Below are 56,081 nucleotides of genomic sequence, written 5' to 3'. Positions count from 1 at the left end.
TATACCAAACGCATCCGGCTAGTCGTCCTCCGCCGTCCCTCGCCCACGTCGTCCCTGGAGGCCCCGTGTCCCTCGCCGACCGCGCCGAAGCCACCGGCACAGCAGCGTTCGTCCCCGATCCTCGCCTCACCAACGAAGACCTCGCACCCGCCGGCAAGCGCAACTGGAAGGTCTTCGACCTCTTCGCCATGTGGATGTCCGACGTCCACAACCTCGGCAACTACACCTTCGCGGCGGGCCTGTTGGTCCTCGGCATGAACGTCTGGCAGATCTTCACGTCGCTGCTCGTCGGCTTCGTGCTCATCTATGCCGGCATGAACCTGATGGGACGCGTCGGACAGCGCACCGGCGTGCCGTTCCCCGTCGTCAGCCGCATCAGCTTCGGGGTCTGGGGCGCCAACATCCCCGCACTGATCAGGGCGGTCATCGCCATCATGTGGTACGGCATCCAGACCTATCTGGCCTCCGTCGCCGTGAACGTCATGCTGCTCGCCGCCTGGCCGGGCCTGGAGTCCTGGACCCACCACTCCTTCGTGGGTCTGGACGCGCTCGGCTGGACGTCCTTCCTCGCCCTGTGGCTCCTCCAGGCACTGATCATCAGTCAGGGCATGGAATCGGTCCGCAAGTTCCAGGACTTCTGCGGCCCCGCGATCTGGCTCGTGATGATCGCGCTGGCCATCTGGGTCCTCGCCAAGGCCGGCTGGAGCATCCCGCTCTCCTCCACCCCGCACCCCGTCTCCGCGGGCGAGCAGTGGCGCCAGTGGTTCGGCGCGGTCGGACTCATCCTCGCCACCTACGGCACGCTGATGCTCAACTTCTGCGACTTCTCGCGGTTCGCCCCCAGCTACCGGACCGTCAAGCGCGGCAACTTCTGGGGCCTGCCGATCAACTCCACGGCCTTCGTCATCGTGTCCGTCGTCGTGACGGCCGGCTCCATCGAGGCGTTCGGCGAGGCCATCACCGACCCCGCGCTGCTCGTCGCCAAGGTGGGCAACACCTGGGTCCTGGTCCTCGGCGCCCTGACCTTCGCCATCGCCACCATGGGCGTCAACATCGTCGCCAACTTCGTCTCACCCGCCTACGACCTCGCCAACGTCTGGCCCCAGAAGATCACCTTCAGGGTCGGCGGCATGATCAGCACGGTCGCCGCGCTCGTCGTGACCCCCTGGAACCTCTTCTCCAACCCCACCGTCGTCAACTACTTCCTCGGCGGACTCGGCGCCTTCCTCGGCCCCCTGTTCGGCGTGATCATGCTCGACTACTACTGGGTCAAGCGCGGCCACGTCGACATCGATCAGCTCTTCGACGCCCGGCCGGGCTCGCGCTACTACTACCGCAAGGGCGTCAACCCCAAGGCCCTGTGGGCGTTCCTGCCCTCGGCCGCGGTCGCCGCGGTCCTCGCCCTGGTGAAGGCGTTCAGCGACGTCGCCCCGTACTCCTGGTTCATCGGCACGGCACTGGCGGCCGGACTCTACGCGGTGCTGTGCCGCGCGGAGCGTGCCGCCGCGGAGCCCGAGCCCGCACCCGTGGAGGGCTGAACGTGCGCATCCTCGTCACCAACTGCAACACGACGCAGGAGATGACCGCGGAGATCGTACGAGGTGCTCGGGCCGCCGCAGGCCCGGGCACCACCGTGACCGGGCTGACCCCCGCCTGGGGGCCCGAATCCGCGGAGGGCTGGCTCGACAGCTACCTCTCGGCGGCGGCCGTCCTCGACACCCTGCGCACGTACGAGGGCCCGTACGACGCCGTGGTCATGGCCGGCTTCGGGGAACACGGGCGCGAGGGCGCACGGGAGCTGGTGGACGTGCCGGTCGTCGACATCACCGAGGCGGCCGCCCACCTGGCCTGTCTGCTCGGCCGCCGGTACGGCGTCGTCACCACCCTGGAACGCTCGCGCGGGCAGATCGAGGACAGCCTGCACACGGCCGGTGTCGCCCAGAACTGCGCCGCCGTCGTCGGCACCGGCCTCGGCGTCCTCGACCTCGGCGACGACCGGCGCACCGAGGATGCCTTCGTCACCGCCGCCGAACGGGCCCGTGAGGCGGGGGCCGAGGTACTGGTCCTCGGCTGCGCCGGCATGACGGGGCTGCAGCGGGTGGTGGGGCAGAAGCTGGGGCTGCCGGTGGTCGACGGGGTCGCCGCGGCCGTCAAAATGGCCGAGGCCCTCGTGCAGCTCGGACTGCGGACGAGCCGGGCGGGGGGATTCGCGCGACCGCTGCCGAAACGGCGGGTGTGGGGACACCCCGGCCCCGACGCCGCGCCGGCCCCGAGGTGACGCCGTCCCCGCAGCCCCGCAGCGCCGCAGGGCGGGAGCCGACGCCGGTCCGGAGCGGTGCCCGGCCCCGGACCCGGCCAGGACCCGTCCGGCCGTTCCAGACATCGCCGGGCAGGCGTCGGGGACGGTCGGGCAGGGCCGGCCTAGGGCACGACGGCGGTCGCGGTGATCTCCACCAGCTGCCCCGTGTACCCGAGGCAGGCCACCCCGAGCAGCGTCGAGGAGTGCGGGCCGATGCTCAGCCCGGACGCCTCGACGACGTTCCACACGGCGGACAGCACCGCCGGCTCGCTGCTCACGACGTACACGTCGGTCGACACCACGTGCGCCATGTCGCTGCCGACCGCGCGAAGTTGCTCGTCCAGGTTGGCCAGCACCTGCCGGGCCTGCCGCACGGGATCGTCCTCGCCGACGATCTTCCCGTCGGCGTCGAGGGGCACGGACCCGGCGAGGAACGCCAGCCTCGTCCCCGCCTCGACGACGGACGCGTGCGCATAGACGGGCGGCGCGAAGAGGGTGGGGACGGTGACGCGCTGGACCACGGGAGCTCCTGAAGGGGTCGTCGACGCCGGGCCCGCTCGGCCCGGTCGGTCGTCGGCGGGCGACCCGCCGATGATGCGGCGGGACGGCAGGGCCACGCATCCGAATTTCGCTCGACACCCCGGCCGCGCCACCCGCATCCTGACCCGATGCGCACCTCCCGCTCCTTCCTCGGGCGGTCGGCGAAAAGCATTCCCGAGCCGTGCGCGACGCTCTCGAATAATGCTTCGAAAAGGATCGGTTGCCGCTGTTACCGTTCCGAGCGTGGCGAAACTCAACCAGATCATCGCAGTCGAGAAGGGCGTCAAGTCCAAGTCCCACCAGGACCTGACGGCTGCTCATCACGGGCTCCAGAAGCCGGCTCTCCTGGCCGGAATATCGCGGACCTATCAGCCGAAGGACGAGGAGGGTGAGCAACTGCCGCCCGAGTCGACCCGGGTGCAGGTGAAGGCCGAGGACGTACTGCGGGACACCGCGGCGACCCTCACGCGGCTGTTCGACGTGACCGCCACCAAGGACTGGGCCAACTGCACGGCCCGCGCGGACGTGAAGGTGGACGGGCGCGTACTCGTCGCCGACGTACCCGTGTCCTATCTGCTGTTCCTGGAGAAGCAGCTCACCGACCTCAATTCCTTCGTGCGGAAACTGCCCGTTCTCGACGCCTCCGAGTCGTGGGCGCAGGACCCGTCCACCGATGCCTGGAAGACGGAGCCCGTGCGGACGGTCCGTACGAAGAAGGTGCCCCGGAACCATGTCAAGGCCGAGGCCACCGAGAAGCATCCGGCCCAGGTCGAGGTGTACTACGAGGACGTGCACGTCGGGTACTGGACGACCGTGAAGTTCTCCGGCGCCCTTCCCGCACGACGGGTCAACGAACTCCTGGACCGTGTGGAGAAGTTGCAGCAGGCCGTCAAGTTCGCCCGCGAGGAGGCGAACGGCGTCGACGTCGTCGACCAGCGGGTCGGCGACGCCGTGTTCGGCTACCTCTTCGGGTAGCCTCCAGACTCCCCGGCCGACTCAGTACGGCCGGGGTGCGCGAGGAGCGCAAGCTGAAGCTGAAGCTTGTCGTGATGAGCGTTCCGTACCCGCCACGGATGTCAGGGACGGAGCGCGGTCAATCTCAGACTCTTGCTCCAGACTCAGTATTCGCCGCCGATCGCCGGATCGAACGGGCCCAGGCCCCAGTACGTCGAAATGCCGGTTCAAGTCCGGCCCGCGCAGCTCGATGCGTGGTGGTCCAAAGGCAGGACGCGGCGACATAACGACTGACCTGGTCCGCACAGGGTCCGGTGTGCGAAATGGGCGGCATCACAGGGTCCGGGGGTCGGCTACGCCCTCGGGCCCGCTCCGCGTCCGGATGTTCCACACGTCCTTCGGCCCGCTCCCGATCCCCCCGCCGACGTTTCCTTCCGACCGCGTTCATGAAGAACGCGGAATTCCCGCCCGGCGTCACACGGTGGAAATGCGTACGTTCCGTTCCCGGACGCGAGACGGCCTATCGTGGGAACGACACCGCCCGGCCGACGTCGCCCGAAGGCAGCAGCCAGCACATGCCCGCCCTCGCCGACAGGAGCCCCGTGTCCCGCCCCGGCTTCACCCCACCGCCCTGGCTCGCCCATGCCCTGCGCGCCCAGCGCGGGCCCGTGCCCTGGAGCGCCGTCGTGCGCGGAGCGCTGGCCGCCGGGCCCCTGCTCCTCGTGGCCGTGCCGGCCCAGCACGTCTCCGCGGGAGTCGTCGCCGCCCTCGGCGCCATGCTCGCCGGCATCAACGACCGGCCGGGCAGCAGGCGCGCCGCCGTCAGGAGGCTCGGAGTGCCCGCCCTGGCCGGAGCCACCGGCCTGCTCGTCGGGTCGTACGCCGGACAGCACGTGGGAGCGGTCGCGCTCACCCTCCTTCTCACCGGGCTCGGGCTCGTCGCCGGAGCCGTCAGCGCGATCGGCCCCGTCGCCTCCGGTGCCGGGACCCAGCTGCTCGTCGCCTGCGCCATCGGAGCGGGGATGCCGCTGCCCGAACCGGGATGGCAGCGCGCCCTCTTCTTCCTCGGCGGCGCCGGTTGGCTGCTCCTGCTGCGGCTCGCGCTGCCGACCCCCGGCGCCACCGCGGGCGACTACCGGTTCGACGGCGAGCGCGCGGCCGTCGGCGCCGTCTACGACGCGATCGCCGATCTGCTCGACGCCGCCGGCGGGCCGGAGGCGACCCGTCGCCGCGTCGCCCTCACCGCCGCGCTCGACCACGCGCAGGACGCGCTCGCCGGACCCCGGCTGCGGCGGTACGCCAGTTCCGCGGCCGAGCGGCGGCTGCACGCGCAGTACGCCGCCGCGCTGCCGCTCGCCGAGGCCGCCACCGCGCTCGCCTGGTCCGGCGACGCCGGCTCCACCCGCGCCTCCGCGGGGCCCCGGCGCCTCGCCGACGCCGTACGGGGCAACACCCACACCGGTCCGCTGCCCGCCCCCGACCGCACCGCGCCCGCCCTGCGCGCCCTCGACAACGCCCTTCTGCACGCCGCCGAGGTCTTCGACCGGGCGGACGGCGGCGACCTGCACACCCGGACGCGCACGCTCGCCTCCACCGTCCGCACCGTTCTCGGCTCCGCCGGACGCGAATACGGGATCCGCGTCGCCCTCTGCTTCGGCGCCGGCGCGGCCGTCGCACAGGCCCTGAACCAGGCCCACTGGTACGGCCACCACGCGCACTGGTACTGGCTGCCCGCGACCGCCGTCTTCCTCGTCAAGCCCGACCTCGGGCCGCTGGCCTCGCGTGTGCTGTGCCGCGCGGCCGGAACGGTGCTCGGCGCCGTCGCCTTCGCCGGACTCGCGGCCCTGCTGCCGCGGCCCGAGGGCCTCGTCGCCCTGGTCGCGGTCAGTGGCGCGCTCCTCCCCGTCGCCACCCGGCACTTCGCCGCGCAGACCGCCGTCGTCACCGTCCTCGTGCTCGCCCTGGTGATGCTGGGAGGGGAGCCGCAGGCCTCCTGGAGCCGCCTCGGCGAGACCCTGCTCGCCTGCGCGATCGTGCTCCTCGTGGGCCATCTGCCGATGCCCGGACAGCGTGGGGGGACCGTGCGGGCACGGCTCCGGCGCGCCGAACGGGCCGCCGGGGCCTATCTCGCACACGTCCTCGACGAGGGCCGGGCCGAGGACGCGGAACGACAGGACGCGGACGGGGGACGGCGGGGCGAAAGCCGCGGCGAGCACGGAGCACCCGGCGAAGACAGGCGCGGGGGCAAGGGCGGGGGAGAAGCAAGGGCGGACAAGAGCGGCCCGGGCGGTGGTGCGGCCGACGTCCGGGCCGGGCGCTGGGTCCTGCGGCGGGAGGCGTATCGCACGCTGGCCGAGGCCCGCACCGCGATCGACCTCGCCGCCGCCGAACTCCCCGCCCTGGCCCGGCATGCCGAGGGGACCGGCGAGGTGGCGGCCACGCTGGAGCGGCTCGTCGACACGACCACGGCGTGCGCCGTGCACCTCGACGACACCGGGCGGCTCACCCCCCGGCACACCGGGCGGATCACCGAACTCCTCGACGAACTGGCCGAACGCCAGGAACGGGCCGGCCTGGACGCGCACGGGGTGCCGGGGGCCGCCCCCGAGGTCCCGATCGCGATGTAGTCCCCAGCGCGGTGCGACCGTCCGCCCCCGGCGGCCCGCCGCACGACCCCGGCGTCGGCAGGGCCGCCGTAGCCGTTACGTCCGCACCCGCGCCCACACCGGCGCATGGTCCGAGCCCGGCGCACCGCGCCGCCCGACCGGGTCCACGGCCACCGACGGCAGCCGGAGCCGCTCCTCGTCGGGCAGGCCCGTGCCCGCCGCGGTGACCGGTGGACCAGGTGGTGGCTGACGAGGATGTGGTCGATCAGCTCACGGCGCCCGGAACTGACACGGGAGTAGCGCCGGTCGGCGGGGATGAGCGGGGCGACGTCCCACAGACGCATCCCGTCACCCGCGTCGGGGCGGTCGTACCCCGAGGTGCCGATCTCGGAACCGGGCGGGCCGAGGACGATCTGCGTGGTGGCCGCCTGCACCTCGTCGTTGAGGTCGCCGAGCACCGCCACGTCCCGGGTGCGGCCCTCACCGGCCAGGAGCTCGTCGGCCAGCGCGCGCAGCGCCGTGGCCTCGGCGGCGCGCCGGTACAGGGCGTAGGCGCCGTATCGGGCCCGTTCGCCCTCGTCGCGCGGCTGGAACCGCCCGCCGGGGTACGAGAGCAGCTTGGACTTCAGATGGCAGACGGCCGCCGTGAGGGTCAGCGCACCCGTGGACACCTCCACGGCGAGGAAGCCGCGGCCCGCGTGCGAGGCCGTGCCACCGCTGTCGTCGGCCTGCACAGGGCGCAGTTTCGCGGGGAAGGCGACGGTGTCGGCGACGACCCGCGGGGCCGCGCGGCTGAGGAAGCCCACCCGGATGCCCCGGTCGTCGGGGTGCTCGGAGACGGTGACCTGCCAGTCGCCGTCGAGCATGTCGGCCAGGTCCGCGAGCGCGTCCGGGTCCCCGACCTCCTGCACACCGAGCAATGCGGGGTCGAGTCCGTCGACGACGCCGGCCAGGGCGGCGAGCTTCGACTCGTACGCGGCCTTGTCCTGCGGCCCGAAGGGGCCGCCGGGCCGGTACAGGTTCTCCAGGTTCCACGTGCCGAGGAGCATGCGGGCTCCTTCCGAAAGGCGCGCCGAGGCGCGCGGAGACGGGCTGAAGCGCACCGGTGACGACGACGGTGACGCACACCGGGGCGACGGACGCACCGAGCACCACGGCGGTGACGCGCGCCGAGGGCGACAGTGGTGACACGCACCGAGGGCGACGGTGGTGACGCCAGAGTGCTCGCCCGTCCGCCGTCGCGACAGAGCTCGTACGGGATGCGCGGTTCACGTCCCCCGACGGCACGACGCCGTCGTACGGTGACGTAATGACCCGGCCCGGTGGAACACCCACGCCCGCCGATCTCGTCATCAGCGGATGCACCGCGCTGGTGCACGACGACGGGGAGGAGGCCGGATTCGTCGAGGACGCCTCGATCGTCGTACGCGGAGGCGTCATCGAGACGGTCACCGGCGGCGGCCTGCCCCGCCCGGACGCCGTCGAACACATCGACGGCCGCGGCCAGGTGGCGATGCCCGGCCTGATCAACTGCCACACTCATGCGCCGATGGTCGCCCTGCGCGGAGTCGCGGAGGACCTGCCGGCCGAGGAGTGGTTCAACGACCACATCTGGTCCGTCGAGTCCAACCTCACCGCGAAGGACGTGGAGTTGGGCGCGCGACTGGCGTGCGCCGAGATGATCCTCGGCGGGGTCACCTGTTTCGCCGACCACTACTTCTCCATGGACGCCGTCGCCGAGGTGGTGGCGGAGAGCGGGCTGCGCGCGCACCTCGGCGAGGCCTTCTTCTCCTCACAGGGCCCCGAAGGGCGGGAGAGGTCACTGGAGTTCGCGCTGCGCCACCGCGGTGCCGCCGACGGCCGCATCACCACCGCCCTGGCACCGCACGCCCCCTACACGGTGGACGACGCCGACCTCGCCGCCACCGCCGGACTCGCCCGAGACCACGGGCTTCCCGTGCACCTGCACGCCTCCGAGAGCCGCGCGCAGACCGAGACCAGTCTGGCCCGCCACGGTGTGACACCCATCGAGGTGCTGGAGCGCACCGGACTCCTCCACCACGACGTGCTCATCGCGCACGGCACGGGCATCGTCGAGCGCGACCTCCCCGTGCTGCGTGACGCGCCCGGGCGGATCGCCGTCGCCACCGCCCCGCGCGGCTACCTCAAATTCGCCTGGGGCCCGACGCCCGTGCGGGCGCTGCGCGAGATCGGCGTCCCGGTCGGCCTGGCCACGGACGGCGCCGCCTCCAACAACTCCCTCGACGTGTGGGAGTCGATGGCGCTCACCTCGCTCGTGCAGAAGTCGGCCGAGGGCGACCCCCGTTGGCTGACGTCCCGGCAGGCCCTGCACCACGCGACGCTGCAGAGCGCACGGGCCGTCGGACTGGGGGAGCGGATCGGCAGCCTGGCTCCGGGACGCCGGGCCGACATCGTCCTCGTCGACCTCACCGGACCGCACACCCAACCGGTCCACGACCTGGCGGCCACGCTCGTGCACAGCGCCCGCTCCGCCGACGTGCGCACGACCGTCGTCGACGGGCGGGTACTGATGCGGGACCGGCGCCTGCTCACGATCGATCTGCCGTCCACCGTCGCCGAGTTGGGGCAGCGGCTGCCCGCGCTCCTCGACCGGAGCCACGGCAGGCGGATCCAGGAGTACGACACCTGATCCGCCCGGTACGCCTGGCGCCGTTCACCCGCGTGGCGACGCACCGACGAAAAATCTCCCCGATACGCCGATGAGTTCTGCTTCTCCCGCCGGTCACCACAGAGAAGGCACTGTTGCGTAGGAGGAGCACATGACGCTTCCGCGGATCGTCTCGCGCGAGGAGTGGCGCGCCGCGCGCGAGGAACTGCTGGTCCAGGAGAAGGCCGCCACCCGCGCGCGTGACGCGCTCAACGCGGAGCGTCGCGGCCTGCCGATGGTCGAGATCGACAAGGAGTACGTGTTCGAGGGCGGCGACGGGAAGGCGACGCTGCTCGATCTCTTCCGCGGGCGGCAGCAACTGGTCGTCTACCACTTCATGTTCGCGCCCGAATGGGACGCGGGCTGCCGCAGCTGCTCGGCCTTCCTCGACCAGATCGGGCACCTCGCCCATCTGCGGGCCCGCGGAACGGAGTTCGCCGCCGTGTCCAGGGCGCCGTACACCAGGATCCTGCCCTTCAAGGCCCGCATGGGCTGGACGGTGCCCTGGTACTCGTCGTACGGGAGCGACTTCAACCACGACTTCCAGGTGTCCTTCACGGGTGAGGAGGGCGACGGCGGCGGCGAACCCTACGAGCGTCCGGGGATGAGCTGTTTCCTGCGCGACCGCGACCGTGTCTTCCACACGTACTCCACCTACGAGCGCGGCCTCGACGGGCTGGGCTCCACGACCAGCCTTCTCGACCTCACGGCCCTCGGCCGGCAGGAGGAGTGGGAGCAGCCCAAGGGGCGGGCGTCTGCTCTGGGGGCACCCGCGGGCAGCGCACGCATCCGCTACCACGACGAGTACGAGGACTGACCGGACAGGTCCGCATCGACACCACCGGTGACCAGGAGTGACCGGAATCGTCAGATCCGTCACGCCGCATCCACAGCCGCGTGTCGGCAATGTCTCAGTACCGTCACTTCCCGAGCCGCCGACCCCATGCCGGGCGTTTAACTCTTCGAGTACAGCGCGACATGGAGGTGCAGGGTGAACGGGCGAACGGTGCTGGAGCGCTTTCCCGCCGGTGGGCCGCGCGGTTCGTGGCCCGCTGAGGAGTTCGCACAGGCGCGCCGCCAGGAGGGCCAGGCGGCGGAGGTCGTGATGGACCTCGCCACGGACGCGTTCCTGGTCGTCGTGCGCGGTGGCGAGTCCGTGGAGTGACAGGGCGTGACGGCGCGCCGGGTCGGCGGGCCTCCGGGCCGGTGCCCGCGCCGCCTCGGTCGGTGTCCGGGCCGGTGCCCGCTTCGCCTCGGTCGGTGTCCGGGCCGGTACCCGCTTCGCGTCAGCCGGCCTCCCCGGTCGGTACCCGCGCCGCGAACTGCTCCGCCTGGAGCGAGTACAACTCCGCGTAGACGCCGCCCGTCGCCAGGAGCTCGTCCGGGCTCCCCGACTCCACGAGACGGCCCTGGTCGAGCACATGGACCAGATCGGCGTGGCGCACCGACGCCAGCCGGTGCGTGATGAGGATGACGGTCTGGCCGGTGCCCGCCAGCGCCCGGATCTTCTCGAAGACCTCCAGCTCGGCACGGGCGTCGAGTGCGGCCGTCGGCTCGTCCACGATCAGGATGGTGCCGCGCCGGTACGCGGCCCGGGCGATGCCGAGGCGCTGCCACTGCCCGCCCGACAGCTCGTGACCGCCGCTGAAACCGCGGGCCAGAAGCGTGTCCAGCCCCCGTGGGAGATCGGCCACGACCTCCTCGGCCCCCGCCTCGGCGACCGACGCCGTGACGCGCTCCCTGGTCAGCGGTGCCGAGGCACGGCCGATCGCGACGTTGACGCGGGCCGTGAAGGGCCACCGCTTGAAGTCCTGGGCCACCATCGCGATGCGCTCGGCGAGTTGATGCCGGTCCGCGGTCGCCGCGTCCACGTCGTCCCACAGGATGCGGCCGCTTTCGGGTGCGTACAGTCCGGCGAGCAGCTTCACCAGGGTCGTCTTGCCCGAGCCGTTCTCACCAACGAGTGCCACGATCTTGCCCAGCGGCACGGTGAGCGTCACGTCCGCGAGCGCCGGCCGGGCCGAGGCGCCCGGATAGGTGAACGTGACGTTCTCGAAGCGGATCTCCCGCGGGCGCTCGGGCAGCGGATCGCCGCCCACCGGGATCGCTCGCTCGGCCGCCTCCACGTACAGGCGGTGCAGGTCGCCGACGAACAGGGCTTCCTCGTGGAGGGAGTTGATCTCCAGGACGAGGGTGTCGAGGCTCGCCGAACCGGTGCGGATCGCGATCACGGCTGTCCCCGCGACGGACAGCGCCATCGCCCCGGCGAGCAGCAGCCCGCCCAGCGTCGCGTACGTCGCCACCGTGGCAAGTCCCGCCCAGGCGGCGGCGATCAGCCCGGTGCGGGCCGAAAGCCGTGCCAGGCGCGCCTGTTCGGCCTCGGCGGTCTCCGACATCGAGCGGAAGTGCCGCAACAGGAACGGCCCGACACCGTGCACCCGGATCTCCGGAGCCGCGGCCGGCTCGGTGAGCAGACTGCTGATCAGGTGCCCGGCGCGGGCGTGCTGCACCCAGGTGTGGAACGACTCGTAGCGCCGCCGGGCGTTCGTCAGGGCGCTCCAGGCGCTCGGCAGCGTCATCGTGACGAGCAGCGGCAGCAGCGCGGGGTGCAGCACCGTCAGGACACCGGCGGCCGCGCAGAGCGAGATCAGCGCGTTCACGACCCGGGTCGCGATGCTGATCATGCGGCGTGCGGACTGGGCGCCGTACTGCGCGGTGTCCAGCAGCTTGTGGAAGGCGTCGTCCTCGATCGCCGATAGTTCCACCGCCGCGGCCCGCTCCAGGTAGAGCTCGGTCGCGACCCGCTCCACCTTCGGTTCCAGGCGCCCGGTGGCGTACGTCGACGCGGCCCGCAGCAGTGCGGCGACCAGCATCACGGCGGCGACCGTGACCAGCGCCGGGAGCGCGCCGCGCAGCCGGTCCTCGACCGGGCCGCCCGCCATCAGCCGCCCCAGCACACTGTTGACCGCGAGCAGGCTGACCGCCTGGGCTCCGCCGCGGGCCAACTCGGCGGCCAGCACCACCCGGGCGGCGCGCGGGTCCGCCTTCCATGCGAGCCGGAAGCTGGACGCGAGCAGTGACGGCAGCCGCGTCACCATCGCGCGGAAGTTCAACTCCAGGAACGCGTCGGAGTGTTGTGACCAGCCCATGTCGTACCGGAGCGGGCCGCCGAAGAGCAGATGTTCCGAGTCGGACGGCGGCGGCGCGTCGGCGTCGCCGTTCTTCTTCCGTGCGGGTTTCTCCACCGATGGCCTCCCCCGAGAACGCACGAACGGTGCAATTCCCAGGAACGCAGCGCTCCACCCATGGCGGCAACGGGGTTTTGCGGCGACCGGCGCACTTCGGACACGCCGTACAGGCCCCGGGCGGCGCTCGCGCCCCTGGCCGGGTGCCGGGTTGTCACCCTGTGCGCCCCCGGCCGGGTGCCGGGCGTCACCCTGTCCGCCCTCGGCCGGATGCCGGGTCGTCACTCCGTGCGTTACACGGCCGCCGCCGATGACCGACGCCCCCTGACCGGGGCGCCCCGTGTCCCCGGCCCGTGGCCTGCAGCCCTCGACGGGCGTCCCGCGGCCTCGGTCCGGGGCCTCACGCGCTGATCGGACGCGACCAGACGGGTGTCGTCCCCGTCACCCGGCAGATGGCCAGGTAGAGGGGGATCGGCGGGGTGTACGGAACAGTTCCCTCCGGTCGGTGGATCAGGCCGGGTTCGGCGGGCGCGTCCACGACGACCGCCCCCGTGGCGTAGTGCGCGGGCGCGGGCCACTCCAGCGCGACGTCGGAATCCGAGGGCACGATCCACCACCAGTGCGCCCCGTCGGCGTAGACGCAGCCCACCCGGGGCAGTCGGGGCAGCAGCAGGGGACCGAACCGGGCCGGCAGCGACACGGCGTCGCACCCCAGCGGCACCGTCATGTCCTCCGGTACGAGGAGACGCCTCGGCTGCCCGGACCCCGGCTGTGCGCGCCTCACGCGCACCAGCGTGTCCAGGCTCAGGACCCGTGCCGAGGGCCCCGTCGCCGACGATCCCCTCACACCCATGCGGTCCCCGTTCCCCAGGACGCCTCGGTCCCGGAACCCCGGCCGTCGGCCGGGGGCTTCTTGGCGCTCCAGCCCAGGTCTGACCGGACCTCGGTGTCCACGCGGGGCCGGCCGGCCGTGCACGGCCGCCGCGTCTCGGCCGTGGGCTGGAGCGGCACCGTCACGCGCTCCGGGCCGGTGCCCGAGTGCTTCCGCGCCGCGGTGCGCTCGATGCCCGCCGAGTGGTCCCCTCCGTCCGGCCGGTCGTACGCCGCCGACCGCTCGGACGCCGTCCCGTGCTCGGAACGTGCCGACTGGCCGGAACCGGCCGCGTGCGCGGACTGTGCCGGACGCTCGGAGTGCGCCGTCCGTCCTGACCCGGCCCCGTGCTCGGAGCCCGCCGCGTGCTCGGACCCGGCCGCTCGCGCCAGCTCGGCCCAGACCAGGAGCCCGGGGCCGGTGTCCTGGGCCCCCCAGGCCCTGGACATGGCCGCGACGAGGAGCAATCCCCTCCCGTGCTCCTCCTCGGGCCGTTGGGGGGAGGGGTGCGGCTCACCCGGAGCGCATCCCTCGTCACGCACGGCTATCCGCACCAGGTCGTCGCCGTCGTGCAGCTCGCAGACGACCCGTTCCCCGGCGGCATGGACGATGGCGTTGGTGACCAGCTCGGAGACGACGAGAGCCGCCGTGTCGCAGGTGTCCTCGCACACCGCCCAGCGGGTCAGGCGGGCACGGGTCAGGCGTCTTGCCCGAGCCACGGAGCCCGGGTGTGCGGACAGCTCGAAACGGAACCGGCGCTCGGCAGCCGCGCCGGGGCGGAGCCCTGCGGCGGCGCGGAGACCGGACCGGTCTTCGGCGGCGTCTGTTCCTAACGGCGCGGACGGAGTCACGCTTGCCACTATCGCCCCGACGTGAACACTTGGCAAGTGTCACTCTGAAAATTGCAGAGTGCCGTGTGACTCGGTGAGGGCGCGTGGCACACTGCTCGCAACAGCACGTCGAGCGGCGCCAGTTGGGACAGTCGAAGAGACCCCGGACGGCGCCGCCCGGCCTGTCCGGACACAGTGGAGGTGGGGCGTGAGCGAACCGCGGTCCGCGCCGACGGTGGGCCAGGTCGTCCTCGGCCGGCGCCTGCTGGACCTGCGGGAACGCGCGGGTCTCAAGCGCGAGGAGGCGGCCCGCATCCTGCGCGTCGCGCCCGCCACGGTCCGCCGCATGGAGACGGCCGAGGTCTCCCTCAAGATCCCGTATCTCCAGCTCCTGCTGAAGTCGTACGGGGTCGGCGACGAGGAGGCCGAGGCGTTCGTCCAACTCGCCGAGGAGGCCAACAAGCCGGGCTGGTGGCAGCGTTTCCACGACATCCTGCCCGACTGGTTCTCCATGCACGTGAGCCTGGAGGGCGCCGCCGCCCTCGTCCGCTCGTACGAACCCCACTTCGTGCCCGGGCTGCTGCAGACCGAGGACTACGCCCGCGGCGTCCTGAAGGCGGGGGCCATCGGCCAGACCCAGCCGGAGGACATCGAGCGCCATGTGGCGCTGCGCATGCAACGCCAGGATCTGCTCACCCGTGAGGACGCACCCCGGATCTGGGCCGTGATGGACGAGACGGCCCTGCGCCGTCCCATCGGAGGCCCCGAGGTGATGCGCGCCCAGATCGACAAGCTGCTCCAGGCCACGAAACTGCCCCATGTGACGTTGCAGGTGATCCCGTTCTCCTCGGGCCCGCACCCCGGCACCTACGGGCCCTTCGTGCTGTTCCGCTTCGCCATGCCGGAACTCCCGGACATGGTCTACAGCGAGTACCTGACCGGCGCCGTCTACCTGGACGCGCGCTCAGAGGTGGCGACCCATCTCGAGGTCATGGACCGCATGGCGGCTCAGGCCGCTACGGCACATCGCACGAAGGAGATCCTCCGTGATCTCCGCAAGGAGCTGTGAATGGAACGCATCAGGCCCGCCATGGGCAACGTGCGCATCTACAACGGAATGCCCGCCCGTGAACTGGGCAGCGAGGGCTGGCACAAGCCGTGGAGCGGCGGGAACGGCGGCAACTGCCTGGAGGCGATGAAACTCGCCGACGGCCGCATAGCGGTCCGTCAGTCGGCGGATCCGGACGGCCCCGCGCTGATCTACACGCCCGGCGAGATCACCGCGTTCATCCAGGGCGCGAAGGCGGGGGAGGCCGACTTCCTGCTGTCCTGAGGCACTTGCGGTCCGTCTTCCGCGCGTTCTCCGTTTTCTTGATCTGCCTTGATTCCGTGATTACTTGACGTTTCCGGACGTCCTCTGCCTTCGATTCCCCAGAGGACTTTGCGACTTTCCTGAATCCGACATCCGATATCCAACACTCACTGGTGGACACCGGATATCCGACACCCACTGGTCGACACCCGATATCCACTGGCCGCTACCGGATGCCCGGTGGCCGGCACCCGTCGGCCGACTGAACGCCTGCCGATCGGCCGCCTGTCGTGGCGCGACGCGCCACCGCCCGCGGAGAGATCTCACAGCCGGGACCACATACGCCGTGGGGCGTCCACCAGCCGGCTCACGGCGACCACCGGCAACGGCGGCTGGTCCGCGCGGTCCCGTCCCAGGCTGAGCCCGTAGTAGATCTGCTCCACCGACGGCGGTCCGACCGCGAGGTTCCGTCTGGCCGCCGCCGGTGCCGACTCCTGGCCGGCCCGCACGAGATATGCGGCCACCATGGCCCCCGTGCGCCCCACGCCCGCGCCGCAGTGCACGAACACCGGCCCCGCACGTCCAGCACGGAGGCGAACTGGCCCGCCAGGGAGGACTCCTGGGTGTCCTCCTGCGGGGACGAGGACCGTACGACGAGGGGGCGGGTGCCGTCGTGGGAGAGCTCGTGCCAGGCGCTCCCGAGGGGCAGGGGACCGGTGGCGCCCTCGGCGTCGGCCGCGGTCCTGCAGGGCACGACGAAACCGGGAAGCACCGGCAGCCCCGCGCGGGCCGCGCGCGCGAGATGAGCGGCCCTGGAACCGGCGAACCGGGCCGATGCCGCCGCGGGGTGGTCGGGCGGGACGGCACGGAGGCCGTGCGGTACGGACGCGGTGCCGTCGCGGAGGGCTTCTCCGTCGCGCGCACCGTCCTCATGACGTTCGTCGAGCGGCGTCATCGAAGCACCCTCCAGGACCGACCGCCAACAGGGGGGACGCGCCGGGGGTGGCCCTGCGCCCGACGGCGGAACGAAGGACGGGGGCGGGCCACAGTCGCGCCGGTGCCGACCGCGACGGGGACACGCCTCCTGTCCCCAACGGTCCCACCGTTGTCCCGCTCCTGGTCGACCAGAGGTCATGTTCCGGCCGGCGCACGGCCCGGCCCGGTGCGGGTGAGGACCGCTGGTCAGCCCGGCGGCAGCACCCCGCACAACGCGTCGAGCGCCGCGGCATAGGCATGCTCCGCGGGCGTCGCGTACCCCACCACCAGCCCGTCCGGCGCGGACATGTCCGTCCCGGGATGCCGGAACTCGTCGAGTCCGTCGAGTGCGATGCCCTGCCACACCGCCGCCTTCACCGCCGACTGCTCCGTCCCGGGCGGCAGCCGCAGCACCGCGTGCAGCCCGGCCGCGATCCCCGTCACCTCGATGTGCGGCGCCCGCTCGGCGAGCGCGGCGACCAGCCGGTCGCGCCGCGCCCGGTACCGCTGCCGCATTCGCCGCACATGGCGGTCGTAGGCCCCGGAGACGATGAAGTCGGCGAGCGTCAGCTGGTCCAACGTGCCGGCCCACGCCTCCCGTTCACCCTTCACGGCGAGCACCGGGTCGACGTACCGCTCGGGCAGGACCATCCAGCCCAGCCGCAGCGCGGGCGACAGGCTCTTGCTGACCGAACCGATGTGGACGACCCGCTCCGGGTCCAGCCCCTGGACCGCACCCACGGGCTTGCGGTCGTAACGGAACTCCCCGTCGTAGTCGTCCTCCAGGATCACCCCGTCACGCGCGCGTGCCCAGTCGATCACCGCCGCGCGGCGCGTCGGATGCAGCGGCCCACCGGTCGGGAACTGGTGTGCGGGAGTGAGCAGTACGGCCCGCTCGCGGCCCAACTCACCCACCTCGGCCCCGTCTTCGTCCAAGGGCAGCGGCACGGTCCGTACCGACGCGGCGGTCAGCAGATCCCGGTGGAAGCCGAGACCGTACGCCTCGACGGCCAGCGGACCTCGCAGGACCTGGGGAAAGAGCAGACGCAGGGCATGCGCGAAGCCGGAGCAGATGACGATCCGCCCGGGCTCCGTACGGACGCCACGCGCGCGTGCCAGGTACTCGGCGAGCGCCTCGCGCAGCTCGACGCGACCCGCGGGATCGCCGGGCCCGAAGGCCTCGTTGGGCGCCTGCTGCACGGCGCGGCGATACGACGCGAGCCATGCCGTGCGGGGGAAGGACGAGGCGTCCGGCGTGCCCTGTCGCAGATCGTGGCGGGGGCCACGCGCGCGTGCCGGCGCTTTCTTGGGAACGCGTGCCGGGGCGGCGCCCGACGGCGCGGCACGCTCCGCGACCCGCGTGCCCGAACCCTGTCGGGCGGTCAGCCAGCCCTCGGCGACGAGCTCGGCGTACGCGTCGGCGACGGTGTTGCGCGCGACGCCCAGGTCGGCGGCGAGCGAACGGTACGGCGGCAGCCGGCTGCCCGGAGCGAGCCTCCCGCTGCGTACCGCCTCACGCAGCGCACGGATCAGCGCGGCCCGCCGCCCGCCCGAGCCGGACAGCTCCAGGTGCAGGTCGGCGCCGATCCTCTCCGCCGAATTGACCCATGTTTCTGCCATGAAAGTGAACCCTACAACCGGTCTCTTGGGTTCGTAGATTCATGGTCATGACGACGAACGCGATGCGCACGAACACGATGCACACGACCACCGCCGGTACCGCCACCGCCCACACCGCCGGGCCCGCGGAGACGGCCGCGGCGGCCGGAGGGACCGGCCCCACCGGCGTCCCGGGAGCGGTCGTGGCCGAAAACACCCGACTCGACTTCGCGAAGTCCGCCCCGAAGGTGTTCCGGGCCCTCATCGGCTTCGACGCAGCGGCCCGTGAGGGGCTCGACCCGGCGCTCGTCGAACTGATCCAGATCCGTGCCTCGCACCTGAACCACTGCGCCTACTGCCTCCACATGCACACCAATGACGCACGCAAGGCCGGCGAGAGCGAGGACCGGCTGCACATGGTCGCGGTGTGGCGCGAGGCCCGCCACTTCTTCACGCCGCGGGAGCAGGCGGCGCTGGCACTCACGGAGGCCGTCACGCGCGTCGCCGACGCGGGCGTGCCCGACGACGTGTACGCGCAGGCCGCGGCCCACTTCGACGACCAGGAGCTGGCCCATGTCCTGGCCCTGATCTTCGCGATCAACACCTGGAACCGAGTGGCGCTGTCCAGCGGGAAGGTCGCGGGCACCGACGAGCGCCGCTGAGCACGGCCCGGCCGCGGGGCGACGGGGAGGTCGCCGCGCGCAGCACGGCCCGCGCGGCGGGGCGACGGGGGCGGGCCCGCGTCGAGCGGGGTACGGCCCCCGGGGTGACGGGAGACGGGCGTAGCTGAGCGCGCGGCGCGCGTCGGCCCGCGCTCCCGGCGGGAGGCGTGACCGGCGCCCGCGTGGCAGGCTCCCGGGGTCAGGACGTCGTCATGGGGCGGTCGTACGGCCCTATCGGTGCCGGCAGCCGGGACGTCCCGGTCAGGGCACGGTCCACCGCCGCGGCCACCGCACGGCCCTCGGCGATCGCCCAGACGATGAGGGACTGTCCACGGGCCGCGTCCCCGGCGGCGTACACCCCGGGGACGTTGGTCTGGAAGTCCGGGTCGCGCGCGATCGTGCCGCGCGGGTCGAGGGCGAGACCGAGCTGGTCGATCAGACCGTCCCGGCGGTCGGGTCCGGAGAACCCGAGGGCGAGCAGCACCAGATCGACGGGGAGCGTGCGCCCCGACTCGGCGATCGGGCGGCGCCGCTCGTCGACCTCGACGAGGTGCAGTTCCCGCACGTGCCCGTCCGCGTCCCCGGCGAAGCGGAGCGTGGACGCGGCGAACAGCCGTGCGTCCGCGTCCGCCGCGGGTGCCGTCTCCAGCGCCCCGGCCTCCTCGTGCGCCGCCGAGAGCCGGTAGATCTTCGGATACGTCGGCCACGGCTCGACGTCCTCGTCACGCTCGGCCCGCGGCAGCGGGTAGATGTCGAGCTGGGTCACCGACGCGGCGCCCTCCCGCACCGCCGTCCCGAGGCAGTCCGCGCCCGTGTCACCGCCACCGACGATCACCACGTGCCGGCCGGCCGCGGACAGCGGCGAGACCTCCAGGTCCCCCTCGCACACCCGGTCGGCGAGCGGCAGGTACTCCATCGCCTGATGGATCCCGCTCAACTCCCTTCCCGGCACATCCAGTTCACGCCAGGCCGTCGCGCCGACGGCGAGTATCACCGCGTCGTACCGTGCCTTCAGATCCGTGGCACGGATGTCCCTGCCGATCGCCGTCGACGTACGGAATCGGGTCCCCTCCGCACGCATCTGGGCGAGCCGCCGGTCGAGGTGCCGCTTCTCCATCTTGAACGCGGGGATCCCGTACCGCAGCAGTCCGCCGACCCGGTCGGCCCGCTCGTACACGGCGACGGTGTGCCCTGCCCGCGTCAACTGCTGTGCCGCCGCGAGCCCGGTGGGCCCCGAGCCGATCACGGCGACGGTCCGCCCGGACAGCCGGTCGGGCGGGCGCGGGGGAGTGAAGCCGTCCTCCCAGGCTCGGTCCGCGATGGCGACCTCGACGTTCTTGATGGTCACCGCCGGCTGGTTGATCGCGAGGACGCAGGCGGCCTCGCACGGCGCCGGACACAACCGCCCCGTGAACTCCGGGAAGTTGTTGGTGGCGTGCAGCCGGTCGCTCGCCGCCCGCCAGTCCTCGCGCGAGACCAGGTCGTTCCACTCGGGGATCAGATTGCCCAGGGGACAGGCGTCGTGGCAGAAGGGGACCCCGCAGTCCATGCAACGGTCGGCCTGCTTGCTGATGATCGGCAGCAGGGCTCCGGGGACGTACACCTCGTTCCAGTCCCGCACCCGCTCCTCGATGGGCCGACGCGGATACTCCTCGCGTGGCGTGGTCATGAACCCTTTGGGATCGGCCATGGCCGTCTCCCTCGCGTACGCGTACCGGCAGGGAGCCGCGCGCCGGCGCACGTGAAGGGGCCTTGACCTCCGCGCGGCACTCCTTTCCCGCCACGATACGTCCCCTTCAGGAGCCCCGCCGCTCAGGTGAGGGGCCGCTCCCTCGGGGCAGCCCGGGGTCGTCCCGAGGGCGGCTCACAAGGTCGTCCGGAGGGCCGCTCACAAGGTCGTCCGGAGGGCTTCACCGGGCCGAGCCGGAAGGTCCGGGGGAGGAGGACCAGGGCTCGGGCTCAAGTCAGGGCGAGCGTGTACGACACGGCGGCGGCGGCCGAGGCGATCGTGCGGACGTGGTTCCACCAGGTCCACTCCCGCACGTACGTGCGCCAGTACGCGGCGGCCTCCTGCGTCCCCGGGTCCAGCTTGAGAAGCGTGTCGTTGTGCGGGACGTTCGCGACGATCGTCACTCCGAACGACCCGAACAGATACAGCGCGCTGCCCAGCAGCAGCTCCACCGTCCCGTCGTCCGGCAGCAGCACGAACGTGACCACTCCGAGCACGGCGCACAGCCCCGCAGAGCCGACGAACACGAGCATGAACGGCGGCCGCACCGCCGCCACATTGATCGCGTTCATCGCGGCCACTCCCTGCGCGGGCGGCAGGTCGGCGAGCCCTCTCATCACGAATGTCGAGAATCCGCAGAAGACCCCGGCCACCACCCCGCAGCCGAGCACTCCCAGCACCGTCAGTACGAAGTACGGTCCATCGATCATGTTCACTCCCCCGTCCCCGAGACCAAAGATCTTGCACCGACCGTCACCACAAGTGAAGCCCCCTGCGTCCACAGTGACCATCACCGAGGAGCGCGGGCACATGCGTGAACGTCCAGAACACGCGCAGCGCCCGTTCGCCGCGGGTCGGGTTCCCTGCTCACACGCTCCGCACCCCCCGAAAACCGGTGAGGCTCTCGCTCCGCACCCGCGCCGGAGACGAGCCCGGCCGCCCCGTCCAGCGCGGGCTGCCCGCGCCCCCGCTCACCGTCAGCCGTCAGCCGTCAGCCGTCAGCCGTCAGCCGTCAGCCGTCAGCCGTCGGCCGTCTCCGTGACCCTTGCGCCGCACGTCGGGGCCACGCCCCCTCACGCGTGCACCGTGCCCCCCTCGCGCCACGCGCCGAGCCGCGCCTCCACCATGGCCTCGATCCGGCGGCGTGCCTCGTGGCGCGGTACGCCGTCCATCAGCAACTGGTCGTACGACGTGTCCACGTGCCGTACGGACGCCCGGACCGCCGCGGTCACCGCCCCTTCCGACAGCGCACGGCCGGCCGCACTGCGCCCCACCCGTCCGCTTCCCCGCACCGAGGCGTGGCCCGCGATCACCCGTGCCCGGTGGGCCGGACAGCGCGGGAACAGGCGGCATATCTCCCGTGCGAACGCGTCCGTGAACCGCACGTCCTCCCTCTCCCGCCGCCGTGCGTCCCGCACCCGGCGCCTCCTCCTGGCCTCCGCGTCGGCCAGACACCGCGCCTCGGCACGGGCGAGGGCCTCCTCCTCCACGAGCAGGCCCTGCCGTTCGTAGCGGCCACGCCGCCGGTTGAACCGCACCACCACCGCCGACAGCGCACTGCCCTCCCGCGACCTGCGCGTCAGCGCGGTGTCCCCGCGCCGCAGGAAGACCAAGTGCCCGAGATCGGCACAGTCCAAGCACCGCGGCGTCCCCTCCTCCAGCACCAGCAGCGCCAGCGGTCCGGTCCGGCAGCCACCGCAGTGCCGTTTCTTGAGCGGCTGGACGACGAGAAGTCCGCCCCCTTGCACGGGAGTTGCCATCGATGCCATACGCGGTTCATTCCCTCAATCCGCCCTTCGCCCCGTACGGAATGCGATGGGATGCCGTCTTTCCCGGCCGACTCGACCTTCGGTTCGTACTGGCTATTCCGGAGCCGTGCCGCCGTCCCCGTCGGCCGACGAGAATCTCGCCCGCACGGGGCATCATGGGCTCTGTGCGACTCGAAGCGATCACCTGGGAACGACTCGGCGATCTTCTCGCCGATCGTCTGCTCGACCTGAAGCCGGAAGACGGCAGCCCATGGCCGCGCATCGCCTTCGACGGAGCCCCCGCCGCCCGCCCCGGCGAACTCGCGCACCGCGTCTCCGAGGCACTGCGCACACGCGGCCGGACCTCGCTCGTCGTCGGCACGGAGGGCTTCCTGCGCCCCGCGTCGCTCCGCTTCGAATACGGTCACCAGGACGCCGACAGCTACTACGACAGCTGGTTCGACACCGGCGCCCTCTGGCGCGAGGTCTTCGGCCCCTTGGAGTCCGACGGCGACGGGCGCGTGCTGCCCGACCTCTGGGACCCGGTCAGCGACCGCGCCACCCGCAGCCCCTACATGCAACTCCCGCCCGGCGGAATCCTGTTGATGCACGGCCCCTTCCTCCTTCGCCACTGGTTCCCCTTCGACCTCAGCGTTCACGTGCTCCTTTCTCCGGGGGCCCTGCGTCGCCGTTCCCCCGATGCCGAGCAGTGGACCCTCCCCGCCTTCGCGCGCTACGAGGCCGAGGTGGACCCGGGCGCCACGGCGGACCTCATGGTGCGCGCCGACGATCCGCGCCACCCGGCTTGGAACGGTTGAAGGGTCACCCACGGCTACCGACGCGAAAAGGCTTTTATATGCACGCGCATATAGTTAGCCTGTGGTCCATGACGACCTCCACCGACAGCCCGGCATCCTTCGACGACTCGGTCCGTGCCCTTCTCGACGGCAAGAACTTCGCCAGCGTCGCCACCCTGGGGCCCGGCGGTGCTCCGCAGAACTCCGTGGTGTGGATCAAGCGCGACGGTGACACCGTCCTCTTCTCCTCGACCGCCGGACGCCAGAAGGTGCGCAATCTCCAACGCGACCCCCGCATCAGCCTCTCCGTCTTCGATCTGGCCAACCCCTACTCCTCGGTCGAGATCCGAGGCACCGCCGAGATCGTCCCCGACGACGCCAAGCGGCTCCCGTACGAGCTCTCCCACAAGTACCTCGGGATCGACCCCCCGGCGGAGAAGGACGACGAGGTCCGCGTGATCATCCGCGTCGTCCCGCGCAAGATCGTCGGCTTCTCCGCCTGATCTCGGGGCCACCGCGTGGGTGGGGCTCCGGCAGCCGCCGGAAATCCCGTAGTTCCGGGTGCGTTCGTCCGGCGACACGGCGAGAATTGAGGGCGCCGGGACTAGCGGTGCGTCCCGCGCCGCGCCGGCCGTCCGGCACTGGGAGGTACTTCATGACCACCGCCGGAGACATCATGCACCGCGGTGCCCAATGGATCCCCGCGCACGAGACCCTGGACCGCGCCGCCCAGCTGATGCGCGAGCTCAACGTGGGCGCCCTGCCCATCAGCGACGAGAACGAACGGCTCTGCGGCATCCTCACCGACCGCGACATCGTCGTCGGATGCGTGGCCATGGGTCACGACCCGGCGAAGGTCACCGCGGGAGACCTGGCCCAGGGCACACCGCGCTGGATCGATTCGAGCGCAGATGTCGACGAGGTGCTCCAGGAGATGAAGGGGCACCAGATCCGCCGGCTTCCCGTGATCGAGAACAAGCGGCTGGTCGGCATGATCAGCGAGGCGGACCTGGCCCAGCATCTGACGGACGAACAACTCGCCGCCTGGGTCGAGGGCGTCTACGCGAGGAGCCTGGCCGGCTGACACGGATGTCCAGTCGTCCCCGAGGGCGCACTCTCGTCCGGCCGGGCGTGCCGGGCGAGGGGCGTCTCAGAGCCAGCCGTTGCGCCTGAATCCCCGGTACAGGACGACACAGGCGACGGATATCACGCCTATGACCAGGGGGTAGCCGAACCTCCAGTGCAGTTCCGGCATGTTGTCGAAGTTCATTCCGTAGACCCCGCAGACCATCGTCGGCACCGCGATGACCGCCGCCCATGCCGTAATCTTCCGCATGTCCTCGTTCTGCGAGACGGTCACCTGCGCGAGGTGGGCCTGGAGGATCGAGTTGAGCAGTTCGTCGAAGGCCGCGATCTGTTCGGCGACGCGCGTCAGATGGTCGGAGACGTCGCGGAAGTAGGCCTGTATCTCCGGGTCGACCACGCGTATCGGCCGGGTGGCGAGCTCCTGGACGGGGCGTGCGAGCGGCACCACCGCGCGCTTCAGCTCCAGGAGTTCGCGCTTGAGCTGGTAGATGCGGCCGGCGTCCGCACGGGCTCCGTTGGGAGCGAACACATCGGCCTCGACCTGGTCGATGTCCGACTGGACCGAGTCCGTGACGCTCACATACTCGTCCACCACGTGGTCGGCGATCGCGTGCAGAACGGCCGCCGGTCCCTTGGACAGCTGCAGGCGGTCGGCCTCCAACTCCTCGCGCAACGGCCCCAGGGAGCCGTGTCGTCCGTGCCGCACCGTGATGACGAAGTCCGGTCCGACGAAGACCATGATCTCGCCGGTGTCGACCACTTCGCTGGTCGCCGTCAGTTCCTTGTGCTCGACGTAGCAGACGGTCTTGAAGACCGCGAACAGTGTGTCGCCGTACCGCTCCAGCTTCGGGCGCTGATGGGCTTCCACCGCGTCCTCGACGGCCAACGGGTGCAGGTCGAAGAGTTCGGCGATGCCGGCGAACTCGCGGGCCGTGGGCTCGTGCAGCCCGAGCCAGACGAAACCGTCCTCGTCCTTGCGGATCCGCTCCACGGTGTCGACCAGGTCGCGGCCGCCGGGGACTCTGGAGCCGTCCCGATAGGCGACGCAGTTCACCACCGCCGAACCCAGAGGAGACCGGGCCGGGTGGCTCAGGTCGACACGGGCACGCCGCCGTGTCAGCCGTGCCACCTTGCGGAGGCCGCCGACCGCGCCGAGGGCCGTGACCTTCCGCAGATTCCCTGCCATGGACATCTGGATCTCCTTGCGTGGATCTCCTCGCGCCGCAACTTGCGCCTTGGCGCGCCAGTCTGCCAGCCCTGATCGGATGCCGGAAAAGCCTGTGGGAACGGAATATTCCGTTCGGTTGGGCGTGGGTGGGTACGGGGCCGCGCCGCCGGTCCGTGCCGGCACCGCCGAGGTCGGCGTCTCGCGGATGTCTGCGAGGCGCGCCCGGCTGATACCCGCACGGGCCTGCGGGGGACGTGTGCCCGCAGGGCGCTCACGCATGCGGGCGAGTGGGCGAGGAGCGGTCCGCGGGCGTCGCGAGGGGGTCTCGGGGGCGGGAGCGGTCCCGCCGGGAGCCGACGACGGGAGCGTCACCGATTTCCGGCAAGCCGGTCAACTGGGATGATCTCTCCATGACGCGAACCGACGGATACCTCCTCGACAACCGGCAGGACGAGGCGGGGCAGCGCTTCGACGCCTTCGCCGCCGTCTTCGACCCCACGACGTTCCGGCACTTCGAGAGCTTCGGCATCGGACCCGGCTGGCGCTGCTGGGAGGTCGGCGCGGGCGGCACGTCCGTGGTGTCCTGGCTCGGCAAGAAGGTGGGCCCGACCGGACGGGTCCTCGCCACCGACATCGACACCTCGTGGGTGGCCTCGGTCGCGCGCTCGCCCGTCGAGGTCCGCGTCCACGACGTGGGTGCCGAGGAACCGCCGGGAGAGGGCTTCGACCTCGTGCACGCCCGACTCGTCCTGGTCCATGTGCCGGACCGGGAGCGGGCGTTGCGCTCCATGATCCGGGCCCTGCGGCCCGGGGGCCGACTCCTCGTCGAGGACGCCGACCCCGCCCTGCAGCCGCTGCTCTGCCCGGACGAGTACGGCCCCGAACAGCAGCTCGCGAATCGGCTGCGCAAGGGGTTCCGCAGTCTGCTCGCGGAGCGCGGAGCCGACCTCGCGTACGGCCGCAAGCTTCCGCGCCTGCTCCGCGAGGCCGGCCTGAGCGGCGTCGAGGCCGACGCGTACTTCCCCGTCACCTCACCCGCCTGTACCGCGCTGGAGACGGCCACGGTCCAGCAGATCCGCGACCGGCTGGTCGGCGGGGGCCTCGCCACCCACGAGGAGATCGACCAGCACCTCGCCAACGTCGCCTCCGGAAGCATGGACCTGGCGACGGCACCGATGATCTCGGCGTGGGGGCGCAAGAAGTAGCCGGCGCGGCCACCGTGCCGTCGCCGGCTGCTCGTGGCCGTCGTCAGGTGCGCGCAGGAGGCCTGCCGCCGACCCGCTCGACCGCCCGCGCTCCCGCCGCGCATCCCTCCATCGCCGCCTCCTCGGGTTCCGCGCCCGCGAGCAGGGCGGCCAGGAACGCCCCGGTGAAGGCGTCCCCGGCACCCGTGGTGTCGCGAGGGGTCGCGGGCGCCGCCGGGACGCGGGCCAGGATGCGCCCCGAACGGGCCACCAGCGCTCCGTCGCCTCCCTGCTTCGCGACGACCAGGGGCACGTGGTGGCTCAGCTTGGCCGCCGCGTCGGCCGGATCGGGCAGCCCGGTCAGCAGGTGTGCCTCGGCACGGCTGGGCAGCAGGACGTCGATGCCCTCGACCAGTCCGAGGAAGCGGTCCACGCCCAGTTCGACGAGGAAACCCGCCGACGCCGGATCCAGACTCACCGGCACGCCACGCGCGCGTGCCGACTCCAGCGCCACCGGCAACAACGCCCTGCCCGGCTCGGAGAAGAGCAGGTATCCCGACAGGTGCAGCCGCGCCACACCGTCGAGGAGCGTGGACGACCAGTCGGCCGGTTCGAGCCGCAGGGACGCCCCGCTGTCCGTGAGAAACGTCCGCTCCGCCGCGGCGCCCCCGTCGACCAGACAGATCACCGTCCCGGTCGGCGCCCGCGGATCCACGACGAGCAGCGGACGCACACCGCAGGCGGCGAGCTCGCGTCCGTGCCACTCGGCCGCGTCCGTGCCCACCCGGCCGAGCAGCCGTACGTCCGGGCAGCCCCGATGTGCCGCCCAGCAGGCGACATTGGCACCGGCCCCGCCCGGCAGGGTCCGGATCGCGGCAGCCGTGTCCGTACCCGTGGTGAGCGGCCCCCGATGCCGGGCGACGACATCCGTGACCACGTCCCCGACGACCAGCAGCGCGCCCGCGGAGCTCCCGGCGCCCGGCCCGGAGTCCGCGCGGCCCGTCCCGTTCACACCCGGGCCCACGCCGCCGCGATCCGCGCCGCGAGGCGTACGTTGCCGCGCACCGCGGCCAGATTGGCGCTCAGCGAGGCACCGTCGGTGTGCCGGACCAAGTGGTCCAGCAGGAACGGCGTCACCGCCTGCCCCGTCACCCCCTCCGCCTCGCAGGCCTGCAGCGCGTCGTCGAGCACGCGCGCGTGGAGCCCTGGATCGAGCTGCTCCTCCTCGGGGACCGGGTTCGCCACGATGAGGGACGAGTCCGGGGCGTCCAGCGCGTCCTGTGCCCGCATGACGTCGGCGACCTGCTCCGGGGAGTCCAACGTCCAGTCGACGGGATGACCGGAGTCCGACAGATAGAAGCCGGGGAACCGGTCCGTGCCGTACCCGGCCACCGCCACACCGAGGGTCTCCAGGCGCTGCAGGGTCGCGGGCACGTCCAGGATCGACTTCACGCCCGCGCACACCACCGTGATCCTGGTCCGCGCCAGCAGGCCCAGGTCGGCGGACTCGTCCTGCGTCACCGTCCACTCCCGGTGCACCCCGCCCAGCCCGCCCGTGGCGAACACCCGCAGACCCGCCCGCGCGGCCAGCAGCGCCGTCGCGGACACCGTCGTCGCCCCGCTCGCGCCCGCCGCCATGGCCAGGGGCAGGTCGCGGTGGCCCAGTTTGCGGATCCCGTCCTCGTTGGCGACCCGCTCCACCTGGTCCTTGTCCAGTCCCACGTGGGGCCGCCCGTCGAGCACCGCGATCGTCGCGGGTACCGCGCGCTCCTGCCGTACGGTGTCCTCAAGCTCCAGCGCGACCTGCAGATTGCGCGGGCGGGGCAGCCCGTGCGCGATGATCGTCGACTCCAGAGCCACCACCGGCCGGCGCGCGTCGAGCGCCTCTCGCACCTCTTCGGACACCACGATCACGCGTCTGCCTCCTGTCGGTCGAGGTTCCCCCGTATCTGGATCTCTGGCGGGCGGCGCACCCGGTCAAACTCTTGCGAGCCACGCCGTACGCCACCAGCCTGGGGGCATGACGGACAACTCGACACGTCTCGACCATGTCGTCCTCTGGGTGCGCGACCCGGCTGCCGCGGCCGCGTTCTACGAGGACGCCGTCGGCCTGGAGCCCCTGATGGTCGCCGAATACGCCGCCGGAAAGGCGTCCTTCCCCTCCGTGCGCGTCAACGAGGAGACCATCCTCGACCTGGCTCCGCTGCCCCTGGCGGAGTACATGAACATGGTCCCGGGCGGCACGGAGAGCGCCGGCCACCCGGTGAACCACGTCTGCCTGTCCTTCCCGGAGGACGAGTTCGACGCTCTGCACGCCCGTCTGGAGGAACGGTCCGTCTCCGTCTCGGGCTTCTCCTACGACGCCTCCGGCGCCCGCGGGCCGGCCAAGCGCAGCTTCTACTTCCGCGACCCGGACGGAAACGTCTTCGAGGCCCGGCACTACGAGTAGTCCCTCCCGGCGGCCCCTCGGCGGATCAGGCCGGTCGGGCGGCGGGGCACCCTCGTCGCCGCTCCCGACGGACCTGCCCTTAGGGTGACCGCTCATGACCACGAACACCGGGACCACCCCGTCCTTCGCCGTGCACATCCCCGACGCCGAACTCGAACCGGAGCCGCTGGACCCGGCCCAGATCGTCTCCGGCGAGCCGGTCGTGACGGGCAAGCTGTTGTGGGAGTCCCCCGACGGCAAGCAGTTGCGCGGCATCTGGCAGATCACGCCCGGCGTGGTGACCGACACGGAGGCGAACGAACTCTTCGTCGTGGTCAGCGGCCGCGCCACGATCGAGGTCGAGGGCGGCGACGACATCGAGGTGGGCCCGGGCGACGCGGCGATCCTGCGCGAGGGCGACCGCACGACGTGGACCGTGCACGAGACGCTGCGCAAGGCGTACCACATCAGCCTCTGACGGCCGCGAAGGCCTCTGGCCTCGAAGGCTTCAAAGTCCTCGCAGCTCTTGAAGCCCCTGCAGCCCTGAACCCCTGAACTTCTGAAGCGACGAGGTCCAGAGGCCCGACGAAGTCGAGAAGCCCGACGAAGTCAAGAGGCCTTGCACAGCTGAAGGCCTCTGAGGGGCTCGACCGCGTCCGCCGGTCCGGCTCATCGACCGCGGCGGTTCCGGGTGAACAGCGCCAGGCCACCCAACGGCATCAGCAGACAGGCGGCGGCGAGGTTCAGCCAGCCGTAGCCCGCCTGCGCGGCGACGACTCCGGCGGTCGCTCCGCCCAGACCGGCCGCCGTGTTCATGGTCAGATCGGACAGCCCTTGGGCCGCGGCCCGTGCCGCCTGCGGCACGGAGTCCGTGAGGAGCGCGGAGCCCGACACGAGCGCGGAGGACCAGCCGAGACCGAGCAGGAACAGCCCCACCGCGGTCTGCCCGTGGTGGGCACCCGCCGTACCCGCGAGCAGCGTCGCCGCCGCCAGCAGGGCCACCGCGAGCGCTATCCCGGACAGCCGGCCGAGCCGGTCCGAGAGTCGCCCCATCAGCGGCGAGAACGCGTACATGCCCGCGATGTGTCCGCTGATCACCAGCCCGATCAGATCGATGCTCGCCCCGTGGTGCCCGAGGTCCACAGGGGTCATCGACATGACCGAGACCATGGCCGTGTGCGCGACAGCCACGGTCACGAGTGCCAGCCTGGCCCGCGGCGAGGCCGCGACGGCGGCGAAACCGGCCCGCAGCGAGCGTGCGTCGGCCGACCGCTCCTCGGCCGGTGCGAGCGCCCTGGCGGTCAGCAGCGGATCGGGCCGCAGCAGTACGGCCACCAGCAGCGCCGACACGAGGAACACCCCGGACGCCCACAGGAACGGTCCCGCCGCCTCGGGGATCCCGAGTCCCGAGACGCTGCGTCCGGCGGGCGCGGCGATGTTGGGGCCCAGCACCGCCCCGATCGTCGTCGCCCACACCACGTTCGAGATGGCGCGGGCCCGCATCGTGGGTTCGGCCAGGTCGGCGGCGGCGAACCGCGCCTGCAGATTCGCCGAGGAGGCCGCGCCGAAACCCGCCATGCCGATCAGCAGCAGCGGGAAGCTTCCGATGCTCGCGGCGACCACGACGACGGCCGCGCCCGCCGCACCGATGAGATACCCCAGCACAAGTCCCGGCCGCCGTCCTCGCGCCGTCATCAGCGCCGCCAGCGGCACCGAGAGCACCGCCGTACCGGTCACGGTCGCGGTCGGCGCCAGTCCGGACAGCGACTCGGTGCCGCTGACCTGCTGGGCCAGTACGGTGGCGAGCGCGATGCCGGTGGCGACGCCGAGCCCGCCGAGGATCTGGCCTGCGATCAGTACGGCGGTGATGCGGCGGCGCAGCGCGGGTATCGCCTCGGCATCGACGGAGATGCCCGCCCGCCGCTCGACGGACGTCACGCGGGACACCGGGGCACGACGGAACAGGACGCGGTACGGGTTCTGGTCACCGGCGCAGTGTCCCAGCTCGCACCCCTGTACGGACATCCGCTGGACGTCCCCCGGTCAGCGGCGGTGCCGGCGTCAGAAGAGCGGCTCCGGCAGCACGCCTTCCAGCGCGAGCAGTTTCCGCTTGGTCTCCAGGCCGCCGCCGAACCCGCCGATGCCGCCGTCGCTCTCGACCACCCGGTGGCAGGGCACCACGACCGGCAGCGGATTCGAGCCCATGGCCACGCCCACGGCCTGCGCCGCACCCGGCTGGCCGACCCGTCCGGCCAGGTCGCCGTAGCCCACGACCGAGCCGTACGGCACGCCCGACGCGAGCTCGCGCAGCACCTGACGGTTGAACCCGGAGATCAGGGACCAGTCGAGCGGCAGCTCGAAGTCGTGCCGCTCGCCCGCGAAGTACGCCGAGACCTGGCGTATCGCCTCCGCGAGCAGGGGGGACCCAGGTGCTTCGACGGGGTCGGTGCCCAGCCGGGACGCGAGCCGGTCGAGGGCCTTGTCGCGCACCGTGTCCGTGGCGTGGAACACGACGTTCACCAGGCCGTCGCGTGTCGCCGCGAGCAGCAGGGGACCGATGTCCGTGCCGACGACGGTCCACACGACCTGTTGCCCGTACTGCCCGTGGCTGTCCATGGGCACCACCGTACGGCGAGCCACTGACAATGCCGGTCGCGCGGACGGGCCTCCCGTGGTGCGGACCCCGGTGCGCGTCCGCACCACGGGCGGGGCAGCCGTGGAGCCCGGGGCGGCAGAGCGGCCGCGGGGCCCCGGGGGAGGAGGCCGCCGCGCCGTCTGGACGGGGAAGCCCCCTAGTCGTCCACCGCCTTCTGGATCACGTCGGGAGCGTTGGTGATGATCCCGTCGACGTCGAAACCCACCACCCGCCGGGCGCCGTCCTCGTCGTTCACGGTCCACGCGAAGGCCTTCATCGGCGTGCCGTGCGGTCCGTGGAACGCGTGGACCGCCGAGACGTAGCCGGAGGAGAGCGTGGTGTGATCAGAGTTGATCTGGTCGGCGAACCGCGCGTACCGCGGTAGCTGCGCCACCGACGGCGTGCCCAGGAAGGCCGTGCGGACGTCCGGGCGCAGGTCGTGCACCGTTCGCACACTGGCGGCGCTGAAGCTCTGCACGATCAGCCGGCCCGTGACATGCGCCCGGTCGAGCCAGCCCTCGTTGCTCAGCAGCTTGAGGGTCTCCCGTTCGATGCCCGGGTAGAGCTGGGGGTTCTTGATCTCCAGGACGAGCTTTTGATGGTTGTGCGCGACGCGCTTCATGTACTGCGTGAGCGTCGGCACGCGCGCGCCCGCGTACCGGGAGCCGAACCAGCTCCCGGCGTCCAGGCGGGCGATCTCGGCCGCGGTGAAGTCGCGGACGTTCCAGGGAGCTCTGTCCGGGTAGAGCTCCTCGACATCGGTCGTGCGCGCCAGGCCCGCGTCGTGGAGGACGACGAGTTTGCCGTCCTTCGTGCGCTGGACGTCGTTCTCGACCCAGTCGAACCCCAGGTCCGCGGCCTTGTCGATGGCGGCCAGGGTGTTCTCGGGAGCATAGGCGGAGGCGCCGCGGTGGGATACGACGACCGGACCGGTCCCCTGGGACCCGGCGCGCGCGTGCGGGCTGGGCAGTATCACGGCGGCGCCTCCAAGAAACGCGGCGGTCGTGGCGGCGGCTACGCGCGCATACATGCGTCCTCCTCAGCGTCGTGTGATCACGGACAGCACAAGAGTGACAGCAGAGAGTCGATGAAGGTGGTGTGTGAGGTGGCCACAAATTGAATGGAGTTGCCCAAGTCCGCACACTGGCGCCGCACAGGTGCGGCGAGGCCGTGATTCTTTGCCGGAAAATCGTTCGACCATTCCGGTGGGAGTCATACTCTTCGCCTCGGCCCAGTCCGCTCGTGCGGTCCTCCGGGTGGGGAATTTCAGGGCTTTTCAGGAGCAATACGGCGGGGAGGGCATCCGCGCATGCAGGGCACGGTCGACGGCTTCACTTACGGACTCGTCACACCGCTGGTGGCCTACCTCATGGCCTGCCTGGGCGGAGCGCTCGGACTTCGCTGCACCACCAGATCGATGCTGGTCGCCCGCTCCTGGCGGGCCGGCTGGCTCGCCCTCGGCTCGGCAGCGATCGGCTCCGGCATCTGGACCATGCACTTCATCGCGATGATGGGATTCAGCGTCGAGCAGACGCCGGTCCACTACGACAGACCGACGACGTTCGCGAGTCTGGGCGTTGCCATCGTGATGGTGGGCATCGGGATCTTCATCGTCGGCTACCGCGGTGCCAGTGGGGCGGCGCTCTTCACGGGAGGCACGATCACCGGCCTCGGCGTGGCCTCGATGCACTATCTCGGCATGGCGGGAATGCGTCTGAACGGGAAACTCGAATACAACACCCTCACCGTCTCCGCCTCCGTCGTGATAGCCGTAGTCGCTGCCACAGCCGCCCTGTGGGCGGCGGGACAGGTCCGGGGATTTCTCTGGAGCGTGGGCGCGAGCCTCGTGATGGGACTGGCAGTGACCGGCATGCACTACACGGGCATGGCGGCCCTCAGCGTCCATCTCCATGGCACATCCAGCAGTCCCGGCGGGGACTCGGCCGCGGCCCTGCTCGCGCCCATGATGATCGGCCCGCTGGCCTTCCTGTGCCTCGCGGGCGTCGTCGTGATGTTCGATCCACTGATGGTCATGGGCAAGCCCGACTGGACTCCCGCGGAGAACCGGCCGGGTGTCCCGGCCCACACCGCGGTGCGGCGCACCGGCGGCCGGCCCCCGGCCCGTCGCGGGCGGGTCCGCGCACAGCGCAGGTCGCGCACTCCGCAGAACTGGTGATCGGACCCCGTTGTCAGTGCGGGGTCGTACGGTGGATTCCATGCGGCCCGTATCCAAGATCGAACGTTCGGTGGCGCCCTTCGAGGTCGTCAGCCCCTACCAGCCGAATGGCGACCAGCCCACGGCCATCGCCGAGCTGGAGAAGCGCATCCGCGCAGGCGAGAAGGACGTCGTCCTCCTGGGCGCCACCGGCACGGGCAAGTCCGCCACCACGGCCTGGATGATCGAGAAGCTCCAGCGCCCCACCCTGGTGATGGCTCCGAACAAGACCCTGGCCGCCCAGCTGGCGAACGAGTTCCGCGAACTCCTCCCGAACAACGCGGTCGAGTACTTCGTCTCGTACTACGACTACTACCAGCCCGAGGCGTACGTCCCGCAGTCGGACACCTACATCGAGAAGGACTCCTCGATCAACGAGGAGGTGGAGCGCCTGCGCCACTCCGCGACCAACTCGCTGCTGACCCGCCGTGACGTCGTCGTGGTGGCCTCGGTCTCCTGCATCTACGGCCTCGGTACGCCTCAGGAGTACGTGGACCGCATGGTCGCGCTCAAGGTGGGCGACGAGATCGACCGGGACGACCTGCTGCGCCGCTTCGTCGACATCCAGTACACACGCAATGACGTGGCGTTCGCCCGGGGCACCTTCCGGGTCCGCGGCGACACCATCGAGATCTTCCCCGTGTACGAGGAGCTCGCGGTCCGCATCGAGATGTTCGGTGACGAGATCGAGGCCCTGTCCACGCTGCACCCGCTCACCGGCGAGGTCATCAGCGACGACGACCAGCTCTACGTGTTCCCCGCCTCGCACTACGTGGCGGGTCCCGAGCGCATGGAGCGCGCGGTCAACGACATCGAGAAGGAGCTGGAGGAGCGCCTCGCCGAGCTGGAGAAGCAGGGCAAGCTCCTGGAGGCCCAGCGCCTGCGCATGCGCACCACGTACGACATCGAGATGCTCCGCCAGATCGGCTCCTGCTCCGGCGTGGAGAACTACTCGATGCACTTCGACGGCCGTGAGCCCGGCTCCCCGCCCAACACGCTGCTGGACTACTTCCCGGACGACTTCCTGCTCGTCATCGACGAGTCGCATGTGACCGTGCCCCAGATCGGTGCCATGTACGAGGGCGACGCCTCCCGCAAGCGCACGCTCGTGGACCACGGTTTCCGGCTTCCGTCAGCCCTGGACAACCGCCCCCTGAAGTGGGAAGAGTTCCAGGAGCGCATCGGGCAGACGGTGTACCTCTCGGCGACCCCGGGGCAGTACGAGCTCTCCCGTTCGGACGGCCAGGTCGAGCAGATCATCCGGCCCACCGGCCTCGTCGACCCGGAGGTCGTGGTCAAGCCCACCGAAGGGCAGATCGACGACCTGGTGCACGAGATCCGCACGCGTGTCGAGAAGGACGAGCGCGTCCTGGTCACCACGCTCACCAAGAAGATGGCCGAGGACCTCACCGACTACTTCCTGGAGCTCGGCATCCACGTGCGCTATCTGCACAGCGACGTCGACACCCTGCGCCGTGTCGAGTTGCTGCGCGAGCTGCGCGCGGGAGAGTACGACGTCCTCGTCGGCATCAACCTGCTCCGTGAGGGGCTCGACCTGCCCGAGGTCTCCCTGGTGGCGATCCTCGACGCCGACAAGGAGGGCTTCCTGCGCTCCGGCACCTCACTGATCCAGACGATCGGCCGCGCGGCGCGCAACGTGTCCGGTCAGGTCCACATGTACGCCGACAAGATCACCCCGGCGATGGAGAAGGCCATCGACGAGACCAACCGTCGCCGGGAGAAGCAGGTCGCCTACAACAAGGAGAGGGGCATCGACCCGCAGCCCCTCCGCAAGAAGATCAACGACATCGTGGCGCAGATCGCCCGCGAGGACGTCGACACGGAGCAACTGCTCGGCTCCGGCTACCGCAAGTCGAAGGACGGCAAGGGCGCCAAGGCCCCGGTCCCCGCGCTCGGAAAGTCCGCCAAGGCGGCCAAGGGCAAGGCCAAGGAGACGGTGCCCACGGACCGGCCCGCGGCGGAACTCACCGAGCAGATCGAGGAGCTGACGGAGCGCATGCGTGCCGCGGCCGCCGACCTCCAGTTCGAGATCGCGGCCCGACTGCGCGACGAGGTCTCCGAGATGAAGAAGGAGCTGCGGCAGATGAAGGAAGCGGGCCTGGCCTGACGCTCCCGCCGAGGCGCCGGATCTCGGGACATGCGCACTGTGTTGCAAGACCGACACAAAGTGCGTCCCAGGGTTCGGCGCTGTCGGTGCCCCTGCGTAGTGTTCTGGTCATCCGCGGACTCCGCGGCAACAGGGGACAGTTCGAGAGGGGATCAGCGCGTGACGGTCAACATGACCAAGGGTCAGGCCATCAGTCTGCAGAAGAACGACGGGGGCACGCTGACCGCGGTGCGCATGGGCCTCGGCTGGCAGGCCGCTCCGAGGCGCGGCCTGTTCGGTTCGCGCACCCGGGAGATCGACCTCGACGCGTCCGCCGTGCTGTTCGCGGACAAGCAGCCCGTCGACGTGGTGTTCTTCCGTCACCTCGTCAGCGACGACGGCTCCGTACGGCACACGGGTGACAACCTGGTCGGTGGCGCGGGCCAGGGCGGCGACGACGAGTCGATCCTCGTCGACCTGCAGCGCGTCCCGGTCCACATCGACCAGATCGTCTTCACCGTGAACTCCTTCACGGGCCAGACCTTCCAGGAAGTGCAGAACGCGTTCTGCCGTCTGGTCGACGAGACCAACGGCCAGGAGCTCGCCCGCTACACGCTCGCGGGCGGCGGTCAGTACACGGCCCAGATCATGGCGAAGGTGCACCGCGCCGGCGCCGGCTGGCAGATGACGGCCCTGGGTACGCCGGCCAACGGCCGCACGTTCCAGGACCTGATGCCGGCGATCCTGCCGCACCTGTAGGCCACGCGCCCACACCGCACGAAGCGATACAGCGACATAGCGACACAGGGGGACAAGGCGATGACGGCCGAGCTGGTCCGGGGGCAGAACCACCCGCTCTCCCAGGTCCGTCTCGAGGTCCGGATCTCGGCCGGTAAACCGGTCGTGGCCGGGGCCACGCTCAGCGACGAGCAGGGCAAGATCCGCGGCGTCGAGTGGGTGGCCCACCCGGGCGCGCCCACACTGCCGGGGCTGGAGGTCTCCAAGCAGGCGGCGGCCGATCACCGCCTGGCATTCGACCTCGACGCGCTGCCGGAGCACGTGCACCGGGTCAGTGTGCTGCTCGCACTGCCGTCCGGGGTCGGCGGCCCGGTCCGGTTCGGCGCCGTCGCCGCCCCCTTCGTCGCGGTCACCGGCCTCGACGGCGCGGAAGTCGCCAGCTACACCGTCACCGGCCTGGACGCCGAGTCCGCCGTCGTCGCCCTGGAGCTCTACCGCAGGCAGGGCGCCTGGAAGGTACGCGCGGTCGGCCAGGGGTACGCGGGCGGCCTCGCCGAACTCCTCGCCGACCAGGGCCTTCCCGAGGCCCAGCAGCTCGCCGGAAGCATCAATGAAGCGGTGGCGCGCGGAATGGCCCGCTCGGTCGCCGCGCCCCCGCCGCGTACGGCGGACGCGGACCGGTCGCGGCAGGCGGCCAGTTCGGCGCCCGGAGCCGACCAGCCTTACCCGGGACCGCAGGGCGCCCCGGGGACCGTCACGCCACCGCAGTCCCCGTACGACACCCCTGGTCCGCAGGGGGGTGCGACGCCGGGGCAGGCCTACCCGGGCGGCACCACACCGTCCGACCCTTCCGCCGTCACCCAGCCGTCCGCCTCGGTCGGCGGCGGGATCAACTACACCCACCCCGGCCGGCAGACCGCGGCACCGCCCCCGCCCGCGCCGACGGCGCCACCGGCCGAGCCCGGCCGTCCCGCCCAGCCCGTCGCGGGCGACGCGACCGGCTGGTCCATGGACGAGCGGCTCTACAACCAGGTGTGGGGCATGTTCGAGGACCTCGCCCGCACCACCGCCGCCTACCGCAGCGCCGTCGACTTCGCCGACTCCCGTATGGAGAAGGAACTCGACCAGGTGCTGTCCGACCCGCGCAGCCGGATCGGCGGGCAGGGCGACGCGGCCCGTGAGGCGGCGCGCGCCAGGCACGCCCAGCTGGTCGACCAGGCCCGCGAGGCGCTCGACCGGGATCTCGCCCAGCTCGTCGCCGAGTCCGAGGTCGTCGAGCCCGCGCTCCCCCCGGCGTACGCACGCTGGGACAACCCTGTCTGGCACGGCTACCGGGTGCCGATGGAGATCCCCATGGCCCTGCGCCTGGGCGATCTCAGCCTGCCCGAGAGCGAACGCCTGAGCATCCCGATGCTCCTGCGACTGCCGCTGGAGCGCGGCCTGTGGATCGACAGTGGCCGCACCTCCGCGGACGGCGGCCTCGCCGACGCCGACGAGCTGCGCCGCCTGGCGATGGACACGGCCGTCGCGCATGCCGCGCGGCTGCTCGCCGTGTATCCCGCCGGTGAGTTCACGGTGCACGTCATCGATCCGGCCGGTTCCGGAGCGTCCTCTCTGGCACCCCTGACACAGTCCGGGGTGCTCGACGTGCCGCCCGCTGTCGGCGCCGCCGGGGTCTCCGAGGTACTGGCCCGGCTCACCCAGCGTGTCGACCTCGTGCAGATGGCGATCCGTGGCGGAGCGTCCGACTCGCTGCCGCCCGGGTTCGACACCGCCGAGCAGCTGCTGATCGTCAACGACTTCCCGCACGGGTTCGACGACCGTGCCGTGACCCAGCTGCGCTATCTCGCGGACGAGGGCCCGGCCGTCGGGGTGCACCTGATGATGGTGGCCGACCGGGAGGACGCAGCCGCCTACGGGCCGCTGCTCGACCCGCTCTGGCGTTCGCTGCTGCGGCTCACGCCGGTGGCCGACGACCACCTCGCCGACCCCTGGGTGGAGCACGCCTGGACGTACGAGCCCACGCTCGTCCCGCCGGGCAGCCAGGTGCTCCAGCAGGTGCTGGCCCAGGTGGCTGCTGCGCGGCGTCCGTGGAACCGATGATCACGAGCAGGGCCGAGCTCCCGGAGTGTGCCAAGTAACGGTAAAGCCCCTCTGAGCTGGGGATTTGGCTCTCCTTTTACCAATCGCTTTACCTTTCCTTGGTGGTTGGGTACTCTCGTTCGTACGGAGGGGAGTACTCCCTACCTATGGCGACGTGCCCGTCAATACGGATCAGGCCAGATCCCGGGGCGTCGGCCCGCGTACACCGGGCGCATCACGCGCCCCGGCCGTCCCGGGTGGAAGAGACCTCCGGCAGCGACGACGCTGAGACCTGCCGTTACGTACTGCCGGAGGCGCAGTGGATGTTTCCCTGACCCTGTGGGTCCTGACGATCGTGGGCCTCGCCGCCCTCATCGCGGTCGACTTCTTCATCGGCCGCAAACCGCACGACGTGTCGATCAAGGAAGCCGGAATCTGGACGATCGTCTGGATCGCCCTGGCCGGCCTCTTCGGACTCGGCCTGCTCGTCTTCTCCGGTGGCCAGCCCGCCGGAGAGTTCTTCGCCGGCTTCATCACCGAGAAGTCGCTGAGCGTCGACAACCTCTTCGTCTTCGTGCTGATCATGGCGAAGTTCGCGGTGCCCTCGCAGTACCAGCAGCGCGTGCTCCTCGTCGGTGTGCTCATCGCCCTCGTCCTGCGCGCGATATTCATCGCCGCGGGTGCCGCGATCCTCGCGAGCTTCGCCTGGGTCTTCTACATCTTCGGCGCGTTCCTCATCTACACCGCCTGGAAGCTGATCCAGGAGGCCAGGGCCGAGGAGGAGGACGAGGAGTTCGAGGAGAACCGCCTGCTGAAGGCGGCCGAGCGGCGCTTCGGCGTGGCCGACCGGTACCACGGCACCAAGCTGTGGATCCAGCAGAACGGCAAGCGCGTCATGACGCCGATGCTCGTCGTCATGCTGGCGATCGGCACCACCGACGTGCTCTTCGCCCTCGACTCGATCCCCGCGATCTTCGGCCTCACCCAGGACCCGTACATCGTGTTCACGGCCAACGCGTTCGCGCTGATGGGTCTGCGACAGCTGTACTTCCTCATCGGCGGGCTGCTCAAGAAACTCGTCCACCTGAGCTACGGCCTGTCGGTCATCCTCGGCTTCATCGGCGTCAAGCTCGTCCTGCACGCGCTGCACGAGTCCGGCGTCCACGTCCCCGAGATCTCCATTCCGGTCTCCCTCGGCGTGATCTGCGCGGTCCTGGTGGTCACCACGATCACCAGCCTGATGGCGTCCAGGAAGCAGGCGGCGCGCGACGAGGAGGAGAGCGCCGGGGACAACAGCCCGAAGAGCGTCGACGTCTGACGGCGTCGACTGCGCGAACAGCCTCCGGGAGCGGCGTGCGGCGAGGAGCCGACCACCGCTCCCGGAGCATGTCCGGGCGCAGCGACGGACGGCCCTGAGATCCGCTCCTCGCGACCCGTCCGGAGGAGCACACCCATGACGTCGACCAGGCACGCCGGCCACGGCCGCGAGCGCACCGACCCCACGGAGCCCCGAACACACCACACGACACCGAACGACCAGGACGGCACGGCGACGACCCGAAGGCCCACAGGACCGCCGTCCGCCCACCGAACGCGACACACGGGAGATGACAGATGCGACACACGGGACACGACCGAGCAGACCTGGCGGCCGATCCCGGAAGCGAATCGTCCTCCATGGCAGCGGAACGGACACCGGACGACCGGAGTGCGGGCCCCACGAAGGACTGCGACGATCGCAGCATGATCGATCGGCTCCGGTCACCCCTCACGCAGTGGACGGCCATCGTGCCCATGCTCGCGGTGGTCCTGCTGGTCTTCACCTGGGGACGCGACGTGCCCGGCGCGGTGGTCGTCCTGGTGACGCTGGTGCTCGCCGGAGCCGTGCTGGCAGCCGTCCACCACGCCGAGGTGGTGGCCCACCGGGTCGGCGAACCCTTCGGTTCCCTGGTGCTCGCCGTCGCCGTCACGATCATCGAAGTGGCCCTGATCGTCACCCTCATGGCGGACGGCGGCGACAAGAGCGCGACGCTGGCCCGCGACACGGTGTTCGCGGCCGTGATGATCACCTGCAACGGCATCGTCGGTCTCTGTCTGCTCGTCGCCTCCCTGCGCCACGGGCTCGCCGTCTTCAACGCCGAAGGCACCGGAGCGGCCCTCGCCACCGTCGCGACGCTCGCCACACTCAGCCTCGTTCTGCCGACCTTCACCACCAGCAAGCCGGGCCCCGAATTCTCCTCGGCCCAGCTCACCTTCGCCGCCCTGTCCTCACTCGTCCTCTACGGCCTGTTCGTCGCGACCCAGACCGTGCGGCACCGCGACTACTTCCTGCCGATCACCCGGCAGGGCGAGGTCATCCACGCGGACGCCCACGCGGACGCCCCCTCCGGTCGTACGGCGGCGCTCAGCCTGGGACTGCTGGCCCTGGCCCTCGTCGGTGTGGTCGGACTCGCCAAGGGCGTGTCGCCCACCATCGAGTCCGGGGTGGAGGCGGCCGGCATGCCGGCCGCCGTGGTCGGTGTGATCATCGCACTGCTCGTCCTGCTGCCCGAGACCATCGCCGCACTCCGGTCGGCGCGCCGCGACCGGGTGCAGACCAGCCTGAACCTCGCTCTCGGCTCCGCGATGGCCAGCATCGGACTGACCATTCCCGCCGTCGCCCTCGCGTCCATCTGGCTCTCCGGACCGCTCGTCCTCGGACTCGGCGCCACGCACATGGTGCTGCTCGCGCTCACCGTCGTGGTGAGCTCCCTGACCGTGGTTCCGGGCCGCGCGACCCCGCTCCAGGGCGGTGTTCATCTGGTGCTGTTCGCGGCCTATCTGGAACTCGCGGTCAACCCCTGAGCGCGGCTCGCACCAGGGACGGCACCGGCCCTCAGTCGGCCGCTTGCACGACCGCAAGGCGTGGCACCGTCCGGGTCTCCGGGAGCAGCGCGAAGCATCCCAGACTGAGCAGCGCGATCCCGGTCAGATACGCGGCCACGCCCCAGGGGACGCCTGGTCCGCTCGCCACCGCGGTCGCCACGATGGGCGTGAGCGCGCCACCGAGAACCCCGCCCAGGTTGTAGCCCACGGCGGCGCCCGTGCAGCGCACGCGTGGCTCGTACAACTCCGGCAGATACGCGGCGATGACGGCGAACATCGTGATGAACGCGATCAGGGCCACCAGGAAGCCGGCGAACATCAGCAGCGGTTCGCCGGTCGACAGCAGGGCGACCATGGGGAACATCCACAGCGTGGCGGCCGTGCAGCCCACCAGACACAGGGGGCGCCTGCCGAACCGGTCCCCGAGCAGGGCCATCACCGGTGTCAGACATCCTTTGACCACCACCGCGGCCATGATGCAGGTCAGCATGACGGTACGGCTCACGCCCAGTCGCTCGACGCCGTACGCGAGCGCCCACGTCGTCACCGCGTAGAACACCGCGTAGCCGACCGCGAGTCCGCCGGCCGTCAGCAGCACCAGCCGCCAGTGGTCGCGCGCCACCTCGGCGAGCGGCACGCGCGCGTGGTCCCGCATCTCCAGGAACTGCGGGCTCTCCGCCAGCGAACCGCGCAGCCACAGCCCCGCCGCCGCGAGCACGCCCGCGGCCCAGAACGGCACCCGCCACCCCCACGCGGCGAACTGCGCGTCGGACAGCGTCGCCGACAGTGCCAGCATCACGCCGTTGGCCAGCACGAACCCGAGCGACGGGCCGACCTGCGGGAAGCTCGACCACAGACCTCGCCGCTCGGCGGGCGCGTGCTCGGCGGTCAGCAGAACCGCCCCGCCCCACTCGCCGCCCAGGCCAAGGCCCTGGAGGAAACGCAGCACGAGGAGGAGTACCGGAGCGGTCACGCCGATGTGTTCGTACGTCGGCACACACCCCACCGCGACGGTCGCCGTACCGGTCAGCAGCAGTGAGGCGACCAGGACGGGACGCCGCCCGCGCCGGTCCCCGAGATGCCCGAAGAGCACCGAGCCGAGCGGCCGGGCGACGAACCCGACACCGAACGTCGCGAAGGCCGCCAGCGTCCCCGCCAGCGGTGAGAACGTCGGGAAGAACAGCGGCCCCAGGACCAGAGCGGCCGCCGTCCCGTACACGAAGAAGTCGTAGAACTCGATTGCGGTCCCGGCGAGCGAGGCGGCCGCGAGCCGCAGCATGGAAGGCGCCCTTACGGTGCGTACGTCGTGCATGCCGCGTCAACTACCCAGGGTGACGGGCGGTTACGGGGGCGTGCGGGTGCTCTCCTCGGTGTCGGCCTACGTGTCCGGCGCACTGCGGCCGCGTCGGTCGCGACCGTCGTGCGCCCGCGTCAGTACGTCACGGTGATGCGCCGGGCCGGGCCGTCCACCCGGACCGTGCCCCCGTAGGGGATGACGATCTGCGGATCGGTGTGCCCGAGGTCCACGTCGAACACGACCATCGTGTCGGGCGCGTACTGGTCGACGGCCCGCAGCACCGCCTCGCGCTGCTCCCGTGTGTAACGGGCCTTGGCGTCGGCGTCGTTGGGCTGCTCGAACGACCAGGCCTTCGCACGGCCCATCAGCAGCGCCGGGAAGCGTCGCAGCAGACCGCGCTCGCCCATGCTGCGCAGGATCCAGAAGACGTCGTCCGCCTTCGGCATGTCCTCCGAGGTCTCGAGGAACAGCACATGGCCCTCGTACACGGCGGGATCGCGGGCGATCTCCCGGTCGGCCATCAGCAGCCAGGAGAGGATCTCGATGTTGCCGCCCCAGGAGCGGCCCTCGACGATCCGGTCCGGGCGGTGCCACGTCCAGCCGCCGCCCGGTTCCGACGCGGGTTCGGACTCGAACGTCGCGGGGTCCTCCCAGGGACCGTTGACGTCACCGAACCGGTCGGTGGGACGCACCTCGTACGGTCCCGAGGTGAACAGCGCGGCGCGGAGGGACTCCGCGGTCAGCGGGTGCATCGCGACCGGACGGCCGAGCTCGCACATCACGCTGCCGCCGTGGTAGCCGACGATTCCGGCGTTCCACAAGTAGGCGAGCAGGTTGGTGTTGTCGCTGTATCCGAGGAAGGGCTTCGGATGCGCGCGGATCAACTCCCGGTCCAGCAGCGGCAGCACGGTGATCTGGTCCGCACCGCCGATGGACGAGACCACGGCCTTGACCGACGGATCCGCGAACGCCGCGTGGATGTCGTCGGCGCGCTGCTGCGGCGTCGCCCCCATCTTGCGGGTGGTCGGATACTCGACCGGTTCCAGGCCGTACTCCGTGCGCAGTCGCTCCAGGCCCAGCTCGTAGGGGCGCGGGAAGAGTTCCGGCAGGCCCGCGGAGGGGGAGAGCACGGCGACGCGGTCGCCGGGCGAGGGCTTGGGGGGATAGCGGGGCGTCGTCATGACCGGAGGGTACGGGCCGTCGACGCTTCGTCGCACCGTGATAAACCGGGTCCGAGCAGCGGTCCTGGACGGGCCGTGAACCTGGAAGGACCGGAGGAACCGTGCCCCGCACCCTCGCCAACGCCCCGATCATGATCCTCAACGGACCCAACCTGAACCTCCTCGGGCAGCGCCAGCCGGAGATCTACGGGTCCGACACGCTCGCGGACGTGGAAGCACTGTGCGCGAAGGCGGCAGCCGTGCACGGCGGCACGGTGGACTTCCGGCAGTCCAACCACGAGGGCGAGTTGGTCGACTGGATCCACGAGGCCCGCCTCCACCATGCCGGGATCGTCATCAACCCTGCTGCCTACTCGCACACTTCCGTGGCGATCCTGGATGCGCTCAACACCTGTGACGGTCTTCCGGTGGTGGAGGTCCACATCTCCAACATCCACCAGCGCGAACAGTTCCGGCACCACTCGTACGTCTCGCTCCGCGCCGACGGGGTCATCGCCGGCTGTGGTGTGCAGGGATACGCCTTCGCGGTGGAGCGGGTGGCGGCGCTGGCCGGGACGGGGAAGGCGGACGCCTGACCCAGGAGCGGGCATTGGGGGCGGGGCACGCCGTGGACGTGGGGCGCGCACGAACCCGCGTACGGTCACCCGAGTGTGCCGGGGCCGCCGGCCGAGGGCGGGGATCGAAGGCCGGCGGCCCGTTCCGCGCCGGAGCCGTCATCCTGCGCGGGGCTGGCTCCAGTGGACTGCACCAGTGACAGCGCCGGGAGCGCGCGCGTGACACCGGCGCGTGCGCTCGGTTCACACGGGGCGCGTGTTCAGGACGCGCGCCCCGTGCGTGGAGAGCACCGACCTGCGGGTGGCCCAACGGCTCGGCAGGCTCGGCGGCATCGAACCCGAGATCCCGTCTGCAGGCTTCGGGTCGCGCAACGGCCCGGCGGGTGACTCACCAGCCGCGCGCGTGCCACTCCGGCAGGTGGGGCCGCTCCGCGCCCAGCGTCGTGTCGTTGCCGTGACCGGGGTAGACCCAGGTCTCGTCCGGCAGCGCGTCGAAGATCTTGGTCTCGACGTCGTGGATGAGACTCGCGAACGCCTTCGGATCCTTGCGCGTGTTGCCCACACCGCCCGGGAAGAGGCAGTCGCCCGTGAACACATGGGGGTGGCCGTGCGGGTCGTCGTAGACGAGCGCGATCGAGCCCGGTGTGTGTCCCACCAGGTGGCGCGCGGTCAGCTCGACATGTCCCACCCGGATCGTGTCGCCGTCGTCGACGGGGACGTCGGTCGGCACCGGGATGCCGTCGGCGTCCTCCCGGCCCGCGTAGGTGCGCGCACCCGTGGCCGCCACGACCTCGGCCAGTGCCTGCCAGTGGTCGCCGTGCTGGTGGGTGGTGACGACGGACGCGATACCGTCGTCACCGATCAGGCCGATCAGCGCCGAGGCGTCGCTCGCCGCGTCGATCAGGAGTTGCTCGTCGGTGGCCCGGCAGCGCAGCAGATAGGCGTTGTTGTCCATCGGGCCGACCGCGATCTTGGAGATCATCAGGTCCCGCAGCTCATGCACATCGGCAGGGCCGCCGACCTTCACCGCTCCGCTGTACGTCATGGCGGCAGCCTATAGCGGGGGGAGGGTGGGAAGCGCGTCGCCGCCGACGGTCAGCCCGGCGCCGTCACGGCGTCCCGCCAGCCAGCCGAGCAGAGCGGGCGCCGCACCGGTCACGGTGATATCGGGCTCGCCCCGCGAGGCGCGTCCCGTGCTCCACGCGCGCGTGCCGTCGGTGAGGCGGGTGGCCGGCACCTCGGGGTGGCCGCGGAAGCGGTCGGTGAGGAACTCGATCTCCCGTGTCACGAAATCCTCGGGGAGGTCTTCGAGCTCGTAGCCGATCCCCAGGTCCACGTGGTGCAGCTCGACCTCGATCCACCGCCGGAACGGAACCCGGGCCGCCGAGTCGGTGACGCCGTTGCGCAGCTCCACCGTGCGGGACCAGTCCGCGGGAACGGCCCCCGCGTCCTGGAAGCGGGCCGCGCTCGCCCGCACGTCGGCGAGCTGCGCGTCCACGGGCCGCGGCGCGTCCCGTGCGATGTCCGCGTCGCGCGCGTCGCCGGAGACGTACATGGGGCGTCCTTCGAGGACGTTCACCAGAGCGTCCGCGTTGCGGGCGAGGTGGGCGAGCACGTGGCCGCGGCTCCAGCCGGGCAGCCGTGACGGCTCGGCCGCGGAAGCGTTGTCCAGTTTGGCGGCTGCGGTGAGCAGTCGCTCCGTCGCGTCACGTACAGACGCCAGGTCGCGCACATGATCAATCATGAGGTCGACCCTAGTCCCGCCACTCCTTCGGGTGAAGGTGGTCGATCGCCCCCTCGAATCGAATGTGCGTGCTATAAGCTCGGGTGCGGCGTCGGGCATGCTGGAGGGCCCGGGATTGTTGTGAACCAGCGAATACCGACCGGCGCTGTCAGTGGCTCCCCCTAGTCTGAGAAAGACGGGGCCGCGGCCCCTGTCACTTCTCTCAAGAAAGGTGCGGACCGGCGTGGCCGACCGTCTCATCGTCCGTGGAGCGCGCGAGCACAACCTGAAGAATGTCTCGCTCGACCTCCCGCGCGACTCGCTCATCGTCTTCACGGGCCTGTCGGGGTCGGGCAAGTCCTCCCTCGCCTTCGACACGATCTTCGCCGAGGGCCAGCGCCGCTATGTCGAGTCGCTCTCGTCGTACGCCCGGCAGTTCCTCGGTCAGATGGACAAGCCGGACGTCGACTTCATCGAGGGCCTCTCCCCGGCGGTCTCGATCGACCAGAAGTCGACCTCGCGCAACCCGCGCTCGACGGTCGGCACGATCACCGAGGTCTACGACTACCTGCGTCTGCTGTTCGCCCGCATCGGCAAGCCGCACTGTCCCGAGTGCGGTCGCCCCATCGCGCGTCAGTCGCCGCAGGCCATCGTCGACAAGGTCCTGGAGCTGCCGGAGGGGAGCCGCTTCCAGGTCCTGTCGCCGCTGGTGCGCGAGCGCAAGGGAGAGTTCGTCGACCTCTTCGCCGATCTCCAGACCAAGGGGTACAGCCGTGCCCGGGTCGACGGCGAGACGATCCAGCTCACCGAGCCGCCCACGCTGAAGAAGCAGGAGAAGCACACCATCGAGGTGGTCGTCGACCGTCTCACGGTGAAGGACTCCGCCAAGCGCCGCCTCACCGACTCCGTCGAGACGGCCCTCGGTCTGTCCGGCGGCATGGTCGTGCTGGACTTCGTCGACCTCCCCGAGGACGACCCCGACCGCGAGCGCATGTACTCGGAGCACCTGTACTGCCCGTACGACGACCTGTCCTTCGAGGAGCTGGAGCCCCGCTCCTTCTCCTTCAACTCGCCCTTCGGCGCCTGCCCCGAGTGCACCGGCATCGGTACGCGCATGGAGGTCGACCCCGAGCTGATCGTCCCGGACGAGGAGAAGTCCCTCGACGAGGGCGCCATCCACCCCTGGTCGCACGGACACACCAAGGACTACTTCGGGCGCCTCGTCGGAGCCCTCGCGGACGCCCTGGGCTTCCGCACCGACATCCCGTTCGCGGGCCTCCCGCAGCGCGCCAAGAAGGCCCTGCTCCACGGGCACAAGACGCAGATCGAGGTCCGCTACCGCAACCGGTACGGACGCGAGCGGGTCTACACCACACCCTTCGAAGGGGCCGTCCCCTTCGTGAAGCGGCGGCACAGCGAGGCCGAGAGCGACGCGAGCCGCGAGCGCTTCGAGGGCTACATGCGCGAGGTGCCGTGCCCCACCTGTGAGGGCACGCGCCTGAAGCCGCTCGTCCTCGCGGTCACCGTGATGGACAAGTCGATCGCGGAGGTCTCCGCGATGTCCATCAGCGACTGCGCGGACTTCCTCGGCGAGCTGAAGCTGAACGCCCGCGACAAGAAGATCGCCGAACGCGTCCTGAAGGAAGTCAACGAACGGCTGCGCTTCCTGGTCGACGTGGGCCTCGACTACCTGTCGCTGAACCGCGCGGCGGGCACCCTCTCCGGCGGCGAGGCGCAGCGCATCAGGCTGGCCACACAGATCGGCTCCGGACTCGTCGGCGTCCTCTACGTCCTCGACGAGCCCTCCATCGGTCTGCACCAGCGGGACAACCACCGGCTGATCGAGACGCTGGTCCGGCTCCGCGACATGGGCAACACGCTCATCGTCGTCGAGCACGACGAGGACACCATCAAGGTCGCCGACTGGGTCGTCGACATCGGCCCCGGCGCGGGCGAGCACGGCGGCAAGGTCGTGCACAGCGGCCCCTTGAAGGAGCTCCTCGCCAACGCCGAGTCCATGACCGGCCAGTACCTGTCGCGCAAGAAGGAGATCGCGACCCCGGACATCCGCCGCCCCACCGACCCGAGCCGCAGGCTCACGGTGCACGGCGCCCGGGAGAACAACCTCCAGGACATCGACGTGTCCTTCCCGCTGGGCGTCCTCACGGCCGTCACCGGCGTCTCGGGCTCCGGCAAGTCCACCCTGGTCAACGACATCCTCTACACGCACCTGGCCCGCGAGCTCAACGGCGCGAGGAACGTCCCCGGGCGGCACACACGCGTGGACGGCGACGATCTCGTCGACAAGGTCGTGCACGTCGACCAGTCGCCCATCGGCCGTACGCCCCGGTCCAACCCGGCGACGTACACCGGCGTCTTCGACCACGTCCGCAAGCTGTTCGCCGAGACGACCGAGGCGAAGGTCCGCGGCTACCTGCCCGGCCGCTTCTCCTTCAACGTCAAGGGCGGCCGCTGCGAGAACTGCTCCGGCGACGGCACCATCAAGATCGAGATGAACTTCCTGCCCGACGTGTACGTCCCGTGCGAGGTCTGCCACGGTGCGCGCTACAACCGGGAGACCCTGGAGGTCCACTACAAGGGCAAGTCGATCTCCGAGGTGCTCGACATGCCGATCGAGGAAGCCCTCGACTTCTTCGAGGCGGTCCCGGCGATCGCCCGCCACCTCAGGACACTGAACGACGTCGGTCTCGGCTACGTCCGGCTCGGCCAGTCCGCGCCCACGCTGTCCGGTGGTGAGGCGCAGCGCGTCAAGCTCGCCAGTGAGCTCCAGAAGCGCTCCACGGGCCGCACGGTGTACGTGCTCGACGAGCCGACCACCGGTCTGCACTTCGAGGACATCAGCAAGCTCATCTCCGTGCTGTCCGGCCTGGTGGACAAGGGCAACACGGTCATCGTCATCGAGCACAACCTCGACGTCATCAAGACCGCGGACTGGGTCGTCGACATGGGCCCCGAGGGAGGCAACGGCGGTGGCCTCGTGATCGCCGAGGGCACCCCCGAGCAGGTCGCCGGAGTCCCGGCCAGCCACACCGGCAAGTTCCTGCGGGAGATCCTCGGCGCCGACCGGATCAGCGACGCCGCTCCCGTGAAGGCCGTGCGCAGGACCGCGGCCAAGACGGTGGCGGCCAAGGCCACGACGAAGAAGACGGCCACGAAGGCGGTCAACAACACGGCCACCAAGAAGGCGGCCGCGGCGACGAAGAAGACGGCCGCCAAGAAGGCGACGCCCGCGAAGAAGACCACGCGGGCCCGCCAGGCCTGACCGGCTGACACCGGTCGACGGCCCCGGCCGGCGGCCTCGGCCCCGGCCGGTCGCCGGCGGTGGGAAGAGCTTCCCGCCGCCGGCGCGAAGGCCGGCCGCCCGCAGACACGACGCCCGGCGGCCGAGTCCGACAAAGCCCCCGAAATACGGCGCCCCACGGGAACTCCCCGTGGGGCGCCGTCCGTTGAACAGTCAGCCGCCCTGTCCCTGCGGCTCGACGAACTGCATGTCCAACTGCACCTTGACAACATCACCGAGGAAACCGGTCCCGAAGTCCAGACCGAAGTCACTGCGCCGGATCTCACCCGTCGCCTCGAACCCGGCATGCCTGCGCTGGTCGGCGGGGGAGTCCACCACCCCACCGAACTCGACGGCGAGCGTCACCGGCCGGGTCACGCCCCCGATGGTCAAGTCCCCTTCCATCGACCACTCCTCGCCCTCACCGAAGACCCGCGTCGAGGCGAAGGACATCGTCGGCCGCTTCTCGACGTCGAGCAGGTCGGCCGACCGGGTGTGCGCGTCCCGGTCCGGGTTGCCGGTGTCGATGGAGGCCAGGGCGATCTCGGCGCCCACCTTGACGGCGTCGGCCGTCTCACCGACGTGGAGCGAGGCCTGCACGTCGGCGAATCGTCCGCGCACCTTGGCGATCCCGAGGTGGCGGATGGTGAAGTTGACCGCCGAGTGCAGTGGATCGAGCTCCCAGTCGCCGGCGGACAGCGGCAGCGAAGCGTGTGTGGCAGGGGAGTTGTCGTAAGTCATGGCTCCACCGTGCGCGGCCGGAGGAAAAGGAGGGAGGCCGGGCGGATGGTGGTAGTGACAGGGCCACGATCCGAGGCCACGCGCGCGGTACGTTCGACGGGTGAGCGACAACGAACTGGGCACCTTCCTGCGCACACGACGTGAAGCGATCACACCCGCCCGGGCGGGGCTGCCGGCCGGCCCCCGCCGCCGCACGCCGGGACTGCGCCGCGCCGAGCTGGCCACGCTCGCCGGAATCAGCGTCGAGTACCTCATCCGTCTCGAACAGGGCCGCGACCGCAACCCCTCGCCCCAGGTCCTGGGCGCCCTCTCCGACGCCCTGCAACTGCCCGTGACGGAACGGATCCTGCTGCGCCGGCTCGCCAAGGAATCCGGTCACGACGCCATCCTCTGTTCGGCGGCCGCGGCGCCCACCCACGCGGTGCGCCCCTCCGTCCGGGCCATGCTGGAGCGGCTGGAACCCACACCGGCCGTTCTCCTGAACTGGATCGGCGACATCCTGGCGTACACCAGCGGCTATCGCCGCCTCACCGGGCCGCTGGGGTTGCTCGACGGCCGGCAGCCGAACATCCTCCGGTACGTGTTCACCGACGAGCGGGCCCACACCGCTTTCACCGACTGGGACCAGGTCGCCGACACACAGGTCGCGCACCTGCGGCACGAGGCGCCCCTCCAGGACCCCCATGTCGCCGCCCTGGCCGACGAACTGACCGTCACGGCGGGAGCCCGCTTCGCCGACCGGCTCGCCGCGGTACCGGCCATGCCCCGCCGGGCCGGGATCGACCTCGTCACCCACCCCGAGGTCGGACCCCTGCGGCTCTCGTACGAGACGCTCGCGCTGCCGGACGACGGTCACCGCATGGTCGTGCACCTGCCCGCGGACGAGGCCACGGCCGCCGCGCTCGACCGGCTCGACGGGCGGCAGCCGGGCGCTCTGCGGGCGGTCGGCGGCTGAGCGTGTCCGTCACAGGCCGCCGAGCTCGGAGGCGTACGGCGGTTCGGCCCCCGCCCGCGAGCATGTGATCGCCGCGGCGCGGGCCGCGAAGCGCAGCAGCCGGGTCCAGTCGTCGGGGCCCAGTTCCGTCAGCGCGGCCGGGGACAGGGCGTCGCGGGCGGCCAGACCGTGCAGCAGCGCCGCGTTCACCGTGTCGCCCGCGCCGATGGTGTCCACGACCTCGACCGGTTCGCCGGGCACGGAGAGTTCCTGGCCGTCGCGGGTGAACACGGTCAGCCCGTCGCCGCCGCGGGTGATCACCACGGCACCGGGGCCGGACGCCAGCCACTCGCGCGGGGTCCCGCCGAGCCACTCGGCGTCCTCCTGCGAGAGCTTGAGGAGCGACACGGACGGCAGCCAGCTCTTGAACCGGGCCCGGTAGGCGTCAGGGTCGGGGATGAGTACGGCCCTGATGTTCGGGTCGAGCGCGGTGAACACTCCGCGCGCGGCGGCGGCCCGCATCAACTCCTCGTACGCGGTCGCGCCCGGCTCCAGGACCAGCGAGCACGTACCGAAGGACACCGCCTTCGTGGTGTCGGGGAGCCCGTCGGCCGCCGAGAAGAGGCGGTCCGCCGTGCCTTCGACGTAGAAGGAGAATCCCGCCGAGCCGTCCGGGCCGATCGTCGCGACGGCGAGCGTCGTCGGCTCCGCGCCGCGCTGCACGAGGGAGACGTCGACGTCCGCCTCGCGCAGCCCGCCCAGCAGGGCCTCACCGAAGGCGTCGTCCGAGACGCGGGAGCAGAAGGCGGTGGGGGAGCCGAGGCGGCCGAGGGCCACCGCCGTGTTGTACGGACCGCCGCCGAGGCGCGGCAGCAGGCCCACGAGGGCGCCCGCGCCCTGCGGTACCAGATCGATCAGGGCCTCACCGGCGACGACGATCACGACTCGGGTCCTTTCCTGTGGTGCTCGGGCTCGGGGGAGTTGTCGGGGCAGCCGCACGAGGTGCGGTGGACGAAGGAGGACGGCAGCCGGAGGGTGCGGCCCGCCCGCTCGGGGGACGCCAGCCGGTCCAGCAGCAGGCGTACGGCCTGGGCGCCGATCTCCTTGCTGGGCTGGGAGATCGCGGTCAGCCGCGGGGCGAACAGGTCGGCCCACGCGAAGTCGTCGAAGCAGCACAACGCCAGGTCGTCCGGCACGGACAGATGCAGGCCGCGCAGGGCTCGCAGAGCGCCGATGGTCATCGCGTTGTTGGCGGTGACGAGCGCGGTGGGCGGTGCCGGGAGTGACAGCAGGCCGCGGGTGGCCTCCTCGGCGGCGTCCGCCTGGGAGTTGCCGTGCGCCACGAGCCGTTCGTCGTGGGGGAGCCCGGCCTGTGCGAGGCCGTGCCGGTAGCCGGTGATCCGCTCGGTCGTGGTGCTGAGCCCGGGAAGGCCCGCGACCAGGGCGATGCGCCGGTGCCCCCGCTCGGCGAGGTGGGTGACCAGGTGCGCCATGGGCTCGGTGTTCTCCGTGCACACCTGGTCGAAGCGGAACGGGCAGCCGGCGGGGGAGTCGACGAGTCGGTCCAGGAACACGGTGGGCACCTCGTGCTGCGCGAGGTGACGCAGCAGCCCCTCCGGCTCCGCCGAGGGCGCGATGATCATGCCGTCGACACGTCGTTCGTGCAGCAGCTGGACGACCTTGCGCTCATGCTCCGGGTCGTCGTGCGGATCGGCGATGAGCAGGCTGTAGCCGTGCTGGAGGGCGCCGGCCTCTACGCCCTGGAGGATCTCCGTGAAGTACGGGTTGCTGATCGCCGACACAGCGAGCCCGATGGACCGCGTACGGGAGGTCACCAGCGAACGGGCCAGGGTGTTGGGTGTGTACCCGAGCTCGTCGATGGCGTCGAGGACGGCCTGGCGCGTCGCTGGCAGCACGGGGCGCGTGGCGTTGAGCACGTGCGAGACGGTGGCGATGGACACGCCGGCGCGCCGAGCCACATCGACCATCGTCGCCATGGCGTTCCCTCCGCCGCTAGCCGGTTCCTAGCCGGGGAACGTATCTCATCCGCGGCGACACGTAAACGCTTACGCATGGATGTGCGTAAGCGTTTACGCGCGGGTGTCCGTGTCGGCGCTCGCCGCGGCTCCGGCTCCGACCTGCCCCGGCTCGGGCGGAATGACCGGTACCGGTATCGTCGACGAACGACGCATCGCGTCCGTCGAGGCGGCCGGAACGGCCCGAAGCGTGCCCCGGCGCGCTCGCGCGCCGAAGGCAAGGACGCACAGGGCTCGCTCCATGCGGCCCGATGCCCTTCGAGAACGCCCTCGACCAGTGGAGATGCCATGCCTGGCCGTCCGTCCCCGAGCCGCCGCACCGTGTTGCGGGGAGTCGCGACAGCCCCGGTCGCCGGGTTCGCCCTGACCGCATGCTCCGGCGGCACGGGCGGCACGGCCCCCGCGACACCGACCGCGCCGGTCGAGCTGGGCGCGGAGAGCGAGATCGCCAAGGGCGGCGCCAAGCTGTACCGGGATCACAACGTCGTCGTCAGCCGTGCCGAGGACGGTTCGCTGAAGGCATTCAGCACGATCTGCACCCACGCCGGGTGCCCCATCAACAAGCTGGAGGGCACGACGCTGACGTGCCCGTGCCACGGCAGCGAGTTCGACGCCGCGACGGGCGAGGTGCTGCACGCGCCGGCGACCGTGCCGCTGAACGAACTGTCCGTCGAGGCCAAGGGCGGGAAGATCGTCGCGGGTCCGGACGCCTGAGCGGGCGCCCGGCCCCGGTCACTCCCAGTCCCAGCCGATCCCCACGATCCCCGACCGCACACGCGGCTCGACCAGATGCACCGAACGGTGGTGGCCGCTCAGCGTCAGCTCCTGGCGGCCGCTGCGCGGAGCGGCCGCCGAGTGCTGCGTGAAGCGGTGGCAGCGCACGGGCAGGGCGTCCTCGGCGAACCTCACCTGGAGCGCGTACTGCCCGCCCGCGAAGCCGAACCCGCGGACGTACTCGGTGGACGCGCCGGCCGTGCCGTCGTCGAAGCCGTAGCGGAAGAGGAACGTGTCGCCGGTGCGCAGGCGTGTGTCGAAGAGCAGCTCGGCCACGAGCAATCCGGTGTCGTGGTGCCGGCGCACCCGCCCCGTACGGCAGTTCTCCAGTGCCCGCACCGACATGCGCTCGGGCACGCAGCCCGGATCGCCGTGGTGGATCGCGACATAGCGGTCCACGCCGTCCCTGTGGGCCCGCACTATGTGGTGCGATTCGCGGCCGAGCAGTTCGCGGTGCGCGCCGATGTGTACGCGTTCGTGGTGGCCGATCGTGTGCAGTCCGCCGTCGAGCGGTGACTCCAGCTCGGCCAGCAGCTGCTCCTGGACGCTGGAGGCCGCCACCAGGGAGCGGTAGGTGCGGCCCGCGGGGCGTTCCGGGTCGGACCGTTCGTCGGCCTCGGCGAGCAGCCGGATCAGCGACTCGTCCGGAAGCCGCAGGATCTCCTCCAGGGCGCGTACGGCCCGCAGGGACTCGGGGCGTTGCGGGCGCCGGGCGCCCTGCTGCCAGTAACTGAGGCTCGTCACCCCCACCTTGACCCCGTACCGGGACAAGTGGTGCTGCACGCGCTGGAGGGGGAGGCCGCGGGCGGTGATGGCGGCGCGGAGCGCGACGTGGAAAGGGCCGCCCCGCAGGGCCGTCTCCAGTTCCGCCGCGGCGGTGTCCGCCTGCTGTGTGCCGTGCCGCATGCAGGGGCCTTTCTGTGAATGTTCACAACGGCTGGTCAGGCCGTTCGTGTGGGGCGCAAGGGTCGCCAGGTCGGCGCATGGGAGCCCGTTCACACGCAAGTGCAGCCGTTCACGCCCCGAGTTCCCCCGCATTGAAGCGTGTTGACCAAGCCGCGACAACACCTGATGCTCAACATGCTCCACCGCGGCGTCCGGAGCGCTCCTCCACTCCTCACCCCCCACCCGGGAGCATCGCGATGCGCCACAGCGTGCTGTGCGTGCTTGCCGCGCGCGCGGAACACACCGACCCGGCGGTCGTCGTCGCGTCCGTCATCGCGGGCGCCGGCGCGTTCGTCGCCCTCGTCCTGAGCGCCGTGCGGGCCGTGCGTCGAAGACGCCGCTGATCTCCGGTGTCCCGGCCGCGCCTACCGCAGGCGCGGCGGCCCCTCCGCCGACCGCGCGGAGACTGCGGTCGCACGCACGCCGTCCCCGCCGGTCCGGGTGGCTTCGTTCGGATCAGGTCGGGTCCGCGACGCCCGGCACGGCACCTCGCCGCGTTGTCGGACCACCCGGTACGCCCGGTACGCGGGTGGTCCTCCGCCTTGCGAGGCACCGCACCGGACGCCGCGGCCCGATCCGAGCCGATCCGAACGAAACCCCTTAGTCCTCGCGCCCCACCAACTCCCTCACCGCCCGCGCCGAAAGCGCCGACTTGTGCAGGAAGCCGCGGGCCGCGCTGGCCACGACGAGTTCCTGGAAGTCCTCCAGGGCGTGCGTCGAGATGAGGATGACGGAGGGCACGGTGACGGCGAGCCTGCCCGCCACCTCGAAGCCGTTCTCCCCGTCGAGGTCGATGTCGACCAGCGCGACGTCCGGAACCAGTTCACCGGCGCGCGCGACGGCCTCCGCTCCTGTGGAGGCGGTACCGACGACCTGCATCCCGCCACGTTCCAGCAGGGCGCACGCGGCCTCCAGGAAGTGAGCGCTGTCGTCGACGAGGAGACAGCGCATGGACATGCGGACAGCTTCCCAACAGCCGGGCCCGCTCGCCTTCCGGCTACCCGGAAAGTGCTGAAGTCCTGTGCCGGAAAAGCCGATTCGTGTTCACGCAAAGCGTCCGGCGGGTCACGCGCGGTAGCATGTCTGTGCCCTGGAGTGGCCCGGTCCCGTCGGCCGGATGGGGGTGCTCGATGACGTCACTCCGAAGCGACAACCACGGGATCGCGCCCGCCGTCGCGCGGCGAAGCGCCCGCGACACGGCACTTCCGGCCGGTGAGGTCCCCGCCGCCGCCCACCTGGCCGGTGGGTCATGAGAGCGGGACCCCGGTACCGGACACGCGAGGCCCGCAGC

Annotated in this window: 51 protein-coding genes and 1 pseudogene; 27 read left to right on the top strand and 25 right to left on the bottom strand. The window is 71.4% G+C overall.

The annotated features are described in order from the left end of the window. Positions 1 to 65 precede the first annotated feature (65 nt). Both ACZ4IF_RS27010 and ACZ4IF_RS27005 read left to right on the top strand, forming a co-directional pair. Positions 66 to 1,538 (top strand): NCS1 family nucleobase:cation symporter-1, encoded by a 1,473-nt coding sequence (locus ACZ4IF_RS27010; protein ID WP_432175842.1) that lies wholly within the window; start codon positions 66 to 68, stop codon positions 1,536 to 1,538. A gap of 2 nt (positions 1,539 to 1,540) precedes the next feature. Continuing rightward, positions 1,541 to 2,278, top strand: a complete 738-nt coding sequence (locus ACZ4IF_RS27005; RefSeq protein WP_467567238.1) for an aspartate/glutamate racemase family protein — start codon at positions 1,541 to 1,543, stop codon at positions 2,276 to 2,278. Positions 2,279 to 2,421: 143 nt separating this feature from the next. Here ACZ4IF_RS27005 and ACZ4IF_RS27000 read toward each other — a convergent pair whose 3' ends face one another. Continuing rightward, the gene (locus tag ACZ4IF_RS27000; RefSeq protein WP_467567235.1) at positions 2,422 to 2,820 is read right to left on the bottom strand and encodes a RidA family protein; all 399 of its coding nucleotides are present in this window, start codon (positions 2,818 to 2,820) and stop codon (positions 2,422 to 2,424) included. A 262-nt stretch (positions 2,821 to 3,082) separates the two neighbouring features. Between ACZ4IF_RS27000 and ACZ4IF_RS26995 the strand changes: the two genes are divergently transcribed. Together ACZ4IF_RS26995 and ACZ4IF_RS26990 are read left to right on the top strand one after the other, a co-directional pair. Next, the gene (locus ACZ4IF_RS26995) at positions 3,083 to 3,814 is read left to right on the top strand and encodes a DUF7873 family protein (protein WP_359500464.1); all 732 of its coding nucleotides are present in this window, start codon (positions 3,083 to 3,085) and stop codon (positions 3,812 to 3,814) included. Between the two features lie 554 nt (positions 3,815 to 4,368). After that, positions 4,369 to 6,420 carry an FUSC family protein gene (locus ACZ4IF_RS26990; RefSeq protein ID WP_467567232.1) on the top strand — a complete coding sequence of 684 codons (2,052 nt, stop codon included), beginning with the start codon at positions 4,369 to 4,371 and terminating at the stop codon, positions 6,418 to 6,420. Positions 6,421 to 6,495: 75 nt separating this feature from the next. Here ACZ4IF_RS26990 and ACZ4IF_RS26985 read toward each other — a convergent pair. Further along, positions 6,496 to 7,448 (bottom strand): annotated as a pseudogene (locus tag ACZ4IF_RS26985) (endonuclease/exonuclease/phosphatase family protein). 260 nt (positions 7,449 to 7,708) lie between these two features. Between ACZ4IF_RS26985 and ACZ4IF_RS26980 the strand changes: the two are divergent. The 3 genes from ACZ4IF_RS26980 to ACZ4IF_RS26970 all read left to right on the top strand — a co-directional run bounded on the left by ACZ4IF_RS26980 (position 7,709) and on the right by ACZ4IF_RS26970 (position 10,253). After that, positions 7,709 to 9,070 (top strand): amidohydrolase, encoded by a 1,362-nt coding sequence (locus ACZ4IF_RS26980; protein WP_467567230.1) that lies wholly within the window; start codon positions 7,709 to 7,711, stop codon positions 9,068 to 9,070. 130 nt (positions 9,071 to 9,200) lie between these two features. Then, positions 9,201 to 9,905, top strand: a complete 705-nt coding sequence (locus ACZ4IF_RS26975; RefSeq protein WP_467567227.1) for a DUF899 domain-containing protein — start codon at positions 9,201 to 9,203, stop codon at positions 9,903 to 9,905. 174 nt (positions 9,906 to 10,079) lie between these two features. Further along, the gene (locus tag ACZ4IF_RS26970; RefSeq protein ID WP_095933592.1) at positions 10,080 to 10,253 is read left to right on the top strand and encodes a hypothetical protein; all 174 of its coding nucleotides are present in this window, start codon (positions 10,080 to 10,082) and stop codon (positions 10,251 to 10,253) included. A 121-nt stretch (positions 10,254 to 10,374) separates the two neighbouring features. On the opposite strand, the gene ACZ4IF_RS26965 is transcribed toward ACZ4IF_RS26970, so the two are convergent. The 3 genes from ACZ4IF_RS26965 to ACZ4IF_RS26955 all read right to left on the bottom strand — a co-directional run bounded on the left by ACZ4IF_RS26965 (position 10,375) and on the right by ACZ4IF_RS26955 (position 13,995). Next, the gene (locus ACZ4IF_RS26965) at positions 10,375 to 12,237 is read right to left on the bottom strand and encodes an ABC transporter ATP-binding protein (protein WP_467567290.1); all 1,863 of its coding nucleotides are present in this window, start codon (positions 12,235 to 12,237) and stop codon (positions 10,375 to 10,377) included. Positions 12,238 to 12,673: 436 nt separating this feature from the next. Next, complete coding sequence (locus ACZ4IF_RS26960) at positions 12,674 to 13,126, bottom strand: hypothetical protein (protein ID WP_359500476.1); 453 nt, start codon at positions 13,124 to 13,126, stop codon at positions 12,674 to 12,676. Then, positions 13,117 to 13,995: an ATP-binding protein gene (locus ACZ4IF_RS26955; RefSeq protein WP_467567224.1), complete on the bottom strand. Its 879-nt coding sequence runs from the start codon at positions 13,993 to 13,995 to the stop codon at positions 13,117 to 13,119. The genes ACZ4IF_RS26960 and ACZ4IF_RS26955 overlap by 10 nt, the downstream gene beginning before the upstream one ends. 187 nt (positions 13,996 to 14,182) lie before the next feature. On the opposite strand from ACZ4IF_RS26955, the gene ACZ4IF_RS26950 reads away from it, so the two are divergent. Both ACZ4IF_RS26950 and ACZ4IF_RS26945 read left to right on the top strand, forming a co-directional pair. Further along, positions 14,183 to 15,043: a helix-turn-helix domain-containing protein gene (locus ACZ4IF_RS26950; RefSeq protein WP_028805993.1), complete on the top strand. Its 861-nt coding sequence runs from the start codon at positions 14,183 to 14,185 to the stop codon at positions 15,041 to 15,043. Beyond that, entirely contained in the window at positions 15,044 to 15,307 is a 264-nt protein-coding gene (locus ACZ4IF_RS26945; protein ID WP_467567220.1) for a DUF397 domain-containing protein, read from the top strand. Between the two features lie 302 nt (positions 15,308 to 15,609). Here the strand turns inward: ACZ4IF_RS26945 and ACZ4IF_RS26940 are convergent, their stop codons facing one another. Together ACZ4IF_RS26940 and pdxR are read right to left on the bottom strand one after the other, a co-directional pair. Beyond that, positions 15,610 to 15,813, bottom strand: coding sequence for a hypothetical protein (locus ACZ4IF_RS26940; RefSeq protein ID WP_467567287.1), 204 nt, complete (start codon positions 15,811 to 15,813; stop codon positions 15,610 to 15,612). 655 nt (positions 15,814 to 16,468) lie between these two features. Continuing rightward, complete coding sequence (gene pdxR / locus ACZ4IF_RS26935) at positions 16,469 to 17,881, bottom strand: MocR-like pyridoxine biosynthesis transcription factor PdxR (RefSeq protein ID WP_467567217.1); 1,413 nt, start codon at positions 17,879 to 17,881, stop codon at positions 16,469 to 16,471. 41 nt (positions 17,882 to 17,922) lie between these two features. Here pdxR and ACZ4IF_RS26930 point away from each other — a divergent pair, with 41 nt between their 5' ends. Further along, positions 17,923 to 18,522 carry a carboxymuconolactone decarboxylase family protein gene (locus tag ACZ4IF_RS26930; RefSeq protein ID WP_467567215.1) on the top strand — a complete coding sequence of 200 codons (600 nt, stop codon included), beginning with the start codon at positions 17,923 to 17,925 and terminating at the stop codon, positions 18,520 to 18,522. A gap of 199 nt (positions 18,523 to 18,721) precedes the next feature. On the opposite strand, the gene ACZ4IF_RS26925 is transcribed toward ACZ4IF_RS26930, so the two are convergent. The 3 genes from ACZ4IF_RS26925 to ACZ4IF_RS26915 all read right to left on the bottom strand — a co-directional run bounded on the left by ACZ4IF_RS26925 (position 18,722) and on the right by ACZ4IF_RS26915 (position 22,020). Further along, positions 18,722 to 20,212 carry a glutamate synthase subunit beta gene (locus ACZ4IF_RS26925; RefSeq protein ID WP_467567214.1) on the bottom strand — a complete coding sequence of 497 codons (1,491 nt, stop codon included), beginning with the start codon at positions 20,210 to 20,212 and terminating at the stop codon, positions 18,722 to 18,724. Between the two features lie 269 nt (positions 20,213 to 20,481). After that, a complete protein-coding gene (locus tag ACZ4IF_RS26920; RefSeq protein WP_467567212.1) occupies positions 20,482 to 20,961 on the bottom strand; it encodes an anthrone oxygenase family protein in 480 nt (159 codons plus the stop codon). Between the two features lie 363 nt (positions 20,962 to 21,324). Then, positions 21,325 to 22,020, bottom strand: coding sequence for a DUF2293 domain-containing protein (locus ACZ4IF_RS26915; RefSeq protein ID WP_467567210.1), 696 nt, complete (start codon positions 22,018 to 22,020; stop codon positions 21,325 to 21,327). Between the two features lie 155 nt (positions 22,021 to 22,175). Here ACZ4IF_RS26915 and ACZ4IF_RS26910 point away from each other — a divergent pair, with 155 nt between their 5' ends. The 3 genes from ACZ4IF_RS26910 (at position 22,176) to ACZ4IF_RS26900 (ending at position 23,880) form a co-directional block, all read left to right on the top strand. Beyond that, the gene (locus tag ACZ4IF_RS26910; RefSeq protein WP_467567208.1) at positions 22,176 to 22,817 is read left to right on the top strand and encodes a nucleoside/nucleotide kinase family protein; all 642 of its coding nucleotides are present in this window, start codon (positions 22,176 to 22,178) and stop codon (positions 22,815 to 22,817) included. 68 nt (positions 22,818 to 22,885) lie between these two features. Next, positions 22,886 to 23,299: a PPOX class F420-dependent oxidoreductase gene (locus tag ACZ4IF_RS26905; protein WP_467567206.1), complete on the top strand. Its 414-nt coding sequence runs from the start codon at positions 22,886 to 22,888 to the stop codon at positions 23,297 to 23,299. 152 nt (positions 23,300 to 23,451) lie between these two features. Next, positions 23,452 to 23,880 carry a CBS domain-containing protein gene (locus ACZ4IF_RS26900; protein ID WP_359500502.1) on the top strand — a complete coding sequence of 143 codons (429 nt, stop codon included), beginning with the start codon at positions 23,452 to 23,454 and terminating at the stop codon, positions 23,878 to 23,880. A gap of 66 nt (positions 23,881 to 23,946) precedes the next feature. Here the strand turns inward: ACZ4IF_RS26900 and ACZ4IF_RS26895 are convergent, their stop codons facing one another. Next, on the bottom strand, positions 23,947 to 25,074 hold the full coding sequence (locus ACZ4IF_RS26895; RefSeq protein ID WP_467567203.1) for a magnesium and cobalt transport protein CorA: 1,128 nt from the start codon (positions 25,072 to 25,074) through the stop codon (positions 23,947 to 23,949). Positions 25,075 to 25,460: 386 nt separating this feature from the next. Here ACZ4IF_RS26895 and ACZ4IF_RS26890 point away from each other — a divergent pair, with 386 nt between their 5' ends. Then, positions 25,461 to 26,255: a class I SAM-dependent methyltransferase gene (locus ACZ4IF_RS26890; RefSeq protein WP_467567200.1), complete on the top strand. Its 795-nt coding sequence runs from the start codon at positions 25,461 to 25,463 to the stop codon at positions 26,253 to 26,255. A gap of 43 nt (positions 26,256 to 26,298) precedes the next feature. Here ACZ4IF_RS26890 and ACZ4IF_RS26885 read toward each other — a convergent pair whose 3' ends face one another. After that, complete coding sequence (locus ACZ4IF_RS26885; RefSeq protein ID WP_467567198.1) at positions 26,299 to 27,246, bottom strand: carbohydrate kinase family protein; 948 nt, start codon at positions 27,244 to 27,246, stop codon at positions 26,299 to 26,301. Further along, positions 27,243 to 28,148, bottom strand: coding sequence for a pseudouridine-5'-phosphate glycosidase (locus tag ACZ4IF_RS26880; RefSeq protein WP_467567195.1), 906 nt, complete (start codon positions 28,146 to 28,148; stop codon positions 27,243 to 27,245). Before ACZ4IF_RS26880 ends, ACZ4IF_RS26885 begins: the two co-directional genes overlap by 4 nt. 106 nt (positions 28,149 to 28,254) lie before the next feature. On the opposite strand from ACZ4IF_RS26880, the gene ACZ4IF_RS26875 reads away from it, so the two are divergent. Beyond that, positions 28,255 to 28,683, top strand: coding sequence for a VOC family protein (locus ACZ4IF_RS26875; protein ID WP_095933579.1), 429 nt, complete (start codon positions 28,255 to 28,257; stop codon positions 28,681 to 28,683). 94 nt (positions 28,684 to 28,777) lie between these two features. Next, positions 28,778 to 29,140, top strand: coding sequence for a cupin domain-containing protein (locus tag ACZ4IF_RS26870; RefSeq protein ID WP_467567192.1), 363 nt, complete (start codon positions 28,778 to 28,780; stop codon positions 29,138 to 29,140). Between the two features lie 191 nt (positions 29,141 to 29,331). Here ACZ4IF_RS26870 and ACZ4IF_RS26865 read toward each other — a convergent pair whose 3' ends face one another. The 3 genes from ACZ4IF_RS26865 to ACZ4IF_RS26855 all read right to left on the bottom strand — a co-directional run bounded on the left by ACZ4IF_RS26865 (position 29,332) and on the right by ACZ4IF_RS26855 (position 32,327). Next, a complete protein-coding gene (locus ACZ4IF_RS26865) occupies positions 29,332 to 30,600 on the bottom strand; it encodes an MFS transporter (RefSeq protein WP_467567284.1) in 1,269 nt (422 codons plus the stop codon). 123 nt (positions 30,601 to 30,723) lie between these two features. Continuing rightward, positions 30,724 to 31,278 carry a methylated-DNA--[protein]-cysteine S-methyltransferase gene (locus ACZ4IF_RS26860; RefSeq protein ID WP_095933576.1) on the bottom strand — a complete coding sequence of 185 codons (555 nt, stop codon included), beginning with the start codon at positions 31,276 to 31,278 and terminating at the stop codon, positions 30,724 to 30,726. A gap of 176 nt (positions 31,279 to 31,454) precedes the next feature. Further along, positions 31,455 to 32,327 carry a glycerophosphodiester phosphodiesterase gene (locus tag ACZ4IF_RS26855; protein ID WP_467567189.1) on the bottom strand — a complete coding sequence of 291 codons (873 nt, stop codon included), beginning with the start codon at positions 32,325 to 32,327 and terminating at the stop codon, positions 31,455 to 31,457. Positions 32,328 to 32,606: 279 nt separating this feature from the next. On the opposite strand from ACZ4IF_RS26855, the gene ACZ4IF_RS26850 reads away from it, so the two are divergent. From ACZ4IF_RS26850 to ACZ4IF_RS26825, 6 genes are all read left to right on the top strand, one after another. Then, complete coding sequence (locus tag ACZ4IF_RS26850) at positions 32,607 to 33,473, top strand: MHYT domain-containing protein (protein WP_467567185.1); 867 nt, start codon at positions 32,607 to 32,609, stop codon at positions 33,471 to 33,473. A 40-nt stretch (positions 33,474 to 33,513) separates the two neighbouring features. Then, a complete protein-coding gene (gene uvrB, locus ACZ4IF_RS26845) occupies positions 33,514 to 35,640 on the top strand; it encodes an excinuclease ABC subunit UvrB (RefSeq protein WP_467567182.1) in 2,127 nt (708 codons plus the stop codon). Positions 35,641 to 35,799: 159 nt separating this feature from the next. After that, entirely contained in the window at positions 35,800 to 36,378 is a 579-nt protein-coding gene (locus ACZ4IF_RS26840) for a TerD family protein (RefSeq protein ID WP_345655451.1), read from the top strand. Between the two features lie 60 nt (positions 36,379 to 36,438). Further along, the gene (locus ACZ4IF_RS26835; RefSeq protein WP_467567178.1) at positions 36,439 to 38,460 is read left to right on the top strand and encodes a TerD family protein; all 2,022 of its coding nucleotides are present in this window, start codon (positions 36,439 to 36,441) and stop codon (positions 38,458 to 38,460) included. Positions 38,461 to 38,758: 298 nt separating this feature from the next. After that, the gene (locus tag ACZ4IF_RS26830; protein ID WP_467567174.1) at positions 38,759 to 39,757 is read left to right on the top strand and encodes a TerC/Alx family metal homeostasis membrane protein; all 999 of its coding nucleotides are present in this window, start codon (positions 38,759 to 38,761) and stop codon (positions 39,755 to 39,757) included. Positions 39,758 to 40,182: 425 nt separating this feature from the next. Further along, positions 40,183 to 41,283 (top strand): calcium:cation antiporter, encoded by a 1,101-nt coding sequence (locus tag ACZ4IF_RS26825; RefSeq protein ID WP_359500528.1) that lies wholly within the window; start codon positions 40,183 to 40,185, stop codon positions 41,281 to 41,283. A gap of 31 nt (positions 41,284 to 41,314) precedes the next feature. On the opposite strand, the gene ACZ4IF_RS26820 is transcribed toward ACZ4IF_RS26825, so the two are convergent. Further along, on the bottom strand, positions 41,315 to 42,616 hold the full coding sequence (locus tag ACZ4IF_RS26820; protein ID WP_467567170.1) for an MFS transporter: 1,302 nt from the start codon (positions 42,614 to 42,616) through the stop codon (positions 41,315 to 41,317). 119 nt (positions 42,617 to 42,735) lie between these two features. After that, positions 42,736 to 43,782 carry a S66 family peptidase gene (locus ACZ4IF_RS26815; protein ID WP_467567167.1) on the bottom strand — a complete coding sequence of 349 codons (1,047 nt, stop codon included), beginning with the start codon at positions 43,780 to 43,782 and terminating at the stop codon, positions 42,736 to 42,738. Between the two features lie 101 nt (positions 43,783 to 43,883). Here ACZ4IF_RS26815 and aroQ point away from each other — a divergent pair, with 101 nt between their 5' ends. Next, on the top strand, positions 43,884 to 44,357 hold the full coding sequence (gene aroQ, locus ACZ4IF_RS26810; RefSeq protein ID WP_345655438.1) for a type II 3-dehydroquinate dehydratase: 474 nt from the start codon (positions 43,884 to 43,886) through the stop codon (positions 44,355 to 44,357). A gap of 367 nt (positions 44,358 to 44,724) precedes the next feature. Here the strand turns inward: aroQ and ACZ4IF_RS26805 are convergent, their stop codons facing one another. Continuing rightward, positions 44,725 to 45,381 carry an MBL fold metallo-hydrolase gene (locus ACZ4IF_RS26805; RefSeq protein ID WP_467567164.1) on the bottom strand — a complete coding sequence of 219 codons (657 nt, stop codon included), beginning with the start codon at positions 45,379 to 45,381 and terminating at the stop codon, positions 44,725 to 44,727. Between the two features lie 9 nt (positions 45,382 to 45,390). Next, complete coding sequence (locus ACZ4IF_RS26800; protein WP_467567161.1) at positions 45,391 to 46,080, bottom strand: maleylpyruvate isomerase family mycothiol-dependent enzyme; 690 nt, start codon at positions 46,078 to 46,080, stop codon at positions 45,391 to 45,393. A 223-nt stretch (positions 46,081 to 46,303) separates the two neighbouring features. On the opposite strand from ACZ4IF_RS26800, the gene uvrA reads away from it, so the two are divergent. After that, positions 46,304 to 49,342 (top strand): excinuclease ABC subunit UvrA, encoded by a 3,039-nt coding sequence (gene uvrA / locus ACZ4IF_RS26795; protein ID WP_467567158.1) that lies wholly within the window; start codon positions 46,304 to 46,306, stop codon positions 49,340 to 49,342. Between the two features lie 192 nt (positions 49,343 to 49,534). On the opposite strand, the gene ACZ4IF_RS26790 is transcribed toward uvrA, so the two are convergent. Next, a complete protein-coding gene (locus tag ACZ4IF_RS26790) occupies positions 49,535 to 50,101 on the bottom strand; it encodes a YceI family protein (RefSeq protein WP_467567155.1) in 567 nt (188 codons plus the stop codon). A 100-nt stretch (positions 50,102 to 50,201) separates the two neighbouring features. Between ACZ4IF_RS26790 and ACZ4IF_RS26785 the strand changes: the two genes are divergently transcribed. Further along, positions 50,202 to 51,056: a helix-turn-helix domain-containing protein gene (locus tag ACZ4IF_RS26785; protein WP_467567152.1), complete on the top strand. Its 855-nt coding sequence runs from the start codon at positions 50,202 to 50,204 to the stop codon at positions 51,054 to 51,056. 9 nt (positions 51,057 to 51,065) lie between these two features. Here ACZ4IF_RS26785 and ACZ4IF_RS26780 read toward each other — a convergent pair whose 3' ends face one another. Both ACZ4IF_RS26780 and ACZ4IF_RS26775 read right to left on the bottom strand, forming a co-directional pair. Further along, positions 51,066 to 51,977: a carbohydrate kinase family protein gene (locus ACZ4IF_RS26780; RefSeq protein ID WP_467567150.1), complete on the bottom strand. Its 912-nt coding sequence runs from the start codon at positions 51,975 to 51,977 to the stop codon at positions 51,066 to 51,068. Next, a complete protein-coding gene (locus tag ACZ4IF_RS26775) occupies positions 51,974 to 53,032 on the bottom strand; it encodes a LacI family DNA-binding transcriptional regulator (RefSeq protein ID WP_467567146.1) in 1,059 nt (352 codons plus the stop codon). Before ACZ4IF_RS26775 ends, ACZ4IF_RS26780 begins: the two co-directional genes overlap by 4 nt. A gap of 327 nt (positions 53,033 to 53,359) precedes the next feature. Between ACZ4IF_RS26775 and ACZ4IF_RS26770 the strand changes: the two genes are divergently transcribed. Next, the gene (locus ACZ4IF_RS26770; protein WP_359500549.1) at positions 53,360 to 53,785 is read left to right on the top strand and encodes a Rieske (2Fe-2S) protein; all 426 of its coding nucleotides are present in this window, start codon (positions 53,360 to 53,362) and stop codon (positions 53,783 to 53,785) included. Between the two features lie 18 nt (positions 53,786 to 53,803). On the opposite strand, the gene ACZ4IF_RS26765 is transcribed toward ACZ4IF_RS26770, so the two are convergent. Continuing rightward, positions 53,804 to 54,751, bottom strand: a complete 948-nt coding sequence (locus ACZ4IF_RS26765) for a hypothetical protein (protein ID WP_467567142.1) — start codon at positions 54,749 to 54,751, stop codon at positions 53,804 to 53,806. Between the two features lie 236 nt (positions 54,752 to 54,987). On the opposite strand from ACZ4IF_RS26765, the gene ACZ4IF_RS26760 reads away from it, so the two are divergent. Beyond that, entirely contained in the window at positions 54,988 to 55,134 is a 147-nt protein-coding gene (locus ACZ4IF_RS26760) for a hypothetical protein (RefSeq protein ID WP_467567139.1), read from the top strand. Positions 55,135 to 55,390: 256 nt separating this feature from the next. Here ACZ4IF_RS26760 and ACZ4IF_RS26755 read toward each other — a convergent pair whose 3' ends face one another. Continuing rightward, positions 55,391 to 55,747, bottom strand: coding sequence for a response regulator (locus tag ACZ4IF_RS26755; protein WP_467567136.1), 357 nt, complete (start codon positions 55,745 to 55,747; stop codon positions 55,391 to 55,393). Positions 55,748 to 56,081: the final 334 nt, after the last annotated feature.

Source organism: Streptomyces sp. NPDC025784 (assembly GCF_055558435.1).
Note: the sequence above shows the minus strand (reverse complement) of the source record. Positions and strands in the feature narration are given on the sequence as shown.

Coding starts and splice junctions, on each gene's coding strand:
- ACZ4IF_RS26990 (WP_467567232.1), top strand. CDS start 4,369: ATGCCCGCCCTCGCCGACAGGAGCCCCGTGTCCCGCCCCGGCTTCACC.
- ACZ4IF_RS26980 (WP_467567230.1), top strand. CDS start 7,709: ATGACCCGGCCCGGTGGAACACCCACGCCCGCCGATCTCGTCATCAGC.
- ACZ4IF_RS26975 (WP_467567227.1), top strand. CDS start 9,201: ATGACGCTTCCGCGGATCGTCTCGCGCGAGGAGTGGCGCGCCGCGCGC.
- ACZ4IF_RS26965 (WP_467567290.1), bottom strand. CDS start 12,237: ATGGGCTGGTCACAACACTCCGACGCGTTCCTGGAGTTGAACTTCCGC.
- ACZ4IF_RS26960 (WP_359500476.1), bottom strand. CDS start 13,126: ATGGGTGTGAGGGGATCGTCGGCGACGGGGCCCTCGGCACGGGTCCTG.
- ACZ4IF_RS26945 (WP_467567220.1), top strand. CDS start 15,044: ATGGAACGCATCAGGCCCGCCATGGGCAACGTGCGCATCTACAACGGA.
- ACZ4IF_RS26940 (WP_467567287.1), bottom strand. CDS start 15,813: ATGGTGGCCGCATATCTCGTGCGGGCCGGCCAGGAGTCGGCACCGGCG.
- pdxR (WP_467567217.1), bottom strand. CDS start 17,881: ATGGCAGAAACATGGGTCAATTCGGCGGAGAGGATCGGCGCCGACCTG.
- ACZ4IF_RS26930 (WP_467567215.1), top strand. CDS start 17,923: ATGGTCATGACGACGAACGCGATGCGCACGAACACGATGCACACGACC.
- ACZ4IF_RS26925 (WP_467567214.1), bottom strand. CDS start 20,212: ATGGCCGATCCCAAAGGGTTCATGACCACGCCACGCGAGGAGTATCCG.
- ACZ4IF_RS26920 (WP_467567212.1), bottom strand. CDS start 20,961: ATGATCGATGGACCGTACTTCGTACTGACGGTGCTGGGAGTGCTCGGC.
- ACZ4IF_RS26915 (WP_467567210.1), bottom strand. CDS start 22,020: ATGGCATCGATGGCAACTCCCGTGCAAGGGGGCGGACTTCTCGTCGTC.
- ACZ4IF_RS26910 (WP_467567208.1), top strand. CDS start 22,176: ATGGGCTCTGTGCGACTCGAAGCGATCACCTGGGAACGACTCGGCGAT.
- ACZ4IF_RS26905 (WP_467567206.1), top strand. CDS start 22,886: ATGACGACCTCCACCGACAGCCCGGCATCCTTCGACGACTCGGTCCGT.
- ACZ4IF_RS26900 (WP_359500502.1), top strand. CDS start 23,452: ATGACCACCGCCGGAGACATCATGCACCGCGGTGCCCAATGGATCCCC.
- ACZ4IF_RS26895 (WP_467567203.1), bottom strand. CDS start 25,074: ATGTCCATGGCAGGGAATCTGCGGAAGGTCACGGCCCTCGGCGCGGTC.
- ACZ4IF_RS26890 (WP_467567200.1), top strand. CDS start 25,461: ATGACGCGAACCGACGGATACCTCCTCGACAACCGGCAGGACGAGGCG.
- ACZ4IF_RS26875 (WP_095933579.1), top strand. CDS start 28,255: ATGACGGACAACTCGACACGTCTCGACCATGTCGTCCTCTGGGTGCGC.
- ACZ4IF_RS26870 (WP_467567192.1), top strand. CDS start 28,778: ATGACCACGAACACCGGGACCACCCCGTCCTTCGCCGTGCACATCCCC.
- ACZ4IF_RS26860 (WP_095933576.1), bottom strand. CDS start 31,278: ATGGACAGCCACGGGCAGTACGGGCAACAGGTCGTGTGGACCGTCGTC.
- ACZ4IF_RS26855 (WP_467567189.1), bottom strand. CDS start 32,327: ATGTATGCGCGCGTAGCCGCCGCCACGACCGCCGCGTTTCTTGGAGGC.
- ACZ4IF_RS26850 (WP_467567185.1), top strand. CDS start 32,607: ATGCAGGGCACGGTCGACGGCTTCACTTACGGACTCGTCACACCGCTG.
- uvrB (WP_467567182.1), top strand. CDS start 33,514: ATGCGGCCCGTATCCAAGATCGAACGTTCGGTGGCGCCCTTCGAGGTC.
- ACZ4IF_RS26835 (WP_467567178.1), top strand. CDS start 36,439: ATGACGGCCGAGCTGGTCCGGGGGCAGAACCACCCGCTCTCCCAGGTC.
- ACZ4IF_RS26825 (WP_359500528.1), top strand. CDS start 40,183: ATGATCGATCGGCTCCGGTCACCCCTCACGCAGTGGACGGCCATCGTG.
- ACZ4IF_RS26820 (WP_467567170.1), bottom strand. CDS start 42,616: ATGCACGACGTACGCACCGTAAGGGCGCCTTCCATGCTGCGGCTCGCG.
- ACZ4IF_RS26815 (WP_467567167.1), bottom strand. CDS start 43,782: ATGACGACGCCCCGCTATCCCCCCAAGCCCTCGCCCGGCGACCGCGTC.
- ACZ4IF_RS26805 (WP_467567164.1), bottom strand. CDS start 45,381: ATGACGTACAGCGGAGCGGTGAAGGTCGGCGGCCCTGCCGATGTGCAT.
- ACZ4IF_RS26800 (WP_467567161.1), bottom strand. CDS start 46,080: ATGATTGATCATGTGCGCGACCTGGCGTCTGTACGTGACGCGACGGAG.
- ACZ4IF_RS26790 (WP_467567155.1), bottom strand. CDS start 50,101: ATGACTTACGACAACTCCCCTGCCACACACGCTTCGCTGCCGCTGTCC.
- ACZ4IF_RS26775 (WP_467567146.1), bottom strand. CDS start 53,032: ATGGCGACGATGGTCGATGTGGCTCGGCGCGCCGGCGTGTCCATCGCC.
- ACZ4IF_RS26770 (WP_359500549.1), top strand. CDS start 53,360: ATGCCTGGCCGTCCGTCCCCGAGCCGCCGCACCGTGTTGCGGGGAGTC.
- ACZ4IF_RS26765 (WP_467567142.1), bottom strand. CDS start 54,751: ATGCGGCACGGCACACAGCAGGCGGACACCGCCGCGGCGGAACTGGAG.
- ACZ4IF_RS26760 (WP_467567139.1), top strand. CDS start 54,988: ATGCGCCACAGCGTGCTGTGCGTGCTTGCCGCGCGCGCGGAACACACC.
- ACZ4IF_RS26755 (WP_467567136.1), bottom strand. CDS start 55,747: ATGTCCATGCGCTGTCTCCTCGTCGACGACAGCGCTCACTTCCTGGAG.